Below are 57,671 nucleotides of genomic sequence, written 5' to 3' on the forward strand. Positions count from 1 at the left end.
GTCTAAACTGGCTAAAACGCAGGTTGGGCCACGCTACACCGAAGAGATTGATTTTAACATTGCAGGTCTGTCGGTTGAAATTAAGGCACAACTACGCGCCATGGGCTATGGCCGTGTAAAGGCAGTAGTTGTTAACAACTACAAAGACAGCAATTCGGCAGTAGAATTATTTGGTGCCGTAAATGGCCTCATCCTTACCGAAGCTGAGCGCAATGCCGCTGATGAGGGCATGGAAGGTGGTTACAAATTAAAATTAACTAATCCCGAAAAGTTGCGCGAACCATATCCTCCACGCGCCGTAGTAACTGCGCCTCTAACAGGCACAGCCAGTTATGCAAGCACCATAACTGCTTTAAATGAATTAACTGAAGACGCTGAGTAATTAGTTGCAGGTTGCGAGTTGCAGGCCGTAAGCTATACTTAAGCATTTATACAAACTGCCTGCACACAACCTGCAACTCACAACCTACAACTTAAATTTTAATGAAATCCTATTTACCACAAATAGAACGGAGAATAAGAGTACGACCTAATCAAACCTTTGGCATACTTAATTATGATGTAGATAACGCCTACCCCCAGCGTATGCTAGAACTGGTTGCAGCATCGCCAACAGCTAAAGACTGCTGGAATAAGCGTGCAAAATTTATAGGAGGAAACGGTTTTGAAGACAAAGAGCTTGGCAAACGAGTTGTGAATACTAAAGGGCTTACCCTTACTAAATTACTTAAAGCTGTAGCTACCGACAAAGCCTTATTTAACGGATTTGGTATCCATGTAAATTATAATGCCAATTACCAAATAGCATCAGCCCACTACGTAAAGTTTGAAGATATACGCATGGGCGATACAGACAACGCTGATACAGCCGGAAAATATGCGATTTACAACGATTGGGGCCGCAAAAGCTGGAAGCATATCATGCGCTCAAAAATCTCATTTATCGATCAGTATAACCCGGATTCAGAAGTGATCGATAGTCAAGTATTAAAGGCAGGTGGCTGGGAAAACTATTGTGGCCAGCTTTATTACTTCAATCCAGAAGTTGATGACTATCCATTAATTGAAGCCGACAGCGTTTGGGAGGATTTTGAAACTGAAGCCGGTATTAAAACCTTTAACAACCGCGAAGTTACAACTGGCTTTCTACCATCGACAATGCTTTTCATGCAGTCGCGACGCGAAGAAGCGGACAACAGTTCTCCGGATGCCGCTATCAGAAATACACCGTCGCAATTTGAAAAGGATTTAGGAAGTTTTCAGGGTACAAAAAGTGCCCAAAAGATCATCGTAATTGAATATGAGGATGAAGCTTCAAAGCCTGACTTCCAACCCTATGCCATTCAGAACAACGATAAGCTTTTTGAAACAACAGAAAGATCGGTTGAGGCGCGTATTATCAAAGGGTTTTCAGTACCTAAAGAACTCATTAACGCAGAAAAGGCGTCGGGATTGAGCAATGGAGGTGAGAAAAAAGAAGCGATACGTGAGTTTAATGACAACACAGCTCCAGACAGGCAGGAACTAAGTGAAATATTTGCTGAGCTATTTGGCAACTTTCATCAGCAGCTTAATACCTCAGGGAATTGGAACATCTTACCTGTACCTGGTAACGTTGCTGACGATAGTGCGGGTATGAAGTCAGGCAGTAGTATCAATCAAATCTTAATGTCTGAACTACCCGAGGAAAACAAGATTGCCATTTTAACATATGCTTACGGCTTTAAACAAGCCGAGGCAACGGCAATGGTTACGCAATAACCTGCCTCTTTCATCATCTTTAAACAAATTCATCATGACTTCCTTGCTTATTACCGCTGAGACCTTTCAGCAATTTGAGGATATCTCTATAAATATAAAGCCAGAACGCCTTACAGTTTTCATAAGAAAAGCCCAGGAACTTGACGTGAAACCGTTTTTAGGTTATCCTCTGTATTATCAATTATTAAAATATTTTGATACAGACGGATTAATTAAAAACGATGCACCTCAGGTTTATAAGAAACTTTTCAACGGCGGCGAATATACTGATGGTTACGGCAATTTAATTGCTTATGAGGGCATTGCTCCAACATTAGTATACTTCACTTTTGCCCGCTTTATTGAAGGCAATGGAGTTCACTACACTGCAACCGGCCCTGTTATTAAACAATATGACAACGCTCAGTCGGTAAGCACTCAAGACCAGATAAAGTTAGTACAACAGCAACGTAGCGTTGCAAATGCTCATGCTAATGAGGTAGAGAAATTTTTGATGGACAATCAAGCTGATTATCCGCTATGGCGCTACAATGAAAGAAACAAAAGCGCGAGACAATCTGGTACGAGGATACGCGGTATCGACCGCACCAGCTATAATGCTCCAACAGGTGTACCTGAGATTGATAATTATTTTGCTTACGATAATTTATTTTAGAATGCCAGATAAAAAAATTAGTGAGCTTGAACTTACTCAACAAATAACTGGCGACGACACCAGCATATTGGTGAAAGGGAATACGGACTATCAATACAATTTTTCAAGCCTTCTCTCCTACATTGCGTCAAATATACAAACCGGCAATAGTATAACTTTCGTAAACGCGCTACCTCAAAACAACGTGGGTAAAAACCAGGATGTGTCTTTAAATATAGCTGATGGCACATTTTACCAAAAGCGAAATGGCACTTGGGTTACTGCGTATACTTTCACAGCAGATCAGCCATCTGGCGGACAAGTTTTATTTGGTGACTCAACCCCGTTGAACAATACAGGTAGTATTAATGATACCTACGTCAATACCAGTACAGGAGAATTCTACAATAAACAAGCCGATGGTTGGCGGAAGGCGTTCTCTATGCTCAATGGCCCGCCCGGAGGGCCGGGACCAAGAGGAGAGCAAGGAATTCCGGGTATAAACGGTAAATCTTTGCTACATGGAACCATAAACCCAATCAATCAATCGGTTGGTTCTGACGGAGATTTTTATATCAATTCATTCAGCTGGACGATATTTGGCCCAAAATCAAACGGAGACTGGGGAATTGGAAAAAGCATGACCCAGGAAATTGAAGGCTTGGGCAATCTCTCCACATTGCAGACTTCGCAAAAAAATGATTTAGTTTCTGCAATTAACGAGATTTTCTCGCAAAAGGGATTACAGTCTTCGGATATCGGATCAGGGTTAACGATAGTCAATAAAAAGCTGACCCTTGATCTCGATAGTAAATCCTTGGTAAGTCCCAGTATAACTGCGCAATGGAAGCTTTGGGAGAACGACGGCTTGACTTCATATTCTACACCAACATCGAATTCAAAAGCTTTGGTTGTTGACAAGGGAGTTAAAGCCGACCTGGTTGCAACATACAGTTATCCAATACCAAATGCATCTCAAGCAAAACCATCCTCCGCAGTAAGTTTAACCTTTGGTGACGAGCTCCCCTTAGCGGGTGAGCCATCGAAGGCTTTAACCGCTTCATCGATCAGTACAAATCGTACCGATACAATACTATTACGTAAACCCAAAAGCGGGTTAATAGTATCTGGTTCACAAGTTATAGTAGCGCGCGGAGATGACAGCACTGCCGACAACTGTACTATTAGTTTTAAAGGCAGAGGTGTTCTTTTATATTCGACACAAGAGATACTCACTGCCGCTGATATTGAACCAGAGTACAATAAGGGAACATTTCAAGACGGCCGCTCACGCACTTTCAATTCAGTAATTACTGGACCGGGTGAATACGTCTACTATGTATATGACAGCGCGTTTGGCCAATTCACATCTGTGGTTTATAACGATGCAGAAGCTTACTTTACGGCGTTTAGGTTTCTATCACAAGTGTCTATAGTCAATAACGCCGGCATCAATCTAAATGTGATAGTTGCCCGCTCCAACGCTCCAAACGCATTTACTAACTCTAAACTTTCATTTTTATAATGTTATACGCAGGAGACGAACGAAAACACAACAACCCTAATTTAGCATATGTTGATGCTGAATCTGTAAGGGGCGGCAACAGGGTGACTGCCAACTTGAGCACTCTTTTGTCGGATTTCACAAACAAGTTAGATCAACTAAAAGAACATGTAACACGGGTGTACGTCATAAGCGAAGACAAAGACTATCGCTTAAAGAACAAAGCAAAAATCAACGATCTCATGGCTGGCTGGTCAGTGGTCAATGCGGTTTCAGATGTGTCGGACAAGGAAGATAAAGCTAACAAGGTTCAAACTGTATCTAGCCTAACGCAGGCAACATCGACAAACTACCCTTCAGAAAGAGCCGTACGGTTACTCCATGACCAAGAAGTTGCTGACAGAAGTAGCGCGATTACAAATGCTATAGATGCGATCAAAGACAATGTAAATCCACAATTTGATACACTAAAAAAAATTGCCGATGCATTCGTTGGAAGTCCAGTTCAAAAGAGCTTTTCAAGCCCAACTGAAAGAAATTCCTTTAATGTTTCCAAACTACCATTTCAAGCATTTGTAACCGACGACGGAGACGGAAAATGGGCATTGTACCAAGCGATTTCAACAGGTACAAATGCTACTTATGTGAAAGTATCAGATCCTGACTTGCTTAATACAGCTTTAAGTGATCAGCAAATAAAAGCTGCCTATGAGAGAAATTTGGATACTAATGTCTTTACAAATGCAGATAAGGAAAAACTTTCGGGTGTCACTAGAGACTTCACATTGAGCTTTCCACAACCGGTTCGCTTTTACAAAGATTATTTTGAAAACAAAGTAACGATATCTAAAGTGGTAGGTGATGGTGTAAATCTATTGCGTTACAGCACAGATGGTGGAGTACATTTTTATCCAATCAATTTACCGTTTTCCGGATCTTTAACGATTGATGCCGGTTGGATAATATGGCGGATAGATTTTCCCAATACTACGGTCGCATTAGCTGCCGTAAACATTAAACTTTTATAAATGGAACATAACTTTAGAGTCAACCCAGGAGGTGCCGGCGTTGTAAACTTCTACGTAAGTAAAGCCGGAAATGATAATAATGATGGCTTAACACCTGACAAACCAAAGCAAACGCTTTTAGGTGTTAGAAATGCTATCACCAACATAGCTAACGCAGCTCCTATAAGAATAATTATTGGAACCGGAACTTACGAAGAGGGTTGGTCTGGAAGTGCTAAAGTACTAGACGGTTCAAGTATGATAGGCGATGGAAACGTTGTTATAAAGGGCTCAGGCACGACTACCTTTAGTTTTAATGCAAACAGTGGATTGATCAGCCTTAGTAATATTACGATTCGCGATATGGGAACTGTAAATTTAAGGGGAAACGTTTCAGATTGTACCTTCGTTACGTGTAACCAAATTATTCAATCTGCAACAAGCTTGGTACTAAGATGCAAATTTATTAGTATAAATAGTATAAGTGCAGTGTTGCAGTTTACTTCTTCCATATTTGTAGACGTCCCATTAAGTGGCCAAAATACTTATTTCATAAGTTGTTACTTCAATTCAAACACGGATATAACTCTTGCAAATTTAGCAACTATTCAACCATCAAATCTATCGTACAGCAATGTAATGGGGCGTATCAGAGTTACACCATCAGGGCAATGGATGAGCTTAGATACGTTTAGACAGACTTACCCCGATTACTTTCAATCTTCATTCAATAAGCCACCGGGATTTAATAATCCATCAGCGTTAGATTTTACCCTTACTGATGAAAGCCCTCATATCGGTGCTGCCAGCGATGGTATCAATAACATTGGTGGAAGCTTGTATGCAAAATCTTTAGGCTCCAAAGTTGCGCCTGAATGGCTTAATGGAAGCATAAGCATTTCCGATGGAAGTCCTGATTTAATTATTAATGGCACCGATTTGGCTCTTGCTTTAGGTAAGAAAACCGGTAGCATCACTTCTACACCAATTATGATTAGTTCTAATGTAGTACAGATTCAAAATATTAACTACAATGGCTTTTTCCTTTTTAATAAAAGTGTAGCTCCGGAACAGCCTACCAATAAAAACGTACCAGACTCATCTTTGAAATCTACTTATAGTTCGGATGCATCTGGTAATCCCGACCGCTTAAGTTATGAGATGCGCTGGACAGATAATCCAGCAATGCCCTCAGTGAGCTCTGACTGGACGTCTACTCCTTTAATATCTGCAGGTGAATATTTAAGTTTTGAATGGAATACTAAGCCTTTATATGACAGTTTGGGAATTGGGAATGGTAGTCACCTGTTTAATAGTAACGGTAATACGGCGCCAGTAAATGCAATCTGGATTCAGTTACGAATAACCTTATCTAATAGATATGAATAGCATAAGTATCAGCTTTTCCCGAACGCAAAATCTGCAATACAGTTCAGGCTTCAAGGGCATAGCCGTATCAACCGACCGTAAACAGTTTATAGAGAACGCTTTGGGGTTCAAGGGAATTTCAATTGGCTTAAATGACATAAGAGGTACCGCAGCCAAAATCATTCATTACAGAATGTATTCAAAATAATGCCCATCAAATCCGCCTTATACACTTTTAATAGTATGTCAACGATAATAGAATTTATAAAAAAAATCAATCATGAAGTCAAAAAGTCTTGTGCAAATACAAGACTTTTTCCTTCAGTAATGATTGCACAAGCGATTTTGGAGAGCAACGCAGGCAAATCTAAATTGGCAATGCTTCACAATAACTACTTCGGTATAAAATCAACAAAAATGTGGGCTGGCAATTCAGTTCATTACCTGACTACTGAATATCAAAACGGCATAGCAATTAAAATTAAGCAACCATTTCGCTCCTACCCATCAATGAAAGATGGCTTTGCTGACCGAGTAAAATTTTTACAGGTTAACAAAAGATATACAGTCCATGGAGTCTTTACTTCAATATCTCCTGAAGAACAGGTCTTAGCATTTTTAAAAGCTGGCTATGCTACAGATCCGAATTATGCAATAAAACTGGTGGCTTTAATCAGAAAATATGACCTAAAACAATTTGATTTATGAAAGAAAGTGTCAGATATCTTTATAACTACCTAAACTATAATCCGCAAATTGGAATAGTATCAGCTGCCACAAGCTACTTAATTGCAGTCAAAACCTTAATACTTACAGACGAATCACTTAAGCTAATTGCCTCTATCTCAACTTGTGCAGGATGTTTTGTTGCATGCTTATCGGCTTTATCTATGCTGATAAGGACATCCAATTACTTTCTTAAAATTTATCATTCCTTAAAAAATCGAAAAACATGAGTTTTACTTCTTGGCTAAAGAAGATTTGGAAACAAATCAAAGCACTATTTGACCGCATTCCTGCTGAAATCAAATCAGCATTGCAAATTGGAGTAGTTGTTACTGAAAACTTAAAAAATTTTGTTGAGTCGCCCATAGCAGATCTGCTAACAGCAGTCATTCCCGGGGATGTTGATGACAGTATTAAAAAAATTTTGAGAGAAAAATTGCCTATACTACTTACTGAACTTAAATTAGCTGATACATGTTCCAACAGCGAAAACGCAAATAAAGTTGTAAGTTGTGCAATTGAGCAGTTGAGATTAATGGATGGAAATCTTAAAAACGCAACATTACATAATCTATCTGTACTTATCTCACAATTAGCGTCAGACGGTAAGTTAGATTGGAAAGATGGAGCATATGTTATGGAATGGTATTACCAGCATGAATTTAAAAATAAAGTAATTAAACATCCGCTAAATTCTCAGATGTAAAATTAACATCTGTATTCTCATCAAATACTACATACGCACGTTGCCAGGGATCGTCACCTAACAATCTCCACTTATGACCGCTTCCTGTTATATCTTGCGCTATTAAAATCTCTCCTGGTTTCAACACAAATATCTCTTGTTTGAACGTTGTAAATTCAAGAGTGCCTTTAAGATTTATAACAAACTGACTGGTTGGTGCGGGATGCCAGTCATAAACTGAACCAGGAGGAGATTCTTGAAATCGAATTGATTCTGCTTTTGTTATAACAGCTTCAGAAACGTTTCCTGATTCAAAATATGAATGGCCGTCAGCGCCCGTGTAAAGTTTGTAAGCTTTAATCATGCCGCAATTATAACTTTTTAATCAAGGCACTGCAAAAAATCTCGTTTAAATTTATGTATAGAGTAAGATTGAACAAATAGCAATTGATAATGTTAATAAGTCATGAATAAGGCAGACCAATCATTTAACGAAGAGTTTAAACCTGTTGCACCTCCAGAAAGTTATAATGCTTCTGCTGAATGGCAGGAAAAGGTATTATATGCTTTAGCCCAACACGGGCAAGGTACCGCTCCAGACGTCGCAGCTAAATTGACTGAATATGAACCAACAGAAGCACCTCAAACACTTCATCGTCAGGCTGAGCAAGTTTTAAACGGACTTTTTGATAAAGGCCTAATTAAGGGCATAGAACAAGATGGTGAAGTCACATTTTCATTAAGTAAAATAACTTCACCTAATACTGGCGGAACAGATCCTGATTTGTTGTAGTGATAAAGGCACCTATTTTAGTTGCCTTTATCATGTAATGTGCCCAAGACGAGATTCGAACTCGTACAACCTTACGGATGCCACCCCCTCAAGATGGTGCGTCTACCAATTTCGCCACCTGGGCTCGTGTGTTTACTAATAAGAACTATTAGTTATATTAATTTTGATGTGCCCAGGGAGAGACTCGAACTCTCAAGAGACAATTCTCAACGGCTTCTGAGACCGCAACGTTTACCAATTTCGCCACCTGGGCTGACTTATAAGGTGCTATCTGTATATCGATACCCTTGTCAGTTACTAAGGCTGCAAATATAGTAGATTATGTTAATTGCTATCTACAAATTAGAAAATTCTCCGGAACAGGCCTGACGCATTAGAATAGCCGGTAAAGCAAACTTTTAAGCTCTGGCTGCGAGAAAACAAATTATAAACTTAGCCTTATTCTAAATTTATAAAAATTATCGGCGCTACCTTGGGTTGTTAGTAACAAGTGTTAGCTGTGCAAAAACTATAACGCCAGTTACTGTCACTAAAAAATTGCAGCATTAGGGGTTTAGTATAGTTGATGATAGCATGGCGTGGCTTAGCGGAAGCAATAGAAATATTGCAATCAGCACAAATGGTGGAAACTCATGGTCATGGCAACAACTAAAGGGGCTTTTTCTTATGCAACTAGGAATGACATTGAGGTAGTTATAGGTGGAAACTATAAACGCTTGAAAATTGCTGATTCAACAGTTTGCTTCAATACAGCTTTTAAGTTGCTTAAAACTCTTTCTGTTGGCTATCAGTCATGTGTAACCTATATAAAAAATCAGAACTTCATATCAACCAGTGTTGCCGGTAGCCATATCAGTACTGATGGAGGAGCTAATTGGAGGCAATTTGATGCAGCAAGCTACAATGTGTGTCAGAATTCTGGGCGCGGGAATCTAATAATTTAGGCTGGTGATAAGGCCCGTATAGGTACTGTGAAATTTTAAATTTCTGATTACTAAACGATTAATTTAATATTTAAATTTTATTAAAAAACTTTTGCAGGCAAAGGCAATAAGCCCTATATTTGCACCACTTTATCGGAAACAAATAAGTTGATTCCGTAGCTCAGCCGGTAGAGCATAACACTTTTAATGTTGGGGTCCTGGGTTCGAGTCCCAGCGGGATCACAAAAGCCTTCCGAACTTAGTCGGAAGGCTTTTAAAAACTTAAAAGATGCAAAAGGCTGAGTAAATATCAGACGATAAAGTATAGCTTAACCAACCGGGTGTTAAGTCTAAAATAGAAAATGATTCCGTAGCTCAGCCGGTAGAGCATAACACTTTTAATGTTGGGGTCCTGGGTTCGAGTCCCAGCGGGATCACTGGAAGGCGCAAGAAATTGCGCCTTTCTTATTTTAACGTTTTCCTTATTTATATAACAACGTATACAGACACCTTTCCGAGTGCGACTGGTGATCTACTTTTCCGTGCTGTAACTAAATCCTACCTGCCAGTTCATAAAAGTTTATAAACTTCCTTGAGTGCCTTCTGCAATATCTTTAGTAAGCTTCTGCAACTGCGATATTGCCGAAATTATCGACTGCAGCTGCTCATGTTCCTCGTTAGATAGATAGTTGTTGTCATGACTATCATTTTTAAAGGAGTGAGCCAAAGCATCATTCGAAGGCAGCTGTTTTAATGTAGTGAGACAGCTTTTGAGTTTGTTCAGGGCTTCTGCCGCCAAGGCAGCTTGAGCATTATCAGCATCATTGGCTCTATTTTGAAAACTTTGTAATGATAAAGAAGCAACATTACCGTAGAGCTGATGATTAAGTGCCTGGAAGCTTTCCAGATCGTCAATCGGAATGCTCTTTTTATTAGGCTCACTTAACAGACGTTTAAAAGCAGCTGAAAAATCGGCCAGGCGCATGTAAACATTTTTACGTAAAAGCTTATAATGGTTGAAACTGATTTGCTCACCCGATATTTTTTTATAATAAGCTTCAAGATATGCATAGTTTGCCTCAAGCACATTGTATACATAATTGGTTACGTTGTATCGTTCCCAAACAGGAAAAAGGTATGAGGCAGCAAAAGCAATTCCGCAGCCTATAAGAGTGTCATAAATACGCTCAATAATAAATATGAACTTTCCGCCGCTATAAATGTGCAAGCAGATTATTACCATTGGCGTTATAAACAAAACACCAACGAGGTAACGGCTACGTGCATATGTAAAAAATCCAAGTAAGAATACGAGCGATAATACAAGTAGCGCTGTTCCATTTTTGATAAGGGTAATAATCAAAAATCCTGCGGCAACACCGGCGAGCGTACCTATTAACCTTTGCCGGTTACGTTGTGTGGTTATACTGAATGCCGGTTTCATTACAACCACAACGGTAAGCATAATCCAGTAACTATAGTAGCCAAGTGGCAGCATTTGTGTAAGCACATAACCAAACAAACAAGCAATAGCCAATCTTAATGAAAACCTAAACAATGGCGACCGCCAATGTAAGTGCGACTTAAATTGCTGCACCATGCGTGGACTATTCGAAATGAATTCAGGATAATTCAACACTTCGTCATCTGCTATGTAAACTGCCTCTTCATTTACAACAGTTAATGACAGCGCTTGTATGCGCATCTCTATGTCATTTACGTTGCTTTCCAGTTGTTGCAGCAACTTTCTGTTACGGTCGCTCTCCTTTTCGATGATGTATTGCAGCCTGCGTCTTAAATAATGCAGCTCATTGGTATGAGCATCTGATTTTATTTGCTTACCCTGATACACAGCATTCCCGGCTTGCTCCAGTCGCTGAGCCATTATGTCTATAAAGCGACTAATTACTTCAGGTGCTCCACTGGTTTCAAATTCATTACGGAAATACCGGTAATCAAAGTGAACAGTTGTGATACGCTCATATAAATCAATCACTAACGTAGCTATTTTTAAAAGCCGCTGTCCTTTTGGGTTGTCAGGGCGCATGGCAAGCTTGTCACGCAGTAGTAAATCGCGTACAGCCTCATGCTTTTCGTTTACAAGGGTATGAAACGGTATAATTTGCTGGTAAGCTTTTTCCAACGGCACATGGGGGTTATAGAAAGCTGTACGTGCGCTCATATACATTGCTGTAGTTTTCAGGCACTCGGCTACCGCCTGGCGTAATGATCTGAATGGCCATAGCAAAGCATGTACAAGCGTTAACAGGTAGTAACAAACCCCTCCCGTTAATATATAAGCACTAAACTCAAATCCGTTTTGTGGCTTGAGTCCGTTTATAAATATACTTAATGCAATGGCGGTAGTGCCCACCATGGCAAACCTGTTCCCTAAAGTGGTAAGCATTGAAAGCGTAAAACAAAATACAAATAGCACGCTACCCATTAACCAAGGGTATTGCCATGTATAAGATGTTATTAAAGCAACAAAAAAGAAAAGCAATATACTTACTAGTGATACGGCTCTTTTATCATGATATGTGCCTGAGCTGTCTGTAAGGCTGGTAAGCAACGTACCCACCCCTACTGCAACGGCAACATCAGGCTTACCTAAAGTAAATAAAATCCAGGCGGGTAGTAAAATGCTTATAGTTGTACGCAGCGCATCGGTAAAAAATTCACTGGAAAGAAAAAATGCTATATTTTGTTTAACAGGTAGCCACTTCATGCATTGCAAAAATACGCATTTGCGACAGGCTTTTACTAGTGCTGCCCAAGCGGAAAACTAAAGAAAAAAGAAGCGCCTGCTCCTTCAGTGCTTTGCAGCCACATACGGCCTTTATTTGCCAATACAAACTCCTTTGCAAGCATTAATCCCAAGCCTGTCCCCTTTTCACCACCAGTACCGTAGGCAATCTCCATTCCTGTTTTAAAAAAACGTTGCTGCTGTTGCATACTTATACCTTTGCCGTAATCTTTAACTTCAAAAACGGCCATATTATTAGGCTGATCAACAGTTGCCAAAACCTCAACCTTGCTTTCCTTGTAACTAAATTTAATTGCGTTTGATATAAGGTTGCGGCTTATAAAGTCAAAATGATTTACATCGCCTAAAACAAGCAAATCCGGTTGTATCTCATTAAAAAGCGCGACATTTTTTTCTGCTGCCTGTGTTTGCAGTGCCGTAAAGTTCCGTGCAATAACTTCAGTCGGTTTAAAATTAACCGGACTAAGATCAATACCCTTCAATTGCGTTTCGCCCCACTTTAACAATGCGTTTAATATATCAAGCGTAATATTTCCCTGCTTTTGCATTTCTGCCAGCATTTCATCCCGCTCTTGTTTACCCAAATCCTCGTCGCGCAAAACACCAATAAGCTGTGTTAAACCTCCTATAGGGTTACGCAAGTCATGCCCAATTATAGAAAACAGTTTATCTTTAATCACATTTGATGCTTCAAGACGTTTATTTAAGAGCTTGTTTTTACGATAATTCCATGCAAGGATAACTAATATCAACAGCACTCCGGTTGCGGCACATATAAGCAAGTTACGCTGATATGTTTTTTCCCGATTGGACAATTCCAGCGTTTCTACCTGCAACCTCGACTGCGCCAACTCGTAGCTGCTTTGCAAAACGGCAATCTTGTGTGCGCGGTTGGCATCCATCAAACTATCAAGTAAACGATGATGCTCCTGCAGGGCACTCATGGCATCGGCATATCGTGATTGCTGACGGTATATATCAGATAAGCTATGGTAAATTTCGGCTGCCAAATGCTTGTGCCCAATAGAATGTGCAATTCCAAGCGCATTTTTAAGGTGTAAAACGCTCCCCTCTGCATCCTCTGCTTTTAACGAACTTGCGATACCCATCAAAGAGCGGGCCTCCTCTTCGGGTAAACCAAATACACGAGATTGCTTTAAACCTTCCTGATGATATTGCAAAGCCTCGCGTTTATTGCCCAAAGAATCGAGCACCCGCCCCGCATGATTCAGCATTTTGGCATGACCTTTTGAATGGCCGCCTTTTTTGCTTTTCTGAATACCCTTTGCATAATAATCCATGGCACGACCATGATTATTTAAGCTGCTATGTAACCGGCCAATTTTCCCCAACAGGCTAACGTATGCATCAGTAACTTCGTCGCCGCCATGCATCTTTTCAGCCTTTTCGAGGTAACTTAATGCCTGCTTAGGATTGTTAGCCAATTCGGCAACCTCTCCCAGCGCTATAAGCGCTTTGACAATACCTAATGTATCTTTCTGCTCCTTTACGTCGTTTAAGACCTTGTTTAATAAATGCCTTGCTTGTTTTACATGCCCCTCTTCTGCCTGCAGCACCGCAAGGTTAATATTACCTTCGGTTGCAGCTTGGTGCATTTGTAAATGATTGTAAATTTTAATTACTCCTTGCTGATATTTCACAGCCAATCCAAAATTGCCGTATTGTTCATTTATGCGGGCAAACCTGTTCATCATCAGCGCCTCGCCTTTGGCATCATTAAGCTTACGGGCCAGCTTGAGCCCTGCAGCAGCATAATGCACTGCCGAATCGGGCCGTTTAGCCTGGTACATGGCACTTTTAAACTCATAAGATCGTATGCGGGCGCTATCTACCTGGTTGGGGGTTACATATGATTTATTGTCGTTGTTTTGCATGCAGGCATACAAAACAGCCACAAGGCCAAAACAGCTCAGGAGTACATTCTTCATACAAGACAAAAAACCTTGTACGTAAAACTTACAAAATGGTTGATGCTAAAGCGTCAAAACAGCAATTACACGCATTTATATAACCTATGCGTTTAAAAAGGCAGGCCAATACCAAAATTAAGCTGCATAAAGCGGTAATCTTCATTGTTGGTAGCCTTGTAAGTCTTCTTGAAATCGCCTTGCTTAAACAGGTTGCTAAAGTGTTTGATGAGTACATACTGATCGGCACCTGTAAACTGCGGATCTTTAAATTTGAATGCGGCATCTAGCCTGAATACAAAAAACGTGAGGTCGAAACGCAAGCCCGTACCTATACCAACAGCTGTTGAATTGAATAGATTGTTAAACTTAAACTGCCCTCCCGGATTTTCAACCGTTTCGTCCAAACGCCAAACGTTACCAAAGTCTATAAAAGTTGCTCCTTTAAGTTTGGTACCAAAAAAGTCATTGGCAATTTTGTAACGGTATTCCATGTTACCTATGATTTTAATTTCACCAAATTGGTCAAGGTATTTAAGGCGGTCGCGGATGTTGTTATCTTTATAAATGGCACGGTTAAAATTTCCCGGACCTAAAGTGCGCGGAAGCCATGCTCTTATATCGTTAGCACCGCCGGCATAAAAGTTTCGCTCAAAAATAAGCTGGTTGCTATTACCAAAAGGCAAACCTAAACCGGGGTTAAACCTAAATACAAACTGTTGTTCATTTCCGCCCAAATTACGGTAAAAGCGTAAGTCAACATCAGCTTTGGCATATTGGGCAAAGGCATGGCCAAACAAAGTACGCTGGCCTAATGAATCGCGCCTGGTATTTAACACGCGGCTTATGAGCGCAAGTGTATTTCCACCCAAGTCAATTGTACCTCTGAAGTATACAAAATTAGCCAGGCTGTTTAGCTTGTTAAAGTTAAGCTGATAAGTATACTGCGTGCTTGCAGTGAACACCGTACGGCCAATAAGATAAACATAAGAATACCTGTTTTGACTTAAGAGTATATCACGTGCGGTAGGATCGATAGTACCGTTTGAAAACTCAATGCTTATAGGCGTTAGCGAGTGCTGCTTACGGCTGGTTTCCATCCAATCATACGTAAGCGAGTTGATAAAGCTACGCCGTTTAACCAACCCGTTTTGGTAGAACAACTGAAAGCTGGATGCAAAGGTTGTATGAGGCACGCCATACTTACCTAATGATGGCAAATTAAAAGGCGATATAATGCGTGGATAAACCAGGTTAGCACCAATTTTAAAATCCTGATTTTGAATTGCACCAGGCAAGGTGGTTGTGTTACCCGCAAAAAGCACACTATAATTCAGCTTAATTTGCAAAATTTCGGCCTGTTTAAAAAGGTTACGGTTACTGAATGTGTTACCAATATTAAAACCATAGCCCGAACCTGACCAGAAATCGAAAAATGCCGGACCTGAATGCAGGTACTCCGCCTCTATGCGGTCGCTCATACGTTTAAGCGGAATAATATCAATACGGCTATTAAGCAAGTGGTTTACACTATCGGGCGTTTTGGTGTAAATAGGGTTAGGTACGTTACGGAATACGTTTAACTCTGAAAGCCGCGATGTGGTAAGTGTTTGCTGATCTATATTATAAATATCTCCTTTATGCTGAAATACATACCTCAGTACAGCATTGGGTTTAAACCTGCGCGAGTAGTCAACAAATGTAAACTGCGAATCAACCCTAAGCGTGTCGGCGTTGCCAGTGGTACGCCCTGTGCTGGTGGCTATGGTAATGAGTGTGTTGTTGATTTTGTATATAGGGTGATTCTTTTTACCAGCCGGATTATCAATCAGCACTTTAACATCAACTACGCTGCTATTGAAAGTTGAGTCGTAGTTGTAATTCATGTACTGCCTATAAAAATCATAGTACCCATTCTGCTTCATTACCTGGTAAAAAGCATCGCGGTCATAAGCAAGACTATCTGTATCAAAACGCCCGCCTGGTTGAACATGTGAAAAACGCCTGCGGTTTATGCGATAAAGTACTTGTACATTAGGGTCGGCTATACTGTCTTGAACATTACGTATACGAAACATTGGGCCCTGCTTGGCCGTGAAGGTGATAAAAGCTTTCTTTTTTTGGGTTTTAATGGCACTAGCAACCGAAGCCTTTAAATAACCTTTATTGCGAAGAAATTTTTCAATCTGTAAACGTGAGAACTCTATCAGGGCGCTGTCGAGTATTGCAGGTGGTTCGCCAATATCTTTGTTACCTTTTTTGTTAAACAAGTAATACAATTGCAGGTTGAACCAGCTGTTAGGCTGCTGCAAACGATCAACATACAACAAGGATGCATCTGAAAATTCCTGGTCTACGCTATCAACTTTAATTTTGCGTACCAGGTACTCATTTTCTTTCAACCCCCGGGTTAAACTACATCCGCTTATCGTAAAAACTAAAAGAATACTTAATATTGCAAGGCTGTAAAGCTTATTTTCCGGGTAGAATGGTTTCAAAATCTCAGATCAGTTTAATAAAATCCTTACAACAAAAAAAGTTTCGCAGAGAACAACGGCTTTTCGTAGCCGAAGGTTTTAAATCCGTTGAGGAATTTATTACTTCGGGATACCAGGTACATACGGTATACTATACGCCGGCTGTAGCTGCAAAATTGCACAAACTATCAAAGAAAACCAACATTGAAGAAATATCGGCTGTTGAGCTGAATAAAATGAGCAGCCTCACCACCCCTCAGGAGGTATTGGCTGTGATACATTTGCCCGATTGGCCTGAAATTACGCGGGCAGAACTGCTTAACCGGTTCACGTTGGTACTTGATGGTGTGCAAGACCCGGGCAATTTAGGCACCATAATACGCACGGCCGATTGGTTTGGCATAAAGAACATCATCTGCTCTGAGGATACTGTTGATGCTTACAACCCTAAGGTAGTACAAGCAACCATGGGTTCGCTGGCCCGTGTAAATTTGCACTACGCTAATCTTGCTCAACTCATTCCTCAACTTAATTTGCCAATTTTTGGGGCAATGCTGAACGGAGAAAATATTTACAGCACTGATTTTGGTAACGAAGGCCTAATAGCAATGGGCAATGAGGGCAACGGCTTAAGGCCTGACATTCAGGCATTGATAACAAAATCGGTTACAATACCACGCGCCGGACAAGCAGAATCTTTGAACGTGGCAATTGCTACCGCATTATTTTGTTCAGAAATAAGCAGAAAAACTTTCAAATAAACATTGCTCATCAATAATAAATTATTATTTTTGCGCTCCGTTTAAAACAATGGTCGGGTGGCCGAGTGGCTAGGCAGAGGTCTGCAAAACCTCGTACAGCGGTTCGAATCCGCTCTCGACCTCTTAAGGGTTAACCGTAAAAGATAAAGCACCATGGGCGTAACACGTTTAAAAAGAAAAGACAGAAGAAATAAAACTGTATCTCGTTTAGAAGTACAATTTTTAAAATTGGCTACCAACCTTGAACCAGGAAGCCGTTCAAAAGAATCAGCTAAAAGCCAGATTGCTAAAAACAACGAAGTTTTAGCTCAGCTTTCTAAATAATTTTAGAAAACTAGTCTTAAATCAAAAATCCAGAAAATCCTGTTGGTCATTCCAACGGGATTTTTTTATTAGTAGGATTTTTTTCCGCCACGTCATTGCTGTGAGGAGAGCAATCTCTGCGGTAGATGGTTTGTGCTCTACGTTATTGCGATTCCCTGTTAGCCTAGGTAAAGTGGTTTTACCACAGCCTGTGGATGTACTTTTTCTTTTATACAAAAGAAAAAGTACCAAAAAGAAAACTTGCGGCTACGTTTATTTGCTTTGAACCGACCGTGCTTTTAACTAAGGTTAATGCTACCCGCAAAACACTGATGCCGCAAAAGAAAGGTGTCGTTAGGGCAGTACTTTTATCTAAATCAAACTTATGCTTGGCTTGTTTGGCAGTCAAACAAAAGCAATGACCTAACGTAAGCTATAATACCGGCATCAGCCTGTTCGGTAACCACAGGCATAAGTAAAAGCACTAAACGCTGTAGAACAGGGTGCAGCCGGGAGTTTTTTTTTGGTTACTTTCTTTTTGAGGAAAAAAGAAAGTGACATCCGCTGGCTTACGGCAAGTACATCCTTATCCTGACAGGGCACTGCAGCAAGTTGACATAAAATTGTTAGGAAACCAACCCTACTTCCCTAACAACCTTTTATTTATCCTCCCTATCAACCCGGGCCCTTCGTAAATAAAACCGGTATACAACTGTACCAAAGATGCGCCTGCTTCCAGCTTTTCAATCGCATCCTGTTCTGAGTGTATACCACCTACACCAATGATGGGAAATGAACCGCCTGACTTTTGCGATAAATACCTGATCACCTCTGTTGAACGCTGGGTTAAGGGTTTGCCGCTCAATCCGCCGCTTTCAGCAACAATTTTAGGGTTCGACGTAAGGCCGTCGCGACTAATGGTAGTATTAGTGGCTATGACGCCTGCAATTTTGGTTTCCTGTACAATTTCAACAATATCGTTTAGCTGATCGTCGGTTAAGTCGGGAGCTATTTTGAGGAGAATAGGCCTGCTGATACTATTTTTACTATTCCGCTGCTGCAGGGTATTGAGTATGTGCATAAGCGGCTCTTTCTCCTGTAGGGCACGCAAGCCGGGTGTATTCGGCGAGCTTACATTTACTACAAAGTAATCTACTACATCAAACAACCGATCGAAACATTTAATGTAATCAAGTACTGCATCTTCATTGGGCGTAACTTTGTTTTTACCAATGTTACCGCCTATAATAACCGGATTCTTGACTGCCTCAGCAGTTTTGCGGTATGTGGCAATACGCGAAGCCAGTACATCAACCCCAAGGTTATTAAAACCCATACGGTTTATTAAAGCGCCATCGGGCGGTAGCCTGAACATGCGGGGTTTATCATTACCCGGCTGAGGCAACGGAGTAACGGTGCCCACTTCAATAAAACCAAAGCCGAGATTGGCCATTTCGGCAATAGTATCACCGTTTTTGTCAAAACCTGCAGCCAGGCCTACCGGATTTTTAAAGGTGAGGCCAAATACGGTGCGCTCTAATTGCTTATCGTTTACTGCCCAAACTGCCCTGCTTACCGCCGAACCGCCGGGAAAACGATTAAAACGTTTCAAATTGCGGGTAACAAAGTAATGAACTTTTTCAGGATCGAATTTAAACAGTAAGGGTTTGAGCAATTGATACATGGCCGCAAATTTAGGGCTTTAAAGCGAGTTTGCAGATATGATTTAAACATTATACCTTAGGTGCTCATTCCTATTTTAACCAATGAGCAACCAATTTAACAGACGTAAATTTATTACTGGTTCTACCATGGCCGCTGTTGCCAGCTTGTCTATACCCGATATTGTATCGGCTGCTGTAAAAACAGATAATAACGCACCAAAAAAAATATCGTTAGATAACAATGACGTAATACTTTTTCAGGGTGACAGTATAACTGATGCGGGGCGCAACCGCACCAACATCACTCCTAATACCACAGGTATGTTTGGCAACGGTTACGCTAACTTAGCAGCGGCTGATTTACTATTGAACAATCCGGGTAAAAACCTGCAAATATGGGATCGTGGAATAAGCGGCAATAAAGTATACCAAATGGCCGAACGCTGGGACGCCGATTGCCTTCAAATTAAGCCCAATGTGCTTAGCATTATGATTGGTGTAAACGATTTTTGGCACACACTTACCAACGGCTACACCGGCACTATTGAAACTTACCGTACCGATTATAAAAAACTGTTAGACCGCACCAAACAGGCACTGCCTGATGTAAAGCTGATTATAGGTGAACCGTTTGCTGTATTGGGTGTAAAATCAGTAACAGATAAATGGTATCCTAAATTTGATGAATACCGTGCGGTAGCTAAAGAAATTGCCCAGGAATACAACGCTCCATTCATCCCCTACCAATCGGTATTTAATGAAGCCCTTAAGCAAGCCCCTGGCAGCTACTGGACCGGCGATGGCGTACACCCAAGCGTAGCTGGAGCCGCACTGATGGCTAAAGCATGGTTAAAAGTGGTAAAATAAATTACACAAGTAAGAGCCAGGATTATGAAGACTATAAACTTTCGTCTTGATTCTTGGCTCTTGGTTCTTATTTCTCTTTACCGGTCCCGGTTCCCGGCTCTTGTCTCTTGGCTCTCAAAAAGGTATCTTTGCACTAATAATGATTGCGATAAATAACCTGACGTTTGAGATTGGTGCCCGCGCCCTGTATGATGAAGCTAACTGGCATATAAAACCCGGAGAAAAAATTGGCCTTATTGGTGCTAATGGTACCGGCAAAACTACCCTGCTTAAAATCATCGTAGGCGACTATAAGCCAACATCGGGCTCTATATCAATGGCTAAAGATTTAACCATTGGCTACCTCAACCAGGATTTATTATCGTATTCATCCGACAAATCAATTTTACATGTGGCCATGGAAGCCTTTGAGCGCCAAAACCAGCTGCACACCGAAATTGAGACGCTGTTAAAAAAACTTGAAACCGACTACAGCGAAGACTTGCTGAATAAACTGAGCGATAAGCAAGTTGAGTTTGAAGCATTAGACGGTTATAATATTGAATACAAAGCCCACGAAATTTTAGCCGGTTTAGGCTTTGCCGAAGCCGACCAAGACCGTAAGCTGGCCACCTTTTCGGGTGGATGGCGTATGCGGGTAATGCTGGCCAAAATCCTTTTGCAAGCTCCGGATATTTTGCTGCTGGATGAGCCTACCAACCACCTTGACTTACCTTCAATTGTGTGGCTGGAGGATTACCTGCGCAATTTTGAAGGTGCTATTATCATCGTATCTCACGATAGATGGTTCCTTGATAAGGTAATTAACCGCACGGTTGAAAGCCGCAAAGGCAAGCTTACCGTTTACGCGGGTAACTACAGCTTCTACCTCGAAGAAAAGGGCCTGCGCGAAGAAATTCAGCGTGGTGAGTTTAAAAATCAGCAAGCCAAAATTAAGCAGGAAGAAAAGCTGATCGAACGTTTCCGCGCCAAGGCATCAAAAGCTAAAATGGCACAATCACGCATCAAAATGCTCGATAAAATGGAACGGGTAGATGATGTGGACGATGATAATCCATCAGTTAACTTCAACTTCAAATTTAGCAAGCCATCAGGCCGCCACGTAGTGGTGCTCGAGAATGTGAGCAAGAGCTACCCTAACCTTACTATACTAGAAAACACAGGCGCAGTAATTGAAAAGGGCGACAAAATTGCCCTGATTGGTGCTAACGGTAAAGGTAAATCAACATTGTTGCGCATTATTGCCGGGGCCGATAAAGAATACACCGGCACCAGCACCACAGGCCACAACGTTAGCCAAACGTTTTTTGCCCAGCATCAGTTAGAATCGTTACACCTGGATAACGAGATACTGGCGGAACTGCAATCTTTCGCCCCCAAACACACCGATACTGAGTTACGCTCAATATTAGGTTCTTTCCTGTTTACGGGTGATGATGTGTTCAAAAAGATCAAGGTACTTTCGGGTGGTGAAAAATCGCGTGTGGCACTGGCCAAGGCCCTTACCGCTGATGCCAACTTTTTGGTACTGGATGAGCCTACCAACCACCTGGACATGCAGTCGGTTAATATTTTGATACAAGCCATTCAGCAGTATGAGGGTACGGTAATTGCCGTATCGCACGACCGTTACTTCCTTGATAATATTGCCAACAAAATATGGTTTATTGAAAACCACCAGATTAAAGAATACCCGGGCACATACCAGGAATACGAGGAATGGAACTCCAAACGTCAGATAGCTCCCAAAGCGGCTGCCCCTGCTCCCAAACCTTTAAAAGAGGAAAAAAAGGAGCAGGTTAAACAACAGCCATCCGAAGATAAAAACAAGCAGCTTAAAAAACTGAACCAGGACTTAGGCAAAATGGAACAACAAATTGCCGATCTTGAACAAGAAGTTAAACAACTGGAAAATAAACTGGCCGACGAGGAGATCTTTAACAATCCCGCCAAGCTGAAAGAAACCAACACTGCTTACCAACATAAGCAAACCGCTTTACAGCAATTACAGCAGCAATGGGAAACATTGGCTGAGCAAATTATGGAATTAGAGGCGTAAATAAAACACAATCAATATCCAACATGTCATTTCGAGTGATAACGAGAAATCTTAGATTACAGGCAAATCTTACCACTTATCTAAGATCTTTCACTATCGTTCGAGATGACATTTTTGTTTTTATACTAGTTTTAATCTCCCTACCTACATTCGCGCAGCAAAAACTCCAATACACCGATCATACTTACCGTTCTACCATTAAAAGCGTAGAATGCTACAACACCAACAAACAAGGTTCGTTTCCGATAATTGCACTGCGTAGCAGCGAACAACTCCTGCTTGCTTTTGATGATTTAGAAGGCCGCAGCCGTAACTTTTACTATACCCTCGAACATTGCGATGCTGAATGGAACGCCTCGCGCCTGTCGCCTGCCGAGTACCTGCAAGGCTTTATGAAAGACCGCATTATGGATTATAGCTACTCGAGCGGTACCATGCAAAAGTATATTCATTATGAGGTTAAGCTGCCAAACCAAAACATGGCGCCCAAGTTGGCGGGGAATTACCTATTAAAGGTTTATGAAGACAGCGACCAGAGCCGCCTCATTATTACCCGCCGTGTATATGTAGCCGGCTCGGCCGTTGGGGTGGCTGCCGAGCTCGTTCCTTCGAACAACGTGCAGGCACGGGCAAGCAATCAAAAACTCAACTTTCAGGTTAATTATGGCGGGCTAAATGTGCAAAACCCGTATAACGATATTAAGGTACTGGTTATGCAAAACGGCCGCCCCGAAACAGCACAACTGAACACCCGCCCCACTTTTGTACGCAACGGTCAGCTCATTTACAACGACTTTAACAGCAACGACTTTTCCGGTGGAAATGAGTTCAGGCACTTTGATATGCGTACGTTAAAGCTATACTCGGAGCGGGTAGTCCGCATTTTGAAAGACACGGCCAATGCCGTTTTACTTTTGGGCGATGAAAGCCGCAACCGCAACGCCTACTTGCTGGAATACGATAATGACGGCAACTTCTTCATTATAAACCAGGACGGCCGCGATGCCCGCACCGATGGCGATTATGCTTACGTTTATTTTAACCTTCTCCCCCCTAACGGCGCGAAAGACAACATCTATATCACCGGAAAATTTAATAACTACGAGCTTACGAATGCCAGCAAACTTACTTTTGATGCCCAGCGAAACCGCTATACGGCCATCATTAAACTAAAGCAAGGCGTATATGATTATCAATACACTTCGCTCAACCCCGCAACTAACAAACCCGACAGCACACCTATTGAAGGCAGCTATTTTGAAACCGAAAACGAGTACCAGCTATTAGTTTACTACCGCCCACCCGGCTCAAGGTGGGAAGAGTTGGTGGGTTTTAAGTTGGTGTCTACAAAATAGAGGCAATATTCAAGATTTGATACCGTCAAAAAATTGACTTCGCTTAGTTCCATGTTTTCACTTCTTTTCTTGGCTCTTGTTTCTCGGCTCTTGTCTCTGGAAGCTAAAAACCTATCTTTGTAAATATGCAAGCCAAAAACCCAAAGGACTCTTTAGTGATAATGAATGAACTGGTATTACCCAATGATACCAATATGATGCACAACCTTATGGGTGGCCGCTTGCTGTACTGGATGGATATTGCAGCAGCGATGAGCGCACAAAAACACAGCAACCGCCTGGTTGTAACTGCTTCGGTTGATAACGTATCTTTTCAAAAAGGTATTAGCCTGGGCGATGCTGTAACCATTGAAGCGAGGGTAACCCGCGCATTTAACAAATCAATGGAAGTACGTTTGGATGTTTGGGCGCAAAATATTCCATCGGGAACCAAAGAAAAAAGTAACGAAGCCTACTATACCTTTGTTGCGCTTGACGAGGCCGGCAAACCTGTTGCCGTACCTGAAATTGCACCAGAGACAGAGGACGACCATATTATGTACAGTGGTGCATTGCGCCGCAGGCAGCTGCGCCTTATACTCAGCGGCCGAATGGAACCAAGCGATGCTACCGAATTGAAAGCGCTGTTTATGGCCGCCAAGCATGATGTTTAAACATTTGCTACAGCATTAAACTTATGCGACATAGCGTCGTCATACTCACATGAAACCTTTACAACTTATTATCACAACAATTGCCTTGCTTTGCACAGTTGCGGCGAAGGCCCAAACACCCGTTCAGCTTATTGGGCGTTACAACCTGGGTGTTGGTATACAGTATAACAATTTATATTACGGCGAAGATATTATTCCTTATAGTCCGGGTGGTGGTATGGGTATTGAAGCCGGCATAAGGGTTATGCCTTCTGCACATTTGGAGCCCTACGCCACTATTGGCTTTCAGCAAAACATCGCCATAAGAATGACCGACGGAGACGATTATTGGGACAATGAAAGCTATTTTACTTTTAACCGTACCACGTTTAACGCAGGTTTAGTTTATAAATTTCCGCTTTTTAACACCACAGATAAAATTGTGCGCATTGGCGGCGGAGTAAACTTTAGTATACCGGGACGGGCGGCATTTAAAGAAGATAATCAAAAATTACCATCAATAAGCTATAAAATGGCCCGCGGGTTCAACCTGGAAGCGTCATATGTTGCTTATGCTGATAGACGGGTAACCGTTGAACCTGGTTTACGCTACCGACAAATTAAATTTAACCCTGCAGGTAACCGGATGGTACCAGATAATATGAATCCGGCTCAAGCATCGGGGTTCGACTTGTCGGTAATTATAGGATTGAATCTATAATACACTACGCCAAATCAATTAACTGGCGTGTGCTTTGATGACGAGAACTGCCTTGTATGAAAAGCTACTTCAACATCAATCATCATACGATGCGGCATTGTTTAACTCACTTTAAACAATGCCACGTTATGCATAATAGATTTGGACTGTTGCTGTTATCTCAGCAAATCAATAATGCCCTCTGATTGATTCTTTGATATCCTGATCATAGAGCAGCCTTAGTTGCTGATGGGTTTCACTTGACAAAGGCGCAAGTTGCGAAGCCTCAACGTTGCTGTTTACCTGGCTAATTTTTGATGCTCCCGGAATTACAGTGGTAACTTCCGGATGATCAAGTATCCAACGTATAGCCCATTGTGCCATCCGATCGTCGGGCATTAGCAACTTAATTTTTCCGGCAAAATCTAAACCTTGTTTAAACTCAATGCCTGAGAAAGTTTCGCCCGCGTTGAAGGCTTCACCGTTGGCGTTAAAGTTACGGTGATCATTAGACGAGAATTGTGTATCAGCACTAAATTTACCGCTTAATAAACCACTGGCTAAGGGCACGCGTACAATCAGCGCAACACCCTTTTCTCTGGCTTTGGCAAAAATTTCATCAGCCACATGCTGGCGAAATAGATTAAATATAATTTGCAACGAAGCTAAGCCCTCCTGCTCCAGGCAAATCAACGCTTCCTCTGTTGTTTCAACACTGGCGCCAAAGTAACGAATAAGCCCATCCTGTTGCAGTTGGCGCAAATTGTCAAACACATCACCTTTACGCATCTCCTCAGTAGGAATGCAATGCAGTTGTTGCAAAAATAGCTGTGATAGGCCCAAATGCTGTAACGAAGCTTCGGTATGTTGTTTCATTGCAGCATAGCTAAAGTTTTGAGGCCAACCATTTCCGGCGTCACCCCGGCGACCAAGTTTAGTAGCTATGAAAATGTCTTTGCTTACCGTTTTTAAAAATCGCCCAATCACCGCTTCGCTCACTCCCATTCCATACACGTCGGCAGTGTCAATGAAATTGCCACCAGCTTGAATATAAGCATTTAAAATACTCAGCGCTTCATCTTCATTTATAGCCCCCCAATCGGCACTACCAAGCTGCCATGTGCCCAAACCAACTTCGGCAATAGGTGTATCTTTAAATAATCTGTAATTCATGTTGTTCAGATTTTGCAGCAGTGTTAAACCAATATTTTAGCTGCCAAGTTCTACAATACGGTCAAACTCCTCAGCTTTTAACGGCATAACCGATAAACGACCCTGCCGTACCAGTGATATGTCTTTCAAACGCTCATCAGCCTTAATTTGCTCCAAAGTAACTGGCGTTTTCAACGCTTCTACAGGCGATAAGTCTACCACAACCCAGTTTTTATCATCAGTAGTTGGGTCCTGATAAGCCTCTTTCATTACTTTCGCAATACCCACAACCTCTTTACCCTCATTACTATGATAAAACAACACCAAATCGCCCTCCTTCATCTCACGTAAATTATTACGTGCCTGGTAGTTGCGTACACCATCCCAAAAGGTGCGCTTGTCTTCATTGAATTTTTGCCAGGAATATTTAAAGGGTTCGGATTTGACGAGCCAGTAGTTCATAAATATGTGCTTTTGTATTTTTAAACGCGGTTTTTGCAACTTAAACACCTCAAAGGTGACAAAATGTGGTGACAAATTAAAATTTAAAACTGTCACTGATGAAAAAGCAAAAGCAGTCACTGCTTATACACATATAACAGAGTACGAGTTCCATCTATGCATTCCCGAAACTGTTTAGATAGATTAGTACCGGGAAGAACCGTTTGATGAAGAATATACAGGCTGGACACTTATGAGTGATCACGAAATGCGGGAGTATGTTGACTTTCCACAAGTCTTTTCTCGATGTACTCTAACACCATTTGTTGACTATCAACTGTAATAACCGCTTGCAATAGTTTGTTATAACATATTGTGAACGGAAAAGTCATGTTATGAGATGGTTTGTCTAATGGTGTTTTCTCCAAAATTTACCAATCGCTTAATTATACAGAATATACAAAAAATAGGAAAGATGAGAATCCAGTACAAGACTTAAAAATAGGAATCACCCTCTATGCTGCCTCAACATAATACCAACGATTACCTAGTTCCTTTTGCTTGTAAACATCTCCAAACATTTCTTTGATACAAAAAGAAGCGTTCCCTTTACGAATGTGAACAAAACCGCTTCTTCCTTCAGGCATACCTCTGAAAGTAAAAAAGAGTACCGCTTGGTTCAACGACTTGTCAAGTACATCCACTTCGCCACCTCCTACTGACAGAGAGCTATACTTTCCGGGGAGTTTATATAAGCTACTTCCTGGATCTAACGGACCTGTCACAGCTATATTTGAGGCTACCTGATAATCATCTTTGTAAACTACAAATGCCATGCGGTTCCTGATATAGTTGAGGGGGAGCATTATCACTAAGATGAGACAGATAATGTTCAAGCCAAAAGGAAGGAAAGAAAAACGATAAATTTCACCTTGCCTTATCCAGAATACGGTACTTGTTACCAATACTATCAGAAAGGCCGCAATAATGAAAAGCTGAAAAAAGCCATAAATCATCCACAGATCACTCCATAGCTTTTGGCTATACATAACAGATATAAATAAAAATATAGAAGCGAAAAACGATAATTTGAAAGTAAGTGTTCGAAAGGTTTTTTTCATCGGGGTCAGGCTTTAGGACATATATGAGATTGCTTTACATTGTTGCAGGAAGCACAAATTTTGTTAGGTAATCTTACGCCCTCCGGCTTTGAAATATCAAGCTTGTACTCAGCCTAAATCTTTATAGGTCAATAATTAAATGCACATCTTCTTTGAACCTATGGCATAAGTTCTATTGTATAAACGTGTGAATCTAAGACAATGCAGACTTGCCAATGTTAACTTTTAAAGATACAGTCGGACACATCTTTTGCCAGTCAATCCACACACTTCAAATTTCAAACTCCTTCTATAAAACTTAAATTTTAAAGTTTAAAATTGACAAATTAGCGCTAACGAATGTGGTCGAGATCATGATCTGAAATAACACATTATGTATGCTTATTGTGCAAGCCGATTTGATTGCTGAATAACTTACAAATTAAATTGTCTAAATAAGGAGCAATTGCATTAGTTAAGCCAATTGTCATAATGAATAAGAGCGCACCATTTAATTGAAATCCAAAGGTAGCGCTTGCCGGAATTATCCAAATTGCCGATGATAGAACTAAGCATAATAAAGCCAACATTAATGTTGGCTTACGTTTGATAAACGAAGTTATTATTAAATAGATGCTATAGGTAATTAGCGTTGCGAGAAGTGCTAAGCCAAGATCCAAGGAATATCTATTTATGTTATACGTGTCATTTATGAGGATTGGATATAAAACATAAGCGAGCGTCCCACCAATGAATGATATTAAAACTAGCACAATAAAGTATTTCAGTATTGACATATATAAGTTAATTGTTATTAACCAAGCTTTTGTTTAACGTGGCCAGATCAATCTCGCCTAGTAAATATTTTTGTATATGGCTCCAATTAGTTCTAACGATTGTGCTGTGATTTCTGTAAAAAGGATGCCTTGCCGCCATATGTGTTTTATATAGGTTACCAATTCTGTCTGCATTTGAGACCACATTCATCAGCTGAATCAAACCTATCTAAATCCATCAGAACTGCATACATCCAGTCGTTGGTTCTGTCGACACCCATAGTATAGAACTTGTTTCCATCTGGACGAGTTCATCAGCGTAGATACCAAACTTTCTGTCTCCGGCACGCACAAAATCCTAAAGGTGCGTTTATCCTTGTTAAATTTTTGCCAGGGAGTATTTAAAGGGTTCAAATCTGATAGCCAGTATTGCATAAAGAAACATTCCCAAAGCTCGTTTAAAGATTATTTTATCTGTTAAACACATTAAAGGTGAAAAAATGTGGTGACAAATTAAAATTTAACCTTAGGTATAAGCTTTTCAATTTAAAAGTATTGCATATTCAGCGAACACATTTTCGTGTATAAATTTGGCAAGAAGGTTTTAATTTATTAAGCGTTATATTTTAAATGCTATACTTACCTTGAGTTTATTTAATAAGCAAACTTTAAACCTTTTTGCTTGAATACTAATTACGCTTGAATGAAAGCCTATTTGAAATTGAATCTCTTACCGTTGTTGCTTCTTTGTATGGCAGCATGTACCAATAATGGTAAGCCAAACAACGAAACAGCACAACCATTATTAGATAAGGCAGACACAGCAATTGCTTACCCGGATGTAGCTACGGGAGATACTACAGTAGCTGCGCCAGTAAAAGCTGATAAGCTGATTGATTTATTCCCTGAAGGTGTTGAAATTAATTTCACTCCGGACGATGTAAAAAGTAACGACCCAAAATACAGTACGTTCAGGCAAAAACTTGCGCAGTTTGAAAACAAACATAACGTTAATGACACCCTAGACGCGCAGGAGCTTATAGGCTTGGTAAATAATGAAGTGTTTAGCAACACCGAAACCTTTGTTAACAGCAAGTGGCTGAAGTATTTTTTGAACAGGTACAAGTTTAATATTGCCGACCTATCGCCCGTAGTTGATGTAGCCATAAAACAAGAGGATTATGAAGCGATTAAGAATATTTTAAAACATGGATTTATTGTTGACACCCGTCAGATTGAACTGGCTACGGAAGTTAAGGAAAATGCAAGCCAGCTAATTAAATACAATAAGCAAAACAAGGGATTGGATGAGGCCGGTGATCCTACTTTTTATGAAAGTAAGTATTCAAGGATTGATGAAATTATGCAGTTGCTTCTTGCTTCGTATAATGCTAATTCAATTTACGACAGTGATGGCTTCACCAATCTCAGACAAGCAAAAAGCAGCAGTTCGACAATCATACAAAGGATAAAAACCGGATCACATATAAAAGTGCTTGATAATACTAATAATTGGTTTCAAGTTGAATTACCGACAGGTCAAAAAGGCTATGTTCATCATAGTAAAATCAGATCAATATAATAACTGAACTTAGTGATTCGACAAGATTATCCAGGATCGTGAATTTTAATTATACACCTACGCATCAAAAGTTATTCAATCAATGCTGTCATTAAAGTTATATACAAAAATTGCTTTGCTCAGCTTATTGCCACTAACTTCACTCAAGGGACAGGAGATACTACATCAAGACATTGTGTACTTACCCGAATCTGGAATTGATTTTAGCAGCTTAATAAGTAAATTTAAAGGCAGAGTAATATACTTAGACATTTGGGCCACCTGGTGTATGCCTTGTAGAAAAGAATTAACCTTAAAGCAGGACATTAAGGCATTTGCCGACTTTGCCAGAAAGAACAACGTAGTCGTCCTTTACATTTGTTGCGATAAAAATGGCAATATGTGGAAGAACTTTATTGAGACAAATGAAATGTATGGCTACCACATTCTTGCCAATCAACAAATTAACAACACGTTGCATACAACGTTTTCCGTTCAAAGAGGCAGCCACGGTAAACGTAAATTACAAAGGGCATTTTTCCTGCCCCGGCATATCATCATCGACCAATCTGGAACAGTAAGAGATAGTTCGGCACAAAGACAGGGCACTGCATTGGTTTACCGCCAAATAGAAGAAATATTAAAGAATTAAGCAGCTCATATCCATTTCAAAACAACCAAACATAAGCCTAAAATTTGGGGGTCTTCCTTTATTATTTGCTTAATTCAGATCAATTATAACTTACAGCAAATCAATTATGTTGCTTCAAAAACCAAGGTTGATTGTCCATTAATTTACTTTGTTATAGCTTCATCTAACAACTTGTAAAGTAAACCGCTTTGACCCGGACTCGGACAGTTGTTACTTTTAATTACTCCGTTGGCATCAATTAAAAAATAGTGCGGTATGGCAGTTACGTTAAAAGCCTTCACCATAGGGTGCTTTGTCCAGCCGGGAGCAATCAAATTTACGCCTTGTAAATTCAAATCTTTTAAACTTGCTTTCCATGTTTTTTCATCAGTGTCAACACAAACGTTTACAAAAACAATGTCTTTATCCTTGTATCTTTCGTGCAATGCAGGTACGCTGTTTTTGATTTCACTTATACATGGACCACAATTAACACCCCAAAAGTCAATGTAAACAACTTTACCTTTAAATTTACTCAATGACACCATGCGGCCATTCTCATCTTTAAGCATAAAAGATGGCGCAGGGGTACCCGGTTTAAGTCGTTGCACGTTTTGATAAAATTGCTTCAGCGTATCTGCATACATTGGCGTTTTTACTTTGGTAATAAAGTCTTTGTATACTTCAACGCACTCATCAAATGGATGATTATTAAAGCTCCAAAAAATGCTTTGGGTGCAATACCAATCACGAATTTCAAGTATTGAAAGTGAATATAATCCTGTAACGTATGTCCGCCAGGCATATTTATATTGCTGTAATTTATTATCACTATTTTCGGCAACTGTATTGGTACTTGTATACTTTATGGGTTGGAAGTATACTAAATATTTAAATAGAAAGTCACGATACTCATTGCTTAAGTTAAACCACTCTTCCGACTCTGTTGCATAGGCTTGCCGTTGGGTAGTTATAAGTAGAAAGTTAGTGAACTTACTTGGCTTATTTATATATAATTCATACCGCGGAAGCAACTTAGCATTAATCATTAAATCTGCATACCTAAAATGAATGTCGGTTGATATTTTATCGTATCCTTCAGCAACACCATCTTTAACAAGCATTTGAATTTCTTCGTTATACGAGTCATTTAAAGCTGTAAATTTTGCAGAATCAGTTAAACGCTTGTTGTATAAAACAGGCCGTAGCTGAGCGAGGTGTTGAGCAAACACGCTGTCAATCACTGACAGTTTTTTAAAAGCGCGCACTCTTACCTTATTTAACGATGTGATAGAAAAGCTTTCAGCTGCTTTATTCGCATCCCAGTTTACGTTTATAGTATCGTTCTTTTTAACAAAAATCCTACGTTGTACAGGCATCAACAGCAGATCCATTGCATCCCCTTCTACTTTAATCCTTTTTGTAAAATTTCCTTGTTTATCAATGGTCACCGAAACAAGCATGGATCTCAAAATCCCTTGCTGATAAAACTCCCAGAAGTTTTCCTTGTGATTCTCGACATGACCTTTAATAATAGCGTATTCAGATTTTACGGCTACAGGTTTCTGGGCCATCGAGGTAAAGCAAAGCACCGCTAGCATAAGTGCAGCTAAGAACTTAAATTGTGATACCATAATAGGTTTAAAGGATGATAGGTTTAACAGGGCTAAGTTAAAAATTTGATGCTCACTTTAAACTTCGCCTATATGATTAATGCATAATTGCAATTTAAGCCTGAACTTAAACGTTCTTGCTTAATGATTTTTCAAAAAGGCATCGCAAGGCTTAGATAAAGGTATATATACTTAAAGTTAAAAACAGGTATAACTACCTGAAAATACGAAGTGTTTTCTTTCCATCTTTGAAGTGCGTACAAAATGTATGCACTATTAACTGACCTATACCTTGAAGATCTACTTATTTCTACTACCCTTTCTTTTTATGGGATTGCATGCCAATGCGCAAGTGATAACACCAAAGGAGCGCATGATATGGAATGGCTTTGTTGATTACTTAGCTATAAAGAAGTTTAAAGGCTCTGCTGAGCTTGATAAACCACCTCGCGAAAAATCTGTTCAATTATGGAAAGACTACTGCAAAGCAATTAACTTAAAGCTCGACTATCATGAATTCGTGAGCCATGTTCAGCGTAACATTATAGCTTACCGTAAGTATGCATGGCAGAAAATAAAAGATGGCAAGGCAACCTTTAACGGCACTGAAGCCGACTTTATGCCCGGCTTAAGTACCGTTGATGGGTGGGCGGGCTCGCGTACCACCACTTACAAGTTCCCTCCCGATAGTTTAACGGTTGGCTTAACCGGCGAAAAGATTGCAGGCTTTAAAAACGGCGTGTACACTGAGCTTGGTAAAGACTCATTACTATTACTAATCAACAGTAACCGGTTACATTAATTTAACCGGTTACCTTCTTCTGTCTAAAGCAACCAACGCAATGCCGCCAACAAGCAAAATACCACCGGCATAAGGCGGCCAGTTTACAGACTTCTCCTTTTCTGCTGATACCTGTATAGGACCTGCATCAATAACTTTTTCCTTTTTTGTGTAGGTAAATCCTGTCCAAATTAGCATAACCACACCAAGTATGATAAATGCAATGCCAAGTATCTTCATAATTGTATATAATTAATTTAGCCTCATTTTTGTTTTGCGGTACGCAATGCTCGTTCCAAGCGTACGTAGCTGGTAGTTGCCTTAACGAAAACTATATGGTACCTACATTGGTTATAAAAGGGTTAACTAAAATCAACTTATGGCCGAATTAAAAGTACAACCCAAGCGCCGCACCCCATGGTGGCTGTGGCTTATTCTGTTAATAATTACACTTTGCTTTTTATTCTTTTTTATGCGCGGATGCGGTAATCAAGCTGGTTTGCGTGAACCTGCCGTTACAGATACCACTACTAACACATTAAATTAACCTTACAGTGAAGTGGTGCATTCACTTTACTATAAGTATATAAATAAGAAAACACAATGGAAGAAAACGAGTATAGCCGCCTGGAAGAGCTTACAGGCAGCGACTTTGAAATAGCCGACGGGCAACCCGACATTAAAGGGTGGGACGTAAAGAACGAACAGGGTGAGGTAATTGGTGATGTTGAAGAACTGTTATTTAACCCGCAAACACAAAAGGTTAGATATATAATTGTTGATACCGATGCCAACGACCTTAAACTTGAGGCCCGCAAAATATTAATACCAATAGGCGTTGTAGAACTGCACGAAGATGACGACTTTGTGGTTGTGCCTCAAATAGAGGTTAACCATATTGTTGGCCTGCCATCATACGTAAAAGGCGAATTAACGGCCGAACATGAACAGCATATACGCAGCATGTTTTCGAGCCTTGGTGCAGCAGGTATGGGTATTGGAGCAGTTACCGCCCAACCAACAGAAAACTTTTACGAGCACGAACAATTTAATCAGAACCGCATTTACAACCGCCGCCGTCCTGAAAATAATCCGGAACGCCTGTTACCTGAAGAGGGTACACGTGAAGATGAAACCGATAACCGCGACATATTTTAATATCGTTTACTAGCATAAAGAAGAAAAGGCTTTCAGTGAAATGAAAGCCTTTTCTTTTGGAGTTATTGGTAAGATCTCACAAAGCAAAAGGCATCCCTGTTGAGATGCCTTTGCTTAAAATTTATTATTGATTGAGCCTAGTCAGCTTTGCGTCCGAAAACCGAGAAGCTTACATAGCGCTTTGGATGAGCTTTAAGATCGATGAACAAGTTATTGAGGTTTTCAGATGCAGAGTTTAAGTTGTTATACATCTTATCGTCATTCATTAATAAACCTAATGAACCTTTTCCACTGTTAATCTTAGCAACCGTTTGCTGCAAATCGGCCATGGTTTTGTTTGCGTTATCAAGGGTTTGCTTAATATTTGAGTTAGCCAAATCAGCACTAAGGCGTTCAAAGTTAGCCGTTGTGGAATTCAACTTTACGGTGCTGGCCTTTAAGCTGGCGGTAAGTGCTTCGGCGTTAGTCATTATACCGTTGATGTGACCTGTTTGGCCTGCTACCAGTCTATCAATTTTCTTGGTAGTACCTTCAAGGGTTTGCAATGAATTAGCTATGCTTAAAAAGCTGCGGTCAATATTACGCTGGAATTCAGGGTTAAGTATTTTGTTAACAGCCGAAAGGCTTGAATCAACCTTATCCATTAAAATTTCGGCCTTACGCTGTACCGGCTGCAGGCTTTGTGCCAAACTTCCTTGTATATCGGCACGCAAAGTATCCTGGTTTTCGGCAAATTCGCGGCTATTGCCCATTTCAAATACAATGGCCTTACTTCCTAATAAGTCAGTACTTTCAAGGCGGGCTATACTATTTGCCGGGATAGGATATTTTGGATCAATTTTAAATTCAACCACTGTAAAGCCGCTCTCGGTTTGCAAAGTCATGTTTGATACGTGACCAATTTGAAAACCGTTCACAAGCACCGGTTTCGATAGGGTTAATCCTTCAACGTTGCGGTATATGGCGTAAAATTTATTCGACGATGAAAAAACATCGTTTCCTTTGAGGTAACTGAAGCCTAATATTAATATAGTTACTCCAATTACGGTTAAGATACCAATTTTGGTTTCGTTAGATACTTTCAAGGTAGTTGCAATTAGTTTTTTATATAACGGTTATCTATGGTCTTTGTTCCAACTCGCTCTTATACTTCTTAACCGCCCGCACTATTGAATTGGTTATCTCTGCCTGTCCTTCTTCTGAATTTAAATACTCTTCCTCTTCGGGGTTGTTGATAAAACCCGTTTCAACCAGCAATGATGGCATTGCAGTATTGGCCAGTACTTGTACACCCTGTTCAATTACACCCAGGCTGTTCCTGTTATCAGTGTATACAAATTCATTATTAATCAATTTTGCCAGGTGTATACTTTGTTTACGATAAGTATCGCGCAAGGCATTAAGTACAATGGCCTGAGCCGGATCTATTTCTGCCGTTTTGGTTTTCGACATTTTTTCTTCCTCCTCAGCGTACTCATTCTCACGTATGGCGGCAACCTGTTCGTTTGATCTGCCAATGCGGTTAACCAGTATAAGCACTCCCTTACCTGAACGGTTTGGCACTGAAACTGTTTTTCCGTTAACTACTTTTCTTACGTTGGGCAACGAGTTGCAATGAAGAGAAATATAGATATTAGCCTTATTATCATTAGCCATAACCGCCCTCGAACCGTTGGCCACAAACACGTCTGAGGTACGCGTCATTAAAATATTAACATCTTTTAATTCTTTTTGCATGGCCTTCTGCAATTTTAGTGCAAGTGCCAGCGTTACATTTTTTTCCAACGAAAAACCTCCTGAAGCACCTGCTGCCCTGCCGCCATGGCCGGCATCAATTACGATGGTTTTTATCCTGAATCCACCGCCGGGGGGCACTGTGTCTTGCTTAATAGGAATTTTTGTTGTGAACGAAAAATTTATAGAACTAAGAAGTAATGCTAAGAAACCGTAAATGTATATGTTGAAAGCCTTATTTTTCATTATTTTTGAACGCCGTTAACTTTATCTGCAAAAATACTATTCATATTCAATTTTGAAATTCATCAGGTTTTTTTTTCTGTTTGCAAGTGTTTTGATAGTTAATGCAATAGCGGTTGCCCGGCATGGTAGCTGGCGCAAGCATGCTTTAACCGCCGACACTATCATGAAGCTTGACTCTGTTAAAGACAAGCGCTTACTACGTGTAAAAGACCGCAAGAACAACAAACGTTCTGCCGCTGCAGACACTACTAAAAAAGACACTCCTGCTGATACGACAAAAAAAAACAAAGGAGGTTTACAATCAGTTGTAAAATCTGTTGCTGATGACTCTACCTATACAGATGCTGACAAAAAAATCACTTATTTGTTTGGCAACGCCCGCGTTACTTATGAAGACTTTTCATTAGATGCCGATTTTATAAGGATTGACCAAAAGCAACATCTTATTTTTGCCCGTGGTACGCGTGATATGCGCACCGGCCGGTACATTAACCGCCCTATTGCTAAAAATGGCAATGAAAACCCGCTAACGGCCGACTCCATTATTTACAACTTCAAAACCAAGAAAGCTTATTCATACAACACATCAACCGAAAGCGATGGTAACTTTATTACCGGTGGAGAGGCAAAAAGGCTTAACGACACTGAAGTTGCCTACCACAATATTTTGTTCAGTACCTGTTCAATGCCATATCCGCACACGCATTTCGGCGTTGTCATAACTAAGGGTATCGGTGAAAAAAACCGTATAATATCAGGTCCGGCATATTTGGAAATTGCAGGTGTACCCTTGCCCATAGCTGTGCCGTTTGGCTTTTTTCCAAAACCTAACAGCAGGGCATCGGGCGTATTGCTGCCTTCGTTTGGTGAGGATGCCCGTTTAGGCTTCTTCCTGCGCAACTTTGGTTATTACTGGCCGGTAAATGATTATCTTGATCTTACCACCATGGCCAGCGTATACTCAAAAGGCTCCGTTGAAATTGGAACAACGGCACGCTACCTAAAGAGATATAAATACACCGGCAGTATGGCTTTAAACTTCGGTTCGCACAACTACGGCGTTAAAGGTGATCCTTCTGTAAGGGACTATAACATACAATGGACGCACTCTCAGGACGCCAATGCCAACCCCGGTACAACATTCAGTGCATCGGTTAACGCAGCAACGTCAAGCTATTATGCCAATAACCCTGCAACTACCAACTACAATATACAGCAATTAACGCAAGCCAGTTTACGGTCGTCAATATCATATGCCCGCACCTTTCAGGGAACTCCTTTCAGTTTAAACGTCAGCTTAGGCCATAGTCAGGATATTGCCAACAAAACGGTAACGCTCGAGCTACCTACCTTCAATTTTAACATGACATCGTTAAGCCCGTTTGATTCTAAAAACAGAGTGGGCGAGCAAAAATGGTATCAGCGCCTTACGGTAAGCTATACCATGCAGGGTACCAATAAAATTAACGCCGTTCCCGAGTCGCAGCTGTTTACGCGCGAAACACTTACCCGCAGAATGCAAAACGGTATACAGCACCAAATTCCAATTGGTTTAAACCTTAACGTATTTAAATACTTTCAATTTAACACCAGCGCTAATTATAACGAACGTTGGTATTTTCAAACCATCCGTAAGCGTTATCCGCGGGGCGCAATTGGCAACAATGAACAGCCGCTTGTTGATACCGTTCAGGGCTTTTCACGCGCAGGCGAATATTCTCTCAATGGTGGCTTTTCAACCAAAGTTTATAACACCCTGCAATTTAAAGGCAACGGTGCTTTGCGTGCAATACGCCACGTAATGACACCTTCATTAAGCTTTAACTATCGCCCCGATTTTGGTGATCCGGCTTACGGCTATTTCCGCAGGGCTGTAAGTGATGCTGTTGTACCCTACCCTGCAACATCGCAGTTGTATTCAATTTATGAAAGGGCCGTATACGGCGGGCCAAGCGCAGGCAAATTTGCGGGTATAAGCTTTGCGTTAGATAATACTATAGAAGCAAAAATGCGCGCACGCAGCACCGACACCTCAGGTGCCGACCGTAAGGTGTCATTACTACAAGGTTTGAGCTTAAACACATCTTATAACTTTGCCGTTGACTCGTTCAGGCTATCTCCTATTTCACTTAATGCTCACACGGCTTTATTTAATCAAAAGGTAAGCGTAAGTATGAACGGTACGCTTGACCCTTACGTAACTGAAAGACGCGACTCGGTAAGTAACGGAGCGCTTGTACCCTACATACGCCGTATAGACCGGTACACTTTTCAAAACGGACGTTTTCCGGCGCTAACTAATTTATCGGCCTCTGTAAGTTTCAGCTTAAATTCACAAAGTAACAAACCTAAGCCACCAACCGGTCAAACCCTGCAAAACATGACGCCGCAACAGGCGCAGCAACTTGCCTTGCTAGACAGTGATCCAAGCCGTTACGTTGACTTTAATGTACCTTATAACGTAAGCGTAAATTTCAACTTTAACTACAGCAATACCTACGTTCAAAAAACTACATCAAGCACGGTTAGCTTAAACGGCGATGTAAACGTATCGCCAAAGTGGAAAGTGCAGTATACTACCAACTATGACTTTAAGGCCAAGCAGGTAGGTATTACACAGTTTTCTATTTATCGTGATTTGCACTGCTGGGACTTATCTTTTAGGTGGACACCTTTTGGTTTATATAAATCATTCAGTGTCGACCTGCGTGTGAAAGCCTCAATTTTGCAAGACCTCAAACTTTCCAAGCGGAAAGATTATTACAACAATTAATATGCTTGCAGAAATAATTACCATTGGCGATGAAATTCTCATAGGCCAGATTGTTGATACTAATTCGGCCTGGATGGCACAGGCACTGAACGCCATAGGAATAAGGATCAAACAAATTTCATCAGTAAGTGATGATCGTAACCACATACTCAATGCACTTAAAGAGGCGCAAGAGCGTGCTGATATAATATTGATTACCGGCGGACTGGGACCCACCAAAGACGATATTACCAAAAAAACACTGGCCGATTATTTTGGCGTTGACATGGTAGCCGATGAGGAGGCCTTGCAAAATGTGATACGGATATTTGCTAAGTATAATCGCCCGTTACTTGAGGTAAACCGGCAACAAGCCATGGTACCGGCTAATTGCGAGGTATTGAACAACCATAACGGTACCGCACCCGGTATGTGGTTTGAGCATAGCGGAAAGATCATAGTATCAATGCCAGGTGTTCCTCATGAAATGATGTACATGGTAGAACATCAGGTAATACCAAAGCTGAAGCAGGCATTTAAACTGCCCTTTATTATACATAAAACATTGCTTACCGTAGGCGAAGGCGAATCATTTTTAGCTGAACGCATTGCTGACATTGAGGATAGCCTGCCACCATACATTAAATTAGCTTATTTACCTAAGCTTGGTCAGGTACGTTTAAGATTAAGCGGTTACGCAGAAAACGAGCAATCACTCCAAAGCGAAATAGATGCCTTTGCGGCAAAGCTTACAGAACGCTTGGGTAATATAATTGCCGCTGCCGACGATATTCCTTTAGAGAAAGCTCTCATGAATCGCTTGGAGCAACAGGGTCAAACTGTATCAGTAGCCGAAAGCTGTACAGGAGGATACTTATCTCACCTGTTCACACAACACTCGGGCTCATCGGCAACTTTTTTGGGCGGTGCAGTATCGTACGCAAATGAGTTGAAGCAAGAAATACTCGGGGTTAGCGCACAAACGTTAGCGGCATACGGAGCTGTAAGTGAGCAAACTGCTACAGAAATGGTGCGGGGTGCCCTTTCAAAATTCAAATCGGACTATTCCATTGCTATAACCGGTATTGCCGGCCCAACCGGAGGCACTGATAATAAACCTGTTGGCACCGTTTGGATTGGTGTTGCCGGATTGGGTGAGTGCGTGGTACGCAAGTTTCAATTTGGTAACAAGCGTCAGCAAAATATAGAACGTGCTGCCATTAGTGCCCTGGGTATGCTTAATACTTTGCTTACGGCCCCTAAAACTGAAGATAAATAAGTATTTTAGCAGCCGATCAATTGTTAATGTTAAGATATGGCTAAATACCAGCTGCTACTTCCAAAAATGGGCGAAAGTGTCGCCGAAGCAACAGTAATCAACTGGCTTAAAAATCCGGGAGATAAAGTTGAGGCGGATGATACTGTAGTTGAAATTGCTACAGATAAAGTTGACTCTGAAGTTCCATCACCCGTTAGCGGCACATTGGTTGAACACTTGTTTAAAAAAGATGAGATAGCGCAGGTTGGTGATGTGATTGCCATAATTGAAATTGATGGTGAAGCAGATGAGCCTGCAAAGCAAGCGGAAAATCTTGAGGAAATTGAATCTACTCCTGAACAACCAATGGCTTCACAACAAGCTGTAGCGAATGAGGAAGTACCTGTTGTAACCGCCGAGTCATCTACTGAACCAGAATTTACTGATAATATACCGGGTTTAGAGCAATTACCTGAATTTGATACGTACCCAAAACAAGCAGTACAGTCGGGCGGCTTAAAGTTTTATTCGCCGCTTGTACGTAATATAGCAACTCAAGAGAATATCACTCAGCAGGAACTGGATAGCATCCCGGGCACGGGCGCTGATGGAAGAGTAACCAAAGATGATCTTATGGCCTTCCTTGAAACCCGTGGTACAGCACCGGCTAAGGAAGAAGTGCGTGAGGTTACAAAAACAGCTACCGCTACGGTGAAATTACCGCCGCCACCTTTAACGCCAAATCCTGCTTACCGTACCTCTGCCGGTGACGAAATTATAGAGATGGATAGAATGCGTCAACTGATATCCAATCATATGACATCAAGCATTCAGACTTCGGCACATGTAACATCTTTTGTTGAGGCCGATGTTACCAACCTGGTTTACTGGCGCGAAAAAAATAAAGCGAAATTCGAGGCTCGCGAAGGCGAAAAAATAACCTTCACCCCTATATTTATTGAAGCAGTTGCGCGCGCCATTGTTGATATGCCGATGATTAATGTATCAGTAAATGGTACGCAGATTATCAAGAAGAAAGACATCAATATTGGTATGGCTACTGCCCTGCCTAACGGTAACTTGATTGTACCTGTTATACGCCGTGCCGATGGCTTAAATTTAACCGGCTTAGTAAAAACCGTTAATGATTTGGCTGGCCGGGCACGTAACAACAAACTCCGCCCCGATGATGCTGCTGACGGCACCTTTACCGTAACCAACATTGGCATGTTTGGAAATATCATGGGCACTCCAATTATCAATCAGCCCCAGGTAGCCATACTTGCTATAGGCACCATAAAAAAGAAACCAGCGGTATTGGAAACATCAACAGGTGATGTTATTGCTATCCGTCACATGATGTACTTGTCTTTATCCTACGATCACCGCGTTGTCGACGGCTCATTAGGAGGATCATTTGTAAAGCGTGTAGCTGATTATCTTGAAAATTGGGATATGAATAGGGAGATTTAAGTTAGCAGAAAGTTAATTAGCCTTTAAAAAAGGGCTGATACTCCGGTACAGCTTATACCATAGAGGTTGTTACTTTTTGTTTTGACACAAAAAGTAACAAAGAGTCTTTTGAAACAAACATTTGCACCTTTTCTCTTGGTTCTTCACTCTATTCCCTATGCCAAGTCCTCTCCTACTTCAAAAGTGCTGCCTTCAATAGCCAGCTCGGTGGACGGAAACACGCCACGTGCCTCATCCAGCAAATCGGTTAAGCTTTTGTAACGCGCCGAAAAATGACCGATAAGAAGATTTTTAGCGCCGGTTTGTAATGCAACCTGCCCGGCTTGCCACGCTGTTGTATGGAAGGTTTTATTTGCACGATCGAGCATGTTATGTAAAAATGTCGCTTCGTGATACAAGAGATCGGCGTTTTGTATTTGCTCAAAATAACGCTCATTGTAAATAGTATCTGAACAATAGGCGTAGCATTTGGGCTGGTCTGAATCAACCGTTAATTCATGGTTGCGATAAAGCTTTCCATCCGGTGCCCGGTAGTCTTCCCCACGTTTAAGTAATGGAAAATGTTCAACGGGAATATTAAGGGCTTCAGCCTTTTCTTTAATAATTTTACGCAGTCGCTTTTTTTGCCTGAACAGAAAGCCGGTAGTAGCAATACGATGGTCGAGCGGTATCGTTTCCACTACCACGTCCTGATTATCCAAAATAATCTGTGGCTGCAAGGCATCCGTTGCTACAAACTCAATATTATAGTTTAATACAGTTTCAGAGTATTTGAACTGAAGATTGATAATTTCGAGCAACGGCGCAGGACCATACAATTTTAACGGCTTTACACGCCCGTTTAAATGCATGGATGATACTAAACCAATAAGTCCTAAGTAATGGTCGCCGTGGAGGTGGCTGATGAATATATGATCAATACGGCTGGCTTTAATCTCAAACCTCAGCATTTGCTGCTGTGTGCCTTCGCCACAATCTATCAGGTACAGGCGCTCATTAACATTGAGCACCTGCGCCGTAGGATTTCTATTAAAAATAGGTGTTGCTGAACTGCTTCCAAGTATGGTTACCTCAAACTTCATAAAGGGTAAACATACTAAAGGGCTATTTTGCTTCCTTTTTCAATTCTTTTTCTATCTCTTCCATAAATACATGGTCAATAGCCTCTTCAACAGTAGGTACAATGGTTAAAACATTGTCTAATTGTGATATGCTTATTAAACGTGCAACTGCATCATTTAAGCAGGTAAGTATAAAACTACCTTCAGCATTTTTACACAGACGGTGACCAACCAGCAAGCTGCTTAAGCCCGATGAATCGGCAAATTTAACCTGGCAAAGATCTAATATTATATTACGTTGACCCTCGGTGTTTATAAGGATCAGTTCAGACTTAAGTTGAGGTGTAATCAATGAATTCAGCTTTGACTCGTTCAGCTTAATCAAGACATACTTCTCATGCTTATCAACAGTGAATTTCATGTTAAAAGAATTATAGGGATAAAGATATAATTTATTTACGTATAAATAAAACTACAAAGAATTGAGCGAAAGGTTCACAGCGTCTTCCACACGCTTAAGCACCTCGCCATTTGCAGGTTTTACAAAAGTTTTTCCGGTTATTTGTTCGTATAGTTCAATATAGCGTTCTGATATAGACGTTACAATTTCAGGAGTCATTTCAGGTACCGATTGCCCCTCCTTGCCTTGAAAGCCATTTTCAATCAACCATTTTCTAACAAACTCTTTACTCAGTTGTTTTTGTGGCTCATTGGTTGCCTGCCGCTCAGCATAACCATCGCTGTAAAAGTAACGGGATGAATCAGGCGTGTGAATTTCATCTATCAGGTAAATTTTACCATCAGCTTTACCAAATTCGTATTTGGTATCAACCAAAATCAGTCCGCGCTCGGCTGCTATTTGTGTTCCGCGGGCGTATAACGCACGGGTGTACTGCTCCAGTTGTAAGTAGTCTTCTTCGCTTACAATACCTTTAGCAAGTATATCCTCACGTGAAATATCTTCATCATGGCCTACTGATGCCTTGGTTGTTGGCGTAATGATTGGTTCAGGCAGTTTATCATTTTCTTTTAAACCCTCAGGTAAAGCAACACCGCATAAGGTGCGTTTGCCGGCAGCGTACTCACGCGCGGCATGACCGGCTAAGTAACCGCGAATTACCATCTCTACCTTAAAAGGCTCACACATACGGCCAATGGTAACACTTGGGTCAGGCACGGTAACTACCCAGTTAGGTACAATATCGGCAGTGGCTTCCAAAAAAGTTGCCGCTATTTGGTTTAGTACTTGTCCTTTGTAAGGTATAGCTTCGGGCAGTACTACATCAAAAGCCGATATACGATCAGATACCACCATAACAAGGTACTTATCTTGAATGGTATATACATCGCGTACCTTACCTTTATAAAAAGCCGTTTGGCCCGGAAAATTAAATTGTGTTTGTTTTATTGCCTCCATGGAGTAGAATCAAGAATATAGAATCAGGAATACAGACTGCGAAGTTAATAGAAAAGAATCAAGAGTACAGAATCAAGACAGGAGTTTTGCTTAGTCTGTATTCTTGACTCTATACTCTTGAATCTCTCCTTACTGTATATCCCCGTAAGCTTCCAAAATACGTTTTACCAGTTTGTGACGTACAACGTCTTCGCCGGTAAGGTATATAATATCAATGCCTTTAATGTCGGTTAAAATACGCAGTGCCGTATATAAGCCCGATTGCTGTTTTTTTGGTAAATCTATTTGGGTAACGTCGCCCGTTACAATGAATTTAGCCGAAGGGCCCATACGGGTTAAAAACATTTTAAGCTGCATATCGGTGGCGTTTTGCGCCTCATCCAATATTACAAAGCAATTATCAAGTGTACGGCCGCGCATAAATGCCAGCGGTGCAATCTCAATAGTGCGGTTTTCTAAATAGGTCTTTAATTTTTCGGGCGGAATCATGTCGTCCAGCGCATCATAAAGCGGGCGCAGGTATGGGTCAATCTTTTCTTTCAGGTCGCCGGGTAAAAAGCCAAGGTTCTCCCCTGCCTCCACAGCCGGGCGTGTAAGAATAATACGCTTGATTTCCTTGTTCTTCAAAGCTCTTACCGCCAGCGCTACAGCAGTATAAGTTTTACCCGTACCAGCCGGACCAATAGCAAACATAATATCGCTTTTGGTAATACTGTCAACCATACGACGCTGGTTAGCCGTACGGGCTTTAACCATAATACCGTTATGACCGAAAACAATTACCTCACCGGTACTGCCCGGCTTTTCGTTTTGACCGTCGGCAGGTTTAATCTCTAAATTCTTAGCACCAAGTATGCGTTCAAGATCGCTAATGCTAAGGTTGTCAAATTTTTCAACGTGCTGCAACAGGTACCCAAATTTTTCATTAAAAAGGGATAGTTCCTGCTCATCGCCCAAAACTTTTACCTCACTGCCTCGTGCAACTATCTTTAGCTTAGGGTATTGCTTTTTAATGATTTCAAAATGATCATTATTAGGCCCCCACAACACGGCAGGATTAATGTGTTCAATTGATATTTTAAGTTCGTTCAACAGAAATGAATTTTGTAGTTGCTGATTCGTTATGGTTAAATTTTTTGAATATTTGCACCTTGTTGATGCTTTTACAAGATTAGCAATAAATCTCATAAATACGAATGGCAATAATTACTTTAACAACTGACCTTGGCGATAAAGATATTTATCAGGCCGCGCTTAAAGGCAGTATTTTAAAGATATTGCCTGCCGTTACTATTGTTGATATTACGCATACTGTAGCCGCCTTTAATATTCAACAGGCGGGCTTTATTTTAAAGAACAGTTTTAATTATTTCCCCCCCGAAACGGTGCATCTGATTGGTATTGACACCGTTTTTAATGATGATACCAAGTTTTTAGCTGTTAAATACCAAAACCACTATTTTGTAGGAGCTGATAACGGCATTTTCTCGCTTATTTTTGATGATGAGCCTGAGGAGATTATGGAGATTAACATTTTGCAGGATTTAAAGTTTTTGCACTTCCCGCTGGCCGATATTTTTGTGAAGGCTGCCTGCCACCTTGCCGAAGGCAAGCCTATTGAAGATATTGGCGTGCCGGTTATGGGAGTTGAACGCAAAACCACCCTGCAACCTGCCGTAGAACGTAACCAGATACGTGGCATGGTAATTTATATTGACTCATTCCAAAACGTTATTACCAATATCACCAAAGACTTTTTTAACCGCGTGCAGGAAGGCAGGCGTTTTGTGCTCTACTTTAAACGCAACGAAACCATTACCCACCTCAGCTGGCATTATAATGAGGTACCGGAGGGCGAAAAGTTGTGCTTGTTTGGCATAAGCGACCATTTGGAAATTGCCATAAATAAAGGCAATGCAGCCGGCTTACTTGGCCTTAACCTGGGCGACAGCGTAATTATAGATTTTCAGTAACTTGCCAGCCTCATGAAAACATTTGTACTCGCCCTACTGGCTTGCCTAAACAGCTATGCACTTTTCGCACAAATCAACACCGACTCGGTAGTATATGAGCTTCAGCGTAAAAAAATAAATGGTATGCTGGACGAGCGTAGCCGGAAGTTTGGCGAATATGATGAAAGTTTGAGCAAACACACCGGCATATTTGGCCTGCAAACCAAAAAAGATATCCGCAGGAGCAACGAGATACTGATGGATATTACTGAAACAGACAATCAAATTTTCAAACAAATAAAAGTGCTGCTTGACTACCGCATGTTCGAACAAAAGCAGGTAGAAACCAAAAAGAATGAGGTTGAAACTACTAACCTTAACTACATGCGCACCATTAACCGCCTGCGCGAGCAAAATGCAAAGCTTATGCAGGAGGCCGATGAGCGAGAAAAGAGCATTGGTAAAGAACGCAATAAGTACATAATTGCCATTGCCGTTCTCATTATAACGTCAATTTTACTTGCGTTTACCCGTAAACGTACAGTTAAACCGTAAATTTACAGATTAATCAAAGTTTATCAGAGGATAACCGTATATGGCACGAGCACGACTGAATAGTGGGAACGCAGCAGAAAAAGAATTACCTAAAGCAAAATTAAATAAGCAAACCCTTAAAAGCGTTAGCAAGCTTTTAACTTATATAAAACCTTACCGTGGTAAGTTTATTGCCGGGTTGTTTTTCCTGTTTTTGTCAAGCCTTGTGGCGCTGGTGTTTCCTGCCATACTAGGAGCGCTTATTGATGCCGCGCAAGGTAATTACAAGTACAAATTTATGCCCCGCAGCATAAACGCCATTGCTATTGGTGGTTTTATCCTGTTGTTTGCTCAGGCTTGTGTATCGTTTTTCAGGGTGGTTTGGTTTGTGCAGGTGGCCGAGCGTTCACTGGCTGATATACGCCGCGATACTTACTTCAAATTGGTTACCCTGCCCATGAACTTTTTTGCCAACCGCCGTGTTGGGGAACTAAACAGCCGCATATCAGCAGATTTATCACAAATACAAGATACCCTTACCACCACCTTCGCCGAAATTATACGCCAGCTGGTACTATTAGCGGGCGGAGTAATTTTGCTGGTTGTGGTATCAATAAAACTTACGCTGGCCGTTTTGGCTGTATTACCGTTCCTTGTAGCATTTGCTGTAGTGTTTGGTAAATTCATAAGAAACCTGTCGCGCCAGGCGCAAGACAAATTAGCCGAATCAAACACCATTGTTGAAGAAACTTTGCAAGGCATTGCCAATGTAAAGGCATTTGTTAACGAGGCATTTGAGGCAGGCCGCTATGATAAAAACCTGCGAGATGTGGTTGGCATTGCTGTTAAAGGCGCCAAGTTCCGTGGCATTTTTGCATCCTTCATTGTGTTTTGCATGTTTGGTACGTTTGTAGGTGTTATATGGTATGGCTCTGTGCTGGTTAGCAACGGCGAAATGCACACCGGCGATTTAACAACCTTCATTATGTATTCAATCTTCGTTGGTGCAGCCATGGGTAGTTTCCCTGATTTATATGCCAACGTACAAAAAGCAGTAGGCGCAAGCGAACGGGTACTCGAAATTTTAAGTGAGGAGGGCGAGAACATATCCATCCGCGAGAGCGACAACGTTATAAAACAACATATTCAAGGAAATCTTACCTTCCAAAACATCAACTTTCATTACCCATCCCGTCCGGAAATTGAGGTATTGAAGGATGTGAGCATTGATGCACAGGCCGGGCAAAAGGTAGCTATTGTTGGGCCAAGCGGTTCGGGTAAATCTACCATGGCCTCGCTTATTTTACAATTTTATCATCCACAAAACGGTAGTATGTTGTTTGATGGCAAACCTGCTGCTGAATATGCGCTCACTGATATTCGCAACCAGGTAGCTATTGTTCCGCAGGATGTATTGTTATTTGGCGGCACCATTCGTGAAAACATTGCTTACGGTAAACGCTCAGCTACCAATGAAGAAATAATGCAAGCCGCAAAACGCGCCAATGCACATCAGTTTATTGAAGGTTTTCCTGAAGGGTATGATACTGTTGTAGGCGAGCGCGGCGTTAAATTATCGGGTGGTCAGCGTCAGCGTATTGCTATTGCACGGGCCTTGCTTAAAAATCCGTCAATACTTATTTTAGATGAAGCTACATCTTCGCTCGATTCAGAATCAGAGCGCTTGGTGCAAGAAGCGTTGGAGGAATTAATGAAAGGCCGTACATCAATCATTATTGCCCACCGACTGTCAACTATACGCGAAGCCGACAAAATTGTAGTGCTTGAAAAAGGCCGCATTATTGAAACCGGCACACACGAAGAACTGATAACCCGTGAGGAAGGCTTATATCGCTATTTGAGCCAGTTACAGTTTGATACAAGTGCTTAACGCTTGTAGTTCATAGTTGATAGTTCATGGTAAAAGAGTTGCATTTTGCTTTTCTCTTCTGCTATGAACTATGAACCATCAACTATGAACCAATTAAAAAACTAATCATGAAATTAACCATACACGGGGCTGCCCGTCAGGTTACCGGCAGCATGCATTTGCTGGAGGTTAACCGATATAAAATACTAATTGACTGCGGACTTGATTATGAGAAAGACCGCAGCGTTCAATCAAACGAAAACTTTCCGTTTAACCCATCAGATATTGATGTGGTTATACTAACTCATGCCCATATTGATCACTCTGGCAACCTGCCAACGTTAGTGCGTATGGGTTTTGATGGTCAAATATTGTGTACCCCTCCTACTGCCGAGTTAAGCGAGTTATTGCTGATGGATTCGGTAAATGTTTTCTTAAACAAGCAGCAAAAATCAGGCAGACACCGCCGTGGCCGCAACCATGGCCCACGCCCGCAACCGCTTTATTTGCAAAAGCATGTAATGGACACTACCGAGCGTTTTGTTACTATTGCCTTTAACAAACCGTTTCGTTTAAATGGCGATGTGGAGCTCACGTTTATACCTGTTGGCCACTTGCTAGGTGCAGCTGCCGTGGTTTTAAAGGTAAATGATAACGGGGAAGAAAAAACAATTGCTTTTACGGGCGATATCGGGCGTAAAAACTATCCTGTACTTGATGATCCGCAGCCACTACCAAAAGTTGACTATTTAGTGAGCGAATCTACCTATGGCGGTCGTTCGCATTCTAAAGGTGAAACTATTGAGCAGGTGTTGATAGATACCATTGAGAAAGCCTGTATTAAGGAATCGGGTCGGTTAATTATACCAGCATTTAGTATTGGACGTACACAGGCTTTGGTATACTCGCTCAATAAAATATTTAGTACAGGCAAATTACCGCCGGTAAAAGTGTTTGTTGATAGTCCGCTGGCATCAGCATCAACCAATGTTTTCCGTAAGCATCACGCCCTTTTAAACGCCGAAGCGCAGGATTTTTACCGCACCCAGGGTGATGAATTTGAGTTTGATAACTTGCACTACATTGAAAACCTAAAAGAGAGCCAGCAAATATCTAACTACTTTGAACCATGTATTATCATATCATCGGCAGGTATGTTAGAGGGTGGCCGTATACAAGATCATCTGTATAACAATATACAAAACTACTATTGTACCATACTATTTATTGGGTATTGTGCAAAAGGCACTTTAGGTTTCCGGTTATTGCGCGGCGACCCTGTTGTACATATTAAAGACCGTGATTTGGCAGTGTATGCCACTATAAAAAAAACCGACCTGTTCAGCGCGCATGGCGACCATGAGGATCTGGTTAGCACTGTAAGGCAACAAGCACCTCAAAATCTTAAAAAAGTATTTTTAGTACATGGCGAGGCCGAGAGCATGGTAGCTATGGCTAATGATTTACAACAAGACGGATATGAGGTAGTTATACCGGAAAAAGATTTAGCTTATGATTTGTAACGTGCTTAATTTTAAGCATATTTGATAAAAATCCTGAGTTTGTACCATCGACTTAAACCAATGCCTGTAAACAATTTAAAAGGCTTTTTTTACAAAGCTTTAGTTGCTGTATGTTTTTTATCATCATGTGATAAGGACGCTGATCCGGAAGTTATTAAAGTATCTTCAACAACAATTGCCGGTGGCGGTGGTACAACTAATCCAGGAGGAGGCACAACTAATCCTGGCGGAGGCACAACCAACCCTGGCGGAGGCACAACCAACCCTGGCGGAGGCACAACTAACCCTGGCGGTGGAACAACCAATCCAGGCGGAGGCACAACTAACCCTGGCGGTGGAACAACCAATCCAGGCGGAGGCACAACTAACCCTGGAGGAGGTACAACTACTAACCCGGGAACAATTAGCGGTTCGGGCGATGGAGGGGTAGCAATTGGAGGCGAAGGAACAATTGTTTTTAGTTTAAAAGGTAAAACTTATACTCTTACAAGTTCATCAAGTTACCTGTTAAACGGCATTTCTGCTTCTACATTTGGGTTTTCGTTAACTACTATAGGCGGTACGGCAGCAAACGGCAAGGGTATACTATTTCTTTTGGGCTCAATGGCTGATGCCACAGGTATTACCGATGCTTTAAACGCGAGCATTGTGTTTGAAGATGGCACCTCGTACACCATTGGCGGAGAAGGAAAAATAAACTTCAATACTTTTAGCCTTAACCAAACCAAGCTTACCTCAAAAGGCACTTTCGATGTAATTATGGTTAATGATGCTGATAAAAGTGATAAGATAAAAGTTGGCGGCTCGTTCAATGTGAAGTAGCAGCCACTATAATCTTATAAACAAACAAGGCCCGTACTATTTAAGCACGGGCCTTGTTTGTTATAAGTACTTAGGCTTTACTGAGCCAGCGTTTTAAAATGATTGATAATAAGCGTAGCCAATTCAACACCTATACGCTCCTGAGCTTCATTTGTTGAAGCGCCAATGTGCGGTGTTAAAGAAATTTTTGGATGAGTTAACAAATCAGTACGAGGGGTAGGCTCATTATCAAATACATCTAATCCGGCAAATGACAATTTACCGGTATTTAGTGCTTCTAATAGAGCATTTTCATCAACGGTACCACCGCGTGAACAATTAACTAAACCAGCACCTTTTTTCATCAATGCAAGCTCACGTTCGCCAATTACAGGTTCTTCGCTAAAAGGTACGTGTAATGATATAAAATCGCTTTGAGCAATCACCTCATCCTTGTCAGCATATTTTACCGGTATGGTAACATTTACGCCACCACCCAAAGTAATCTCTAACTCAGTTACTGATGGGTAAACATCAAAAGCCAGCACTTCCATGCCCAAACCATATGCAATTTTAGCAGTTTCGCGGCCTATACGACCAAAGCCCAATATGCCGATGGTTTTACCTCTTAGTTCAATACCCTTTGCGTATGCCTTCTTTAAATCGTTAAATTTAGATGATCCATCAACAGGCATTTTGCGGTTTGCATCCTGTAAAAAACGTACCCCGGTAAATAAGTGTGCAAATACTAATTCAGCTACTGAAGCCGAAGATGCAGCCGGCGTGTTGTGCACGGCAACGCCACGCTCAAGTGCGTATTCTACATCAATATTATCAACACCTACCCCGCCGCGGCCTATTAGCTTTAGGTTAGGGCAAGCATCAATTAACGCTTTGCGCACCTTAGTGGCACTGCGTACGGTTATAGCATCGTAGTTTTGTAATTTCTCAGGAAGTTCTTCCTGAGGTATGTGGTTGGTATCAACAAAAAAACCGGCTTCTTCAAGCAACTGCTTGCCTACCGGATCAATACCATCGTTAGCGAGTAATTTTATCATGATTTAGTGAATGGTAAATAGTGAAAAGTTGATTTGTTAGATAGTTAAGTAGTCAAATGATTGTTGGGCATATTTTAATCCTAATCAACCATCCAACTACTCAACCTTTAACTAAAGCTATGCTTTGTGCTTCTCAGCAAATTCCTGCATAGCATCAATAAGCACATGTATGCTGGTAACCGGCAGTGCATTATAAATAGATGCACGGAAGCCGCCCACACTACGGTGGCCTTTAATGCCAACAATACCTTTATCTTCAGCAAGTTTTAAAAATGGCTTCTCCAGTTCTGGGTTTTCCATTACAAAGCAAACGTTCATCTTTGAACGGTCTTCAACAGCAGCAACAGCCTTAAACAGCGGGTTACGGTCAATCTCTTTGTATAACTGTGCAGCTTTAGCATCGTTCTCTTTTTGCATGGCAGCTACACCACCCTTGGCTTTTAACCAACGCAGGGTAAGCATTGATACGTAGATAGCAAACACCGGAGGGGTATTGTACATTGAACCACCCTCTATTTGGGTTTGGTAATTGAACATTGCCGGAATTTTACGGTCAACCTTGCCCAGTATTTCGTCTTTAACAATTACCAGCGTTGTACCTGCAGGACCCATGTTTTTTTGTGCCCCGGCATAAATCAAACTAAAATCGGCAACGTTAAAGGTGCGGCTGAAAATATCTGACGACATATCGGCCACCAATGGCACAGGCGCTGGTTTAAATTCCTGCGTTTGAGTGCCGTAAATAGTATTATTTGAGGTGATGTGGAAGTAAGCCGCATCAGCCGGAACAGTATAATCTTTAGGTATGTAGGTAAAGTTGCTGTCTTTCGATGACGCCACAACCTCAACGTTACCAAAGTACTTTGCTTCTTTTAAAGCTTTGTTAGCCCAAACACCTGTTTCAAGGTAAGCGGCTTTGCCACCCTCAGGCAACAAGTTATAAGGTATCATAGCAAACTGCTGGCTGGCACCACCTTGTAAAAACAATACCGAGTATCCTTCGGGCACTTCCAGGAGTTCTTTAACCAGCTTTACAGCTTCGTCTAAAACGCCTTCAAACTCGGCCGAGCGATGCGAAATTTCAAGAATGGATAAACCAATTCCATTAAAATCAACCACGGCTTGTGAAGCCTGTTTCAAGACCTCGTGAGGAAGGATGCCTGGTCCGGCACCGAAATTATGTTTCATAACTTTAATTTAGTTTACCAAAGGCTTTATCAAAACGCCTTTTTAGTTGCGCCCGAAGTTAAAAAATAAGCCTATTAAATTGGTAGTTTATTTATAAATTGTGAATAATGTGTTAGAACTGCTTAAAAGAGAGGTAAAAATTATGACTTTGGCAATGATTTGCCTGCTATAAATTTACCAGCTCCTTAATGGTAGCCAGCTGATTATTGGACGAAAAAACGAAGTTACCGGCAACCAATACATTGGCACCTGCAGCAAGCAACTGCGGTGCATTCTGCAGGTTTACCCCTCCGTCTATTTCAATTAATAAGTCTGGATTTTTGGAGGTTGCCATGGCTTTGAGTTGCACAATTTTTTTGTAAGTATTGTTAATGAATTTTTGCCCGCCAAAACCCGGGTTAACCGACATGATGAGTGCCAGGTCTATATCTTCAATAATATCTTCTAATTGATTGACAGGGGTGTGCGGATTAAGGGCTACACCTGCTTTGCAGCCTAGCTCTTTAATAGCCCGAATGGTGCGGTGTAAGTGTGTTGTTGCTTCAACATGAACGGTGATGACTGCTGCACCGGCATCAGCAAAAGCTTTAAGATAGCGGTCGGGGTCAACAATCATAAGGTGAACATCAAGCGGCTTTTTGGCATGTTTATTTACTGCCTCCACTACAGGAAACCCGAACGATATATTGGGTACGAATAATCCATCCATTATATCAACGTGAATCCATTGTGCATCGCTCTCGTTAATCATCTCAATATCGCGCTGCAAATTGGCAAAGTCAGCGGCTAAAATAGAAGGTGCAATCAAGTGCTTCATGCCGCCAAATATAGGCATATCAATAAAAGTACAATCAGAAATTGTAAATGAAGTGGTTGTTAACCAACTTGGTTATTGCACCAAACAAACGCGTTTTTAAGCGCAACAGCTATGCTAACGATTAAATTTTTAAAAGAAATAAAGCGGTGGAAATTTTAAAAAAAAGCCAATGGCAGCCTTAGTCGCAATTTTGCAACAGGTCGTAATATTTACGCATTAGCTCGGTATCGTAGTTTACCAAAGATTGGTAAGCTTCAGATACAAGCTCATTAAGTATTGATGCTCCTAACTGGCCGGCGCCATTAGGTATTTCATCATAGTATTTTATCAGATCTTTAACCCTTATAATTTCGTACAGTAGTGCTTGTATCAAATCGGTTTGCTCAACCGGCCTGGTGCCATGTATACTGCTGCTCAAAAAATCTAAAGGATCATCACTTGTGGCAGATGTCATTTTTATATAAACGATCGGACTTTAGACGGTTCCAGCAATTTAGTTTACTTCATATAGTCCAATAGCTAAAGCATTAAGGGGAATTACAAATAAACAAAAAAGGCAATAAAAAAACCACACTTCTTTGACAAAATCTCAGATAGTGTGGTTTAAAATTATTTTAAAGTAAATACTTATTCGCTTTTAGGAGCACTTTCAGGCTTTGGCGGCCTAGGAATTAAAGCCTTGCGTGATAGCTTCAGTTTACCTTGCTTATCAACGTCAAGCAATTTCACCTTAACAATTTCACCTACCTCAAATACACCATCCATAGTTTCTAAGCGCTTATGGTCAATTTCTGATATGTGTAACAGACCATCTTTACCCGGCATAATTTCAACAAATGCACCAAATGGCATAATTGAACGTACTTTACCTTCGTAAACTTCGCCTACCTCAGGTTTAGCGGCAATAGCGCGTATGCGGTTTACAGCTGCATCAATAGCGGTTTTGTTATCAGCAAATACTTGTACTATACCCACATTGTTAACTTCTTCAATGTTGATGTTAGCACCGGTTTCGCGTTGCATTTCCTGGATGATTTTACCACCGGGACCGATAACTGCTCCAATAAATTCTTTATCAATTTTAATGGTAACAATACGCGGAGCAAATTCTTTGTAGTCTTCACGTGGGGCATCAATAGTTTTAGCCATTTCGCCAAGTATGTGCAAACGACCGTCTTTAGCCTGATCTAACGCGTTAGATAAAACCTCGTATGATAAACCATTGATTTTTAAGTCCATTTGACAGGCAACGATGCCGTTTTTGGTACCGGTTACCTTGAAGTCCATATCACCCAAGTGATCTTCATCACCAAGTATATCAGAAAGGATAGCGTATTTAGTACCGGTTTCGTTGGTAATTAAGCCCATGGCAATACCCGATACCGGTTCTTTAATTTTAACACCTGCATCCATCAGCGCTAATGTACCGGCACAAACCGTAGCCATTGATGATGAACCGTTAGATTCAAGGATATCAGAAACCACACGGATAGTGTACGGGTTTTCATCATCTGGTGGCAACACTTGTTTTAATGAACGCATTGCCAGGTTGCCATGACCAATTTCGCGGCGGCCGGCACCACGGTTAGGACGAACTTCGCCGGTTGAGAAACCAGGGAAATTATAGTGTAACAGGAATTTATTATAACCATTGATGAACGCACCATCAATCATTTGCTCATCGTCTTTACCACCTAAGGTAACGCTGGTTAATGATTGAGTTTCGCCACGGGTAAATACTGCGCTACCATGTGCGGTTGGTAAGTAGCTTACCTCGCTCCAAATAGGACGTATTTGCGTAGTAGTACGGCCGTCTAAACGTTTACCTTCATCTAATACTAGGTTACGAATGGCATCATACTCAACGTCATGATAATATTTTTTGGCTAACGACTTAGTTACATCGTCAATTTCGCCTAAGGTTGCAATATAAGTATCGCGTACTTCTTTAAATTTAGCACCACGCTCCTCTTTAGCCGAAGCTGAAGAAGCAATAGCGTAAACCTGATCATAAGTAGCAGCGTAGATAGCTTTTTTAAGCTCTTCGTTGCTGTGCTCATGGTTGTAAGTACGTTTTTCAGTTTTGCCAACTTCAATTGTTAATTCGCGCTGGGCTAAACACTGAATTTTAATAGCGTTGTGAGCAAATTTAATAGCCTCAACCAACTCAGCTTCCTGAATTTCTTTAGCCTCGCCCTCAACCATATTTATATCATGCTCAGAACCGGCTACAATGAATTCTAAAGATGCGTTAGCTAATTGGCTTAAGGTTGGGTTAATTACCAACTGTCCATCAATTTTAGCAACACGAACTTCAGAAATTGGTCCGTTGAAAGGAATATCAGAAACCGATAATGCTGCTGATGCGGCTAAACCAGCCAATGCATCCGGCATAATATCTTTATCGGCCGATATTAAAGAAATCATTACCTGTGTATCAGCATGATAATCCTCTGGGAATAATGGGCGTAAAGCGCGGTCAACCAAACGAGAGATCAAAACCTCATAGTCTGATAAACGTGCCTCACGGCGTAAAAAACCTCCCGGAATGCGGCCTGTAGCAGCATATTTTTCCTGGTAATCTACTGATAGGGGTAAAAAATCAATACCTTCTTTAGCCTCTTTTGAAGAAACTACTGTAGCTAATAACATGGTGTTACCCATTTTAACTACTACCGAGCCATCGGCTTGTTTGGCCAGTTTACCGGTTTCGATCTCAATGGTGCGGCCGTCACCTAAATCAATAACCTTTTTAATTGCGTTGTAACTCATTTTTGTTTATCTGGCACGCTTTTCATCTTTTAGAGCGTACCGCTTTTTTATTGTGTTTATTTTACTTACAAAAGTAAAAAAGCTATCCGAAATAGGATAGCTTTTTTTAAAGACCGGAAGGTACTATTTGATAATATCACGAAGCTCGAGAGCTTTGATGATAGCACGGTATCTTTGGATGTCTTTTTTGTACAGGTAAGCCAATAAAGCACGACGTTTACCTACCAGTTTCTGTAATGAAAGCTGAGTAGCGAAGTCTTTTTTGTTCTTTTTTAAGTGACCGGTTAAGTGTGCAATACGCTTAGTGAATAAAGCAACCTGACCTTCGGCCGAACCTGTGTTGGTAGCAGCGCCACCGTGTTGTGCGAAAATCTCTGATTTCCACTCTGAACTTAAATACATTACTTGAATAATATTAAAGTGTAATTACTTTTGTTAATTGCGTGCAAATGTACGGGTAAATATTTAATTATAAAAGGATTATTTGGCTTAAGGGGAATGGGCATTCTTAATTAGGATTTGCAGAATTTGCTGGCAGGCTTCCCCTCTTTGTCATTTTAAACTATAGAGAGAAATCTTGTTTGAGCGGTAAAGCTTTACATCACCAAGAATTCTCTTTTAACGTAAGTTTTTGGGTCGGGAAAATGATGACTACTTGTGCCTAACTCTACAACTACCTTTGGGCGTTTCCCTCCGGGTCAGGCTATCCGCTCATACGCCTGCAGGCATTACGCACAGGCCGGTATCCGCTACTATCCTTAACGCAAACTGTTATTTTAAATTGAAACTTGAAGTTTAAGAAGTCATAAATTAAAACAACGTTGTACTCTATTCCTTAATCTTGAGCTTTTACCAAATGAAAATGACAGAAAATAAAATTACCTACAGCACTTTTGAAACTGAACATAGAGTACGGCCCGATGATATTGACCTTTTTCAGCACGTACACAGCAGCCGCTATATTGATTATGTATTGGCTGCGCGGTACGAGCAAATGGAACAGCACTATGGTATGGCAATGGAAAAATTTTTGGAGCGCGGTTTTGGCTGGGTGGTAAGCAGCGTACAAATGAATTATAAACGCCCGC

At 41.1% G+C, this 57,671-nt stretch carries 54 protein-coding genes and 5 tRNA genes (2 of these 59 cut by a window edge); 35 read left to right on the forward strand and 24 right to left on the reverse strand.

Annotated features, from left to right (window positions below; all coding sequences use genetic code 11):
• The 9 genes from GO816_RS00575 to GO816_RS00615 all read left to right on the forward strand — a co-directional run.
• Positions 1 to 382: the 3' portion of a hypothetical protein gene (locus tag GO816_RS00575; RefSeq protein WP_157539414.1), read on the forward strand. The gene continues 215 nt to the left of window position 1, outside the view; the window shows 382 of its 597 coding nt (coding positions 216-597); its start codon lies beyond the left edge, outside the window; it ends in the stop codon at positions 380 to 382.
• Between the two features lie 101 nt (positions 383 to 483).
• Complete coding sequence (locus tag GO816_RS00580) at positions 484 to 1,761, forward strand: hypothetical protein (RefSeq protein ID WP_157539415.1); 1,278 nt, start codon at positions 484 to 486, stop codon at positions 1,759 to 1,761.
• Between the two features lie 34 nt (positions 1,762 to 1,795).
• Positions 1,796 to 2,416: a DUF6712 family protein gene (locus GO816_RS00585; protein WP_157539416.1), complete on the forward strand. Its 621-nt coding sequence runs from the start codon at positions 1,796 to 1,798 to the stop codon at positions 2,414 to 2,416.
• The gene (locus GO816_RS00590) at positions 2,394 to 3,920 is read left to right on the forward strand and encodes a hypothetical protein (protein WP_157539417.1); all 1,527 of its coding nucleotides are present in this window, start codon (positions 2,394 to 2,396) and stop codon (positions 3,918 to 3,920) included. Before GO816_RS00585 ends, GO816_RS00590 begins: the two co-directional genes overlap by 23 nt.
• Positions 3,920 to 4,927, forward strand: coding sequence for a hypothetical protein (locus tag GO816_RS00595; RefSeq protein WP_157539418.1), 1,008 nt, complete (start codon positions 3,920 to 3,922; stop codon positions 4,925 to 4,927). Before GO816_RS00590 ends, GO816_RS00595 begins: the two co-directional genes overlap by 1 nt.
• Complete coding sequence (locus GO816_RS00600) at positions 4,928 to 6,295, forward strand: serpin family protein (protein ID WP_157539419.1); 1,368 nt, start codon at positions 4,928 to 4,930, stop codon at positions 6,293 to 6,295.
• Positions 6,288 to 6,482 (forward strand): hypothetical protein, encoded by a 195-nt coding sequence (locus tag GO816_RS00605; protein ID WP_157539420.1) that lies wholly within the window; start codon positions 6,288 to 6,290, stop codon positions 6,480 to 6,482. The genes GO816_RS00600 and GO816_RS00605 overlap by 8 nt, the downstream gene beginning before the upstream one ends.
• 35 nt (positions 6,483 to 6,517) lie before the next feature.
• Entirely contained in the window at positions 6,518 to 6,982 is a 465-nt protein-coding gene (locus tag GO816_RS00610; protein WP_198171382.1) for a glycoside hydrolase family 73 protein, read from the forward strand.
• Positions 6,983 to 7,226: 244 nt separating this feature from the next.
• The gene (locus GO816_RS00615) at positions 7,227 to 7,706 is read left to right on the forward strand and encodes a hypothetical protein (RefSeq protein WP_157539422.1); all 480 of its coding nucleotides are present in this window, start codon (positions 7,227 to 7,229) and stop codon (positions 7,704 to 7,706) included.
• Here GO816_RS00615 and GO816_RS00620 read toward each other — a convergent pair.
• Complete coding sequence (locus tag GO816_RS00620) at positions 7,678 to 8,049, reverse strand: cupin domain-containing protein (protein WP_157539423.1); 372 nt, start codon at positions 8,047 to 8,049, stop codon at positions 7,678 to 7,680. The genes GO816_RS00615 and GO816_RS00620 overlap by 29 nt on opposite strands.
• A 102-nt stretch (positions 8,050 to 8,151) precedes the next feature.
• Here GO816_RS00620 and GO816_RS00625 point away from each other — a divergent pair, with 102 nt between their 5' ends.
• Positions 8,152 to 8,478, forward strand: a complete 327-nt coding sequence (locus GO816_RS00625; protein WP_157539424.1) for a hypothetical protein — start codon at positions 8,152 to 8,154, stop codon at positions 8,476 to 8,478.
• Positions 8,479 to 8,518: 40 nt separating this feature from the next.
• On the opposite strand, the gene GO816_RS00630 is transcribed toward GO816_RS00625, so the two are convergent.
• Together GO816_RS00630 and GO816_RS00635 are read right to left on the reverse strand one after the other, a co-directional pair.
• Positions 8,519 to 8,602: transfer RNA gene (locus GO816_RS00630), tRNA-Leu, on the reverse strand.
• Between the two features lie 45 nt (positions 8,603 to 8,647).
• Positions 8,648 to 8,731, reverse strand: a tRNA-Leu gene (locus tag GO816_RS00635).
• Positions 8,732 to 9,116: 385 nt separating this feature from the next.
• Here GO816_RS00635 and GO816_RS00640 point away from each other — a divergent pair.
• The 3 genes from GO816_RS00640 (at position 9,117) to GO816_RS00650 (ending at position 9,838) form a co-directional block, all read left to right on the forward strand.
• A complete protein-coding gene (locus tag GO816_RS00640) occupies positions 9,117 to 9,422 on the forward strand; it encodes a hypothetical protein (protein WP_157539425.1) in 306 nt (101 codons plus the stop codon).
• A gap of 149 nt (positions 9,423 to 9,571) precedes the next feature.
• Positions 9,572 to 9,644: transfer RNA gene (locus GO816_RS00645), tRNA-Lys, on the forward strand.
• Positions 9,645 to 9,765: 121 nt separating this feature from the next.
• Positions 9,766 to 9,838 (forward strand) — tRNA-Lys (locus GO816_RS00650).
• A gap of 143 nt (positions 9,839 to 9,981) precedes the next feature.
• Here the strand turns inward: GO816_RS00650 and GO816_RS00655 are convergent.
• The 3 genes from GO816_RS00655 to tamL form a co-directional block, all read right to left on the reverse strand.
• Complete coding sequence (locus GO816_RS00655) at positions 9,982 to 12,129, reverse strand: FUSC family membrane protein (protein WP_157539426.1); 2,148 nt, start codon at positions 12,127 to 12,129, stop codon at positions 9,982 to 9,984.
• Between the two features lie 35 nt (positions 12,130 to 12,164).
• Positions 12,165 to 14,117 carry a tetratricopeptide repeat-containing sensor histidine kinase gene (locus GO816_RS00660; RefSeq protein WP_157539427.1) on the reverse strand — a complete coding sequence of 651 codons (1,953 nt, stop codon included), beginning with the start codon at positions 14,115 to 14,117 and terminating at the stop codon, positions 12,165 to 12,167.
• A 92-nt stretch (positions 14,118 to 14,209) separates the two neighbouring features.
• Positions 14,210 to 16,594, reverse strand: coding sequence for a translocation and assembly module lipoprotein TamL (tamL, locus tag GO816_RS00665; protein WP_157539428.1), 2,385 nt, complete (start codon positions 16,592 to 16,594; stop codon positions 14,210 to 14,212).
• On the opposite strand from tamL, the gene GO816_RS00670 reads away from it, so the two are divergent.
• The 3 genes from GO816_RS00670 (at position 16,552) to GO816_RS00680 (ending at position 17,658) form a co-directional block, all read left to right on the forward strand.
• Positions 16,552 to 17,334 carry a TrmH family RNA methyltransferase gene (locus GO816_RS00670; RefSeq protein ID WP_317163564.1) on the forward strand — a complete coding sequence of 261 codons (783 nt, stop codon included), beginning with the start codon at positions 16,552 to 16,554 and terminating at the stop codon, positions 17,332 to 17,334. The genes tamL and GO816_RS00670 overlap by 43 nt on opposite strands.
• 51 nt (positions 17,335 to 17,385) lie before the next feature.
• Positions 17,386 to 17,456: transfer RNA gene (locus tag GO816_RS00675), tRNA-Cys, on the forward strand.
• A 31-nt stretch (positions 17,457 to 17,487) separates the two neighbouring features.
• Positions 17,488 to 17,658: a spore protein gene (locus GO816_RS00680; protein WP_157539430.1), complete on the forward strand. Its 171-nt coding sequence runs from the start codon at positions 17,488 to 17,490 to the stop codon at positions 17,656 to 17,658.
• A gap of 619 nt (positions 17,659 to 18,277) precedes the next feature.
• Here GO816_RS00680 and GO816_RS00685 read toward each other — a convergent pair.
• A complete protein-coding gene (locus GO816_RS00685) occupies positions 18,278 to 19,321 on the reverse strand; it encodes a quinone-dependent dihydroorotate dehydrogenase (protein ID WP_157539431.1) in 1,044 nt (347 codons plus the stop codon).
• A gap of 82 nt (positions 19,322 to 19,403) precedes the next feature.
• Between GO816_RS00685 and GO816_RS00690 the strand changes: the two genes are divergently transcribed.
• The 5 genes from GO816_RS00690 (at position 19,404) to GO816_RS00710 (ending at position 24,935) form a co-directional block, all read left to right on the forward strand.
• Positions 19,404 to 20,168, forward strand: a complete 765-nt coding sequence (locus tag GO816_RS00690) for an SGNH/GDSL hydrolase family protein (protein WP_157539432.1) — start codon at positions 19,404 to 19,406, stop codon at positions 20,166 to 20,168.
• A gap of 139 nt (positions 20,169 to 20,307) precedes the next feature.
• A complete protein-coding gene (locus GO816_RS00695; protein ID WP_157539433.1) occupies positions 20,308 to 22,227 on the forward strand; it encodes an ABC-F family ATP-binding cassette domain-containing protein in 1,920 nt (639 codons plus the stop codon).
• 35 nt (positions 22,228 to 22,262) lie between these two features.
• Complete coding sequence (locus GO816_RS00700) at positions 22,263 to 23,582, forward strand: type IX secretion system plug protein (protein WP_317163565.1); 1,320 nt, start codon at positions 22,263 to 22,265, stop codon at positions 23,580 to 23,582.
• Positions 23,583 to 23,707: 125 nt separating this feature from the next.
• Positions 23,708 to 24,235 (forward strand): acyl-CoA thioesterase, encoded by a 528-nt coding sequence (locus tag GO816_RS00705; RefSeq protein WP_157539435.1) that lies wholly within the window; start codon positions 23,708 to 23,710, stop codon positions 24,233 to 24,235.
• Between the two features lie 49 nt (positions 24,236 to 24,284).
• Positions 24,285 to 24,935 (forward strand): outer membrane beta-barrel protein, encoded by a 651-nt coding sequence (locus GO816_RS00710; protein ID WP_157539436.1) that lies wholly within the window; start codon positions 24,285 to 24,287, stop codon positions 24,933 to 24,935.
• A gap of 168 nt (positions 24,936 to 25,103) precedes the next feature.
• Here the strand turns inward: GO816_RS00710 and GO816_RS00715 are convergent, their stop codons facing one another.
• From GO816_RS00715 to GO816_RS00725, 3 genes are all read right to left on the reverse strand, one after another.
• Positions 25,104 to 26,087 carry an aldo/keto reductase gene (locus GO816_RS00715; RefSeq protein WP_157539437.1) on the reverse strand — a complete coding sequence of 328 codons (984 nt, stop codon included), beginning with the start codon at positions 26,085 to 26,087 and terminating at the stop codon, positions 25,104 to 25,106.
• 36 nt (positions 26,088 to 26,123) lie between these two features.
• Positions 26,124 to 26,528: an EVE domain-containing protein gene (locus tag GO816_RS00720; protein ID WP_157539438.1), complete on the reverse strand. Its 405-nt coding sequence runs from the start codon at positions 26,526 to 26,528 to the stop codon at positions 26,124 to 26,126.
• Between the two features lie 494 nt (positions 26,529 to 27,022).
• Positions 27,023 to 27,628: a hypothetical protein gene (locus GO816_RS00725; protein ID WP_157539439.1), complete on the reverse strand. Its 606-nt coding sequence runs from the start codon at positions 27,626 to 27,628 to the stop codon at positions 27,023 to 27,025.
• Positions 27,629 to 29,134: 1,506 nt separating this feature from the next.
• On the opposite strand from GO816_RS00725, the gene GO816_RS00730 reads away from it, so the two are divergent.
• Positions 29,135 to 29,965 carry an SH3 domain-containing protein gene (locus tag GO816_RS00730; protein WP_198171383.1) on the forward strand — a complete coding sequence of 277 codons (831 nt, stop codon included), beginning with the start codon at positions 29,135 to 29,137 and terminating at the stop codon, positions 29,963 to 29,965.
• Positions 29,966 to 30,047: 82 nt separating this feature from the next.
• Entirely contained in the window at positions 30,048 to 30,596 is a 549-nt protein-coding gene (locus tag GO816_RS00735; protein WP_157539441.1) for a TlpA family protein disulfide reductase, read from the forward strand.
• A 143-nt stretch (positions 30,597 to 30,739) separates the two neighbouring features.
• Here GO816_RS00735 and GO816_RS00740 read toward each other — a convergent pair whose 3' ends face one another.
• Positions 30,740 to 32,209: a TlpA family protein disulfide reductase gene (locus GO816_RS00740; protein ID WP_157539442.1), complete on the reverse strand. Its 1,470-nt coding sequence runs from the start codon at positions 32,207 to 32,209 to the stop codon at positions 30,740 to 30,742.
• 307 nt (positions 32,210 to 32,516) lie between these two features.
• Between GO816_RS00740 and GO816_RS00745 the strand changes: the two genes are divergently transcribed.
• Positions 32,517 to 32,990 carry a hypothetical protein gene (locus GO816_RS00745; RefSeq protein WP_157539443.1) on the forward strand — a complete coding sequence of 158 codons (474 nt, stop codon included), beginning with the start codon at positions 32,517 to 32,519 and terminating at the stop codon, positions 32,988 to 32,990.
• A 9-nt stretch (positions 32,991 to 32,999) separates the two neighbouring features.
• Here GO816_RS00745 and GO816_RS00750 read toward each other — a convergent pair whose 3' ends face one another.
• Entirely contained in the window at positions 33,000 to 33,209 is a 210-nt protein-coding gene (locus tag GO816_RS00750; RefSeq protein WP_157539444.1) for a YidH family protein, read from the reverse strand.
• Between the two features lie 139 nt (positions 33,210 to 33,348).
• Here GO816_RS00750 and GO816_RS00755 point away from each other — a divergent pair, with 139 nt between their 5' ends.
• Both GO816_RS00755 and GO816_RS00760 read left to right on the forward strand, forming a co-directional pair.
• Positions 33,349 to 33,516: a hypothetical protein gene (locus GO816_RS00755; RefSeq protein ID WP_157539445.1), complete on the forward strand. Its 168-nt coding sequence runs from the start codon at positions 33,349 to 33,351 to the stop codon at positions 33,514 to 33,516.
• A gap of 56 nt (positions 33,517 to 33,572) precedes the next feature.
• Positions 33,573 to 34,127, forward strand: a complete 555-nt coding sequence (locus tag GO816_RS00760) for a PRC-barrel domain-containing protein (RefSeq protein WP_157539446.1) — start codon at positions 33,573 to 33,575, stop codon at positions 34,125 to 34,127.
• 137 nt (positions 34,128 to 34,264) lie between these two features.
• Here GO816_RS00760 and GO816_RS00765 read toward each other — a convergent pair whose 3' ends face one another.
• Together GO816_RS00765 and GO816_RS00770 are read right to left on the reverse strand one after the other, a co-directional pair.
• The gene (locus GO816_RS00765) at positions 34,265 to 35,212 is read right to left on the reverse strand and encodes an MlaD family protein (RefSeq protein ID WP_157539447.1); all 948 of its coding nucleotides are present in this window, start codon (positions 35,210 to 35,212) and stop codon (positions 34,265 to 34,267) included.
• 34 nt (positions 35,213 to 35,246) lie between these two features.
• A complete protein-coding gene (locus GO816_RS00770) occupies positions 35,247 to 36,107 on the reverse strand; it encodes an N-acetylmuramoyl-L-alanine amidase family protein (protein WP_157539448.1) in 861 nt (286 codons plus the stop codon).
• Between the two features lie 91 nt (positions 36,108 to 36,198).
• On the opposite strand from GO816_RS00770, the gene GO816_RS00775 reads away from it, so the two are divergent.
• From GO816_RS00775 to GO816_RS00785, 3 genes are read left to right on the forward strand one after another with little or no spacing between them, the layout of a single operon-like run.
• The gene (locus GO816_RS00775) at positions 36,199 to 38,880 is read left to right on the forward strand and encodes a putative LPS assembly protein LptD (protein WP_157539449.1); all 2,682 of its coding nucleotides are present in this window, start codon (positions 36,199 to 36,201) and stop codon (positions 38,878 to 38,880) included.
• A 1-nt stretch (position 38,881) separates the two neighbouring features.
• Positions 38,882 to 40,138 (forward strand): competence/damage-inducible protein A, encoded by a 1,257-nt coding sequence (locus GO816_RS00780; RefSeq protein WP_157539450.1) that lies wholly within the window; start codon positions 38,882 to 38,884, stop codon positions 40,136 to 40,138.
• A 36-nt stretch (positions 40,139 to 40,174) separates the two neighbouring features.
• Positions 40,175 to 41,590 carry a dihydrolipoamide acetyltransferase family protein gene (locus GO816_RS00785; protein WP_157539451.1) on the forward strand — a complete coding sequence of 472 codons (1,416 nt, stop codon included), beginning with the start codon at positions 40,175 to 40,177 and terminating at the stop codon, positions 41,588 to 41,590.
• Between the two features lie 155 nt (positions 41,591 to 41,745).
• Here GO816_RS00785 and GO816_RS00790 read toward each other — a convergent pair whose 3' ends face one another.
• From GO816_RS00790 to GO816_RS00805, 4 genes are all read right to left on the reverse strand, one after another.
• The gene (locus tag GO816_RS00790; protein ID WP_157539452.1) at positions 41,746 to 42,672 is read right to left on the reverse strand and encodes a ribonuclease Z; all 927 of its coding nucleotides are present in this window, start codon (positions 42,670 to 42,672) and stop codon (positions 41,746 to 41,748) included.
• Positions 42,673 to 42,694: 22 nt separating this feature from the next.
• A complete protein-coding gene (locus GO816_RS00795; RefSeq protein ID WP_157539453.1) occupies positions 42,695 to 43,072 on the reverse strand; it encodes an STAS domain-containing protein in 378 nt (125 codons plus the stop codon).
• 51 nt (positions 43,073 to 43,123) lie between these two features.
• Entirely contained in the window at positions 43,124 to 44,068 is a 945-nt protein-coding gene (locus GO816_RS00800; RefSeq protein ID WP_157539454.1) for a phosphoribosylaminoimidazolesuccinocarboxamide synthase, read from the reverse strand.
• 129 nt (positions 44,069 to 44,197) lie between these two features.
• Positions 44,198 to 45,160, reverse strand: coding sequence for a PhoH family protein (locus GO816_RS00805; protein ID WP_157539455.1), 963 nt, complete (start codon positions 45,158 to 45,160; stop codon positions 44,198 to 44,200).
• 104 nt (positions 45,161 to 45,264) lie between these two features.
• Between GO816_RS00805 and GO816_RS00810 the strand changes: the two genes are divergently transcribed.
• The 5 genes from GO816_RS00810 to GO816_RS18660 all read left to right on the forward strand — a co-directional run bounded on the left by GO816_RS00810 (position 45,265) and on the right by GO816_RS18660 (position 50,769).
• Positions 45,265 to 46,041 carry an SAM hydrolase/SAM-dependent halogenase family protein gene (locus GO816_RS00810; RefSeq protein ID WP_157539456.1) on the forward strand — a complete coding sequence of 259 codons (777 nt, stop codon included), beginning with the start codon at positions 45,265 to 45,267 and terminating at the stop codon, positions 46,039 to 46,041.
• 12 nt (positions 46,042 to 46,053) lie between these two features.
• On the forward strand, positions 46,054 to 46,575 hold the full coding sequence (locus tag GO816_RS00815) for a hypothetical protein (RefSeq protein WP_157539457.1): 522 nt from the start codon (positions 46,054 to 46,056) through the stop codon (positions 46,573 to 46,575).
• A 40-nt stretch (positions 46,576 to 46,615) separates the two neighbouring features.
• Positions 46,616 to 48,445, forward strand: a complete 1,830-nt coding sequence (locus GO816_RS00820) for an ABC transporter ATP-binding protein (RefSeq protein WP_157539458.1) — start codon at positions 46,616 to 46,618, stop codon at positions 48,443 to 48,445.
• A 107-nt stretch (positions 48,446 to 48,552) separates the two neighbouring features.
• Entirely contained in the window at positions 48,553 to 49,947 is a 1,395-nt protein-coding gene (locus GO816_RS00825; protein WP_157539459.1) for an MBL fold metallo-hydrolase RNA specificity domain-containing protein, read from the forward strand.
• A gap of 60 nt (positions 49,948 to 50,007) precedes the next feature.
• On the forward strand, positions 50,008 to 50,769 hold the full coding sequence (locus GO816_RS18660) for a hypothetical protein (RefSeq protein WP_198171385.1): 762 nt from the start codon (positions 50,008 to 50,010) through the stop codon (positions 50,767 to 50,769).
• Between the two features lie 77 nt (positions 50,770 to 50,846).
• Here the strand turns inward: GO816_RS18660 and GO816_RS00835 are convergent, their stop codons facing one another.
• The 6 genes from GO816_RS00835 to rpsO form a co-directional block, all read right to left on the reverse strand.
• Positions 50,847 to 51,806: a D-2-hydroxyacid dehydrogenase gene (locus GO816_RS00835; RefSeq protein WP_157539460.1), complete on the reverse strand. Its 960-nt coding sequence runs from the start codon at positions 51,804 to 51,806 to the stop codon at positions 50,847 to 50,849.
• Positions 51,807 to 51,923: 117 nt separating this feature from the next.
• Positions 51,924 to 52,994, reverse strand: a complete 1,071-nt coding sequence (gene serC / locus GO816_RS00840) for a 3-phosphoserine/phosphohydroxythreonine transaminase (RefSeq protein ID WP_157539461.1) — start codon at positions 52,992 to 52,994, stop codon at positions 51,924 to 51,926.
• Positions 52,995 to 53,160: 166 nt separating this feature from the next.
• Entirely contained in the window at positions 53,161 to 53,811 is a 651-nt protein-coding gene (gene rpe / locus GO816_RS00845) for a ribulose-phosphate 3-epimerase (RefSeq protein ID WP_157540135.1), read from the reverse strand.
• Between the two features lie 178 nt (positions 53,812 to 53,989).
• A complete protein-coding gene (locus tag GO816_RS00850) occupies positions 53,990 to 54,265 on the reverse strand; it encodes a hypothetical protein (protein ID WP_157539462.1) in 276 nt (91 codons plus the stop codon).
• A gap of 173 nt (positions 54,266 to 54,438) precedes the next feature.
• Positions 54,439 to 56,583, reverse strand: coding sequence for a polyribonucleotide nucleotidyltransferase (gene pnp, locus GO816_RS00855; protein ID WP_157539463.1), 2,145 nt, complete (start codon positions 56,581 to 56,583; stop codon positions 54,439 to 54,441).
• A 123-nt stretch (positions 56,584 to 56,706) separates the two neighbouring features.
• Positions 56,707 to 56,985, reverse strand: coding sequence for a 30S ribosomal protein S15 (rpsO, locus tag GO816_RS00860; RefSeq protein WP_157539464.1), 279 nt, complete (start codon positions 56,983 to 56,985; stop codon positions 56,707 to 56,709).
• Positions 56,986 to 57,439: 454 nt separating this feature from the next.
• Here rpsO and GO816_RS00865 point away from each other — a divergent pair, with 454 nt between their 5' ends.
• Positions 57,440 to 57,671, forward strand: the 5' portion of a protein-coding gene (locus GO816_RS00865; RefSeq protein WP_317163566.1) for an acyl-CoA thioesterase. It continues 200 nt past the right edge of the window; only the first 232 of its 432 coding nucleotides appear in the window; it begins with the start codon at positions 57,440 to 57,442; the stop codon falls past the right edge of the window.

Source organism: Mucilaginibacter aquatilis (genome assembly GCF_009755275.1).
GTDB classification, from domain to species: Bacteria; Bacteroidota; Bacteroidia; order Sphingobacteriales; family Sphingobacteriaceae; genus Mucilaginibacter; species Mucilaginibacter aquatilis.

What these genes read in the sequence shown, in the direction of transcription:
- GO816_RS00705 (WP_157539435.1), top strand. Translation starts at nt 23,708, where the DNA reads ATGCAAGCCAAAAACCCAAAGGACTCTTTAGTGATAATGAATGAACTG.
- GO816_RS00695 (WP_157539433.1), top strand. Translation starts at nt 20,308, where the DNA reads ATGATTGCGATAAATAACCTGACGTTTGAGATTGGTGCCCGCGCCCTG.
- GO816_RS00605 (WP_157539420.1), top strand. Translation starts at nt 6,288, where the DNA reads ATGAATAGCATAAGTATCAGCTTTTCCCGAACGCAAAATCTGCAATAC.
- GO816_RS00640 (WP_157539425.1), top strand. Translation starts at nt 9,117, where the DNA reads ATGGCAACAACTAAAGGGGCTTTTTCTTATGCAACTAGGAATGACATT.
- GO816_RS00595 (WP_157539418.1), top strand. Translation starts at nt 3,920, where the DNA reads ATGTTATACGCAGGAGACGAACGAAAACACAACAACCCTAATTTAGCA.
- GO816_RS00800 (WP_157539454.1), bottom strand. Translation starts at nt 44,068, where the DNA reads ATGGAGGCAATAAAACAAACACAATTTAATTTTCCGGGCCAAACGGCT.
- GO816_RS00660 (WP_157539427.1), bottom strand. Translation starts at nt 14,117, where the DNA reads ATGAAGAATGTACTCCTGAGCTGTTTTGGCCTTGTGGCTGTTTTGTAT.
- GO816_RS00730 (WP_198171383.1), top strand. Translation starts at nt 29,135, where the DNA reads ATGGCAGCATGTACCAATAATGGTAAGCCAAACAACGAAACAGCACAA.
- GO816_RS00825 (WP_157539459.1), top strand. Translation starts at nt 48,553, where the DNA reads ATGAAATTAACCATACACGGGGCTGCCCGTCAGGTTACCGGCAGCATG.
- GO816_RS00610 (WP_198171382.1), top strand. Translation starts at nt 6,518, where the DNA reads ATGTCAACGATAATAGAATTTATAAAAAAAATCAATCATGAAGTCAAA.
- GO816_RS00770 (WP_157539448.1), bottom strand. Translation starts at nt 36,107, where the DNA reads ATGAAAAATAAGGCTTTCAACATATACATTTACGGTTTCTTAGCATTA.
- GO816_RS00600 (WP_157539419.1), top strand. Translation starts at nt 4,928, where the DNA reads ATGGAACATAACTTTAGAGTCAACCCAGGAGGTGCCGGCGTTGTAAAC.
- GO816_RS00850 (WP_157539462.1), bottom strand. Translation starts at nt 54,265, where the DNA reads ATGACATCTGCCACAAGTGATGATCCTTTAGATTTTTTGAGCAGCAGT.
- GO816_RS00750 (WP_157539444.1), bottom strand. Translation starts at nt 33,209, where the DNA reads ATGAAGATACTTGGCATTGCATTTATCATACTTGGTGTGGTTATGCTA.
- GO816_RS00690 (WP_157539432.1), top strand. Translation starts at nt 19,404, where the DNA reads ATGAGCAACCAATTTAACAGACGTAAATTTATTACTGGTTCTACCATG.
- GO816_RS00615 (WP_157539422.1), top strand. Translation starts at nt 7,227, where the DNA reads ATGAGTTTTACTTCTTGGCTAAAGAAGATTTGGAAACAAATCAAAGCA.
- GO816_RS00725 (WP_157539439.1), bottom strand. Translation starts at nt 27,628, where the DNA reads ATGAAAAAAACCTTTCGAACACTTACTTTCAAATTATCGTTTTTCGCT.
- GO816_RS00745 (WP_157539443.1), top strand. Translation starts at nt 32,517, where the DNA reads ATGGGATTGCATGCCAATGCGCAAGTGATAACACCAAAGGAGCGCATG.
- GO816_RS00780 (WP_157539450.1), top strand. Translation starts at nt 38,882, where the DNA reads ATGCTTGCAGAAATAATTACCATTGGCGATGAAATTCTCATAGGCCAG.
- GO816_RS00740 (WP_157539442.1), bottom strand. Translation starts at nt 32,209, where the DNA reads ATGGTATCACAATTTAAGTTCTTAGCTGCACTTATGCTAGCGGTGCTT.
- GO816_RS00835 (WP_157539460.1), bottom strand. Translation starts at nt 51,806, where the DNA reads ATGATAAAATTACTCGCTAACGATGGTATTGATCCGGTAGGCAAGCAG.
- GO816_RS00625 (WP_157539424.1), top strand. Translation starts at nt 8,152, where the DNA reads ATGAATAAGGCAGACCAATCATTTAACGAAGAGTTTAAACCTGTTGCA.
- GO816_RS00710 (WP_157539436.1), top strand. Translation starts at nt 24,285, where the DNA reads ATGAAACCTTTACAACTTATTATCACAACAATTGCCTTGCTTTGCACA.
- GO816_RS00815 (WP_157539457.1), top strand. Translation starts at nt 46,054, where the DNA reads ATGAAAACATTTGTACTCGCCCTACTGGCTTGCCTAAACAGCTATGCA.
- GO816_RS00820 (WP_157539458.1), top strand. Translation starts at nt 46,616, where the DNA reads ATGGCACGAGCACGACTGAATAGTGGGAACGCAGCAGAAAAAGAATTA.
- serC (WP_157539461.1), bottom strand. Translation starts at nt 52,994, where the DNA reads ATGAAACATAATTTCGGTGCCGGACCAGGCATCCTTCCTCACGAGGTC.
- GO816_RS00760 (WP_157539446.1), top strand. Translation starts at nt 33,573, where the DNA reads ATGGAAGAAAACGAGTATAGCCGCCTGGAAGAGCTTACAGGCAGCGAC.
- GO816_RS00680 (WP_157539430.1), top strand. Translation starts at nt 17,488, where the DNA reads ATGGGCGTAACACGTTTAAAAAGAAAAGACAGAAGAAATAAAACTGTA.
- GO816_RS00580 (WP_157539415.1), top strand. Translation starts at nt 484, where the DNA reads ATGAAATCCTATTTACCACAAATAGAACGGAGAATAAGAGTACGACCT.
- GO816_RS00790 (WP_157539452.1), bottom strand. Translation starts at nt 42,672, where the DNA reads ATGAAGTTTGAGGTAACCATACTTGGAAGCAGTTCAGCAACACCTATT.
- GO816_RS18660 (WP_198171385.1), top strand. Translation starts at nt 50,008, where the DNA reads ATGCCTGTAAACAATTTAAAAGGCTTTTTTTACAAAGCTTTAGTTGCT.
- GO816_RS00795 (WP_157539453.1), bottom strand. Translation starts at nt 43,072, where the DNA reads ATGAAATTCACTGTTGATAAGCATGAGAAGTATGTCTTGATTAAGCTG.
- GO816_RS00810 (WP_157539456.1), top strand. Translation starts at nt 45,265, where the DNA reads ATGGCAATAATTACTTTAACAACTGACCTTGGCGATAAAGATATTTAT.
- pnp (WP_157539463.1), bottom strand. Translation starts at nt 56,583, where the DNA reads ATGAGTTACAACGCAATTAAAAAGGTTATTGATTTAGGTGACGGCCGC.
- rpe (WP_157540135.1), bottom strand. Translation starts at nt 53,811, where the DNA reads ATGAAGCACTTGATTGCACCTTCTATTTTAGCCGCTGACTTTGCCAAT.
- GO816_RS00620 (WP_157539423.1), bottom strand. Translation starts at nt 8,049, where the DNA reads ATGATTAAAGCTTACAAACTTTACACGGGCGCTGACGGCCATTCATAT.
- rpsO (WP_157539464.1), bottom strand. Translation starts at nt 56,985, where the DNA reads ATGTATTTAAGTTCAGAGTGGAAATCAGAGATTTTCGCACAACACGGT.
- GO816_RS00715 (WP_157539437.1), bottom strand. Translation starts at nt 26,087, where the DNA reads ATGAATTACAGATTATTTAAAGATACACCTATTGCCGAAGTTGGTTTG.
- GO816_RS00655 (WP_157539426.1), bottom strand. Translation starts at nt 12,129, where the DNA reads ATGAAGTGGCTACCTGTTAAACAAAATATAGCATTTTTTCTTTCCAGT.
- GO816_RS00755 (WP_157539445.1), top strand. Translation starts at nt 33,349, where the DNA reads ATGGCCGAATTAAAAGTACAACCCAAGCGCCGCACCCCATGGTGGCTG.
- GO816_RS00785 (WP_157539451.1), top strand. Translation starts at nt 40,175, where the DNA reads ATGGCTAAATACCAGCTGCTACTTCCAAAAATGGGCGAAAGTGTCGCC.
- GO816_RS00685 (WP_157539431.1), bottom strand. Translation starts at nt 19,321, where the DNA reads ATGTATCAATTGCTCAAACCCTTACTGTTTAAATTCGATCCTGAAAAA.
- GO816_RS00735 (WP_157539441.1), top strand. Translation starts at nt 30,048, where the DNA reads ATGCTGTCATTAAAGTTATATACAAAAATTGCTTTGCTCAGCTTATTG.
- GO816_RS00585 (WP_157539416.1), top strand. Translation starts at nt 1,796, where the DNA reads ATGACTTCCTTGCTTATTACCGCTGAGACCTTTCAGCAATTTGAGGAT.
- GO816_RS00720 (WP_157539438.1), bottom strand. Translation starts at nt 26,528, where the DNA reads ATGAACTACTGGCTCGTCAAATCCGAACCCTTTAAATATTCCTGGCAA.